General features: G+C 59.8%; 60 protein-coding genes and 4 tRNA genes (1 of these 64 only partly in view). 59 read left to right on the plus strand and 5 right to left on the minus strand.

The window, feature by feature from the left end; all coding sequences use genetic code 11:
- The first annotated feature begins 162 nt into the window (after positions 1–162).
- The 49 genes from PQQ95_RS24490 (at position 163) to dsbD (ending at position 38,136) form a co-directional block, all read left to right on the plus strand.
- Positions 163–248, plus strand: a tRNA-Tyr gene (locus PQQ95_RS24490).
- Between the two features lie 41 nt (positions 249–289).
- A tRNA-Gly gene (locus tag PQQ95_RS24495) sits at positions 290–363 on the plus strand.
- Between the two features lie 16 nt (positions 364–379).
- A tRNA-Thr gene (locus PQQ95_RS24500) sits at positions 380–454 on the plus strand.
- A 63-nt stretch (positions 455–517) separates the two neighbouring features.
- The gene (gene tuf / locus PQQ95_RS24505; protein ID WP_063497539.1) at positions 518–1,708 is read left to right on the plus strand and encodes an elongation factor Tu; all 1,191 of its coding nucleotides are present in this window, start codon (positions 518–520) and stop codon (positions 1,706–1,708) included.
- Between the two features lie 65 nt (positions 1,709–1,773).
- Positions 1,774–1,849, plus strand: a tRNA-Trp gene (locus tag PQQ95_RS24510).
- Between the two features lie 36 nt (positions 1,850–1,885).
- Positions 1,886–2,266, plus strand: coding sequence for a preprotein translocase subunit SecE (gene secE, locus PQQ95_RS24515; protein WP_046567533.1), 381 nt, complete (start codon positions 1,886–1,888; stop codon positions 2,264–2,266).
- 1 nt (position 2,267) lies between these two features.
- On the plus strand, positions 2,268–2,825 hold the full coding sequence (gene nusG, locus PQQ95_RS24520) for a transcription termination/antitermination protein NusG (protein WP_007180147.1): 558 nt from the start codon (positions 2,268–2,270) through the stop codon (positions 2,823–2,825).
- A 164-nt stretch (positions 2,826–2,989) separates the two neighbouring features.
- Positions 2,990–3,421 (plus strand): 50S ribosomal protein L11, encoded by a 432-nt coding sequence (rplK, locus tag PQQ95_RS24525; RefSeq protein WP_115781229.1) that lies wholly within the window; start codon positions 2,990–2,992, stop codon positions 3,419–3,421.
- A complete protein-coding gene (gene rplA, locus PQQ95_RS24530) occupies positions 3,422–4,120 on the plus strand; it encodes a 50S ribosomal protein L1 (RefSeq protein WP_007180145.1) in 699 nt (232 codons plus the stop codon). It abuts the gene before it with no gap.
- 302 nt (positions 4,121–4,422) lie between these two features.
- Positions 4,423–4,926 (plus strand): 50S ribosomal protein L10, encoded by a 504-nt coding sequence (rplJ, locus tag PQQ95_RS24535; RefSeq protein WP_007180144.1) that lies wholly within the window; start codon positions 4,423–4,425, stop codon positions 4,924–4,926.
- A 63-nt stretch (positions 4,927–4,989) separates the two neighbouring features.
- A complete protein-coding gene (gene rplL / locus PQQ95_RS24540; RefSeq protein WP_054043372.1) occupies positions 4,990–5,364 on the plus strand; it encodes a 50S ribosomal protein L7/L12 in 375 nt (124 codons plus the stop codon).
- A gap of 370 nt (positions 5,365–5,734) precedes the next feature.
- Positions 5,735–9,841, plus strand: a complete 4,107-nt coding sequence (gene rpoB / locus PQQ95_RS24545; RefSeq protein ID WP_054043374.1) for a DNA-directed RNA polymerase subunit beta — start codon at positions 5,735–5,737, stop codon at positions 9,839–9,841.
- A gap of 21 nt (positions 9,842–9,862) precedes the next feature.
- Positions 9,863–14,101 (plus strand): DNA-directed RNA polymerase subunit beta', encoded by a 4,239-nt coding sequence (rpoC, locus tag PQQ95_RS24550; RefSeq protein WP_054043375.1) that lies wholly within the window; start codon positions 9,863–9,865, stop codon positions 14,099–14,101.
- 252 nt (positions 14,102–14,353) lie between these two features.
- The gene (gene recQ, locus PQQ95_RS24555) at positions 14,354–16,201 is read left to right on the plus strand and encodes a DNA helicase RecQ (RefSeq protein WP_408441779.1); all 1,848 of its coding nucleotides are present in this window, start codon (positions 14,354–14,356) and stop codon (positions 16,199–16,201) included.
- 221 nt (positions 16,202–16,422) lie between these two features.
- The gene (gene rpsL, locus PQQ95_RS24560) at positions 16,423–16,803 is read left to right on the plus strand and encodes a 30S ribosomal protein S12 (RefSeq protein WP_006998493.1); all 381 of its coding nucleotides are present in this window, start codon (positions 16,423–16,425) and stop codon (positions 16,801–16,803) included.
- A gap of 179 nt (positions 16,804–16,982) precedes the next feature.
- On the plus strand, positions 16,983–17,453 hold the full coding sequence (gene rpsG, locus PQQ95_RS24565) for a 30S ribosomal protein S7 (protein WP_006053291.1): 471 nt from the start codon (positions 16,983–16,985) through the stop codon (positions 17,451–17,453).
- A 134-nt stretch (positions 17,454–17,587) separates the two neighbouring features.
- Positions 17,588–19,690 (plus strand): elongation factor G, encoded by a 2,103-nt coding sequence (gene fusA / locus PQQ95_RS24570; RefSeq protein ID WP_408441781.1) that lies wholly within the window; start codon positions 17,588–17,590, stop codon positions 19,688–19,690.
- Between the two features lie 47 nt (positions 19,691–19,737).
- Positions 19,738–20,928, plus strand: a complete 1,191-nt coding sequence (gene tuf / locus PQQ95_RS24575) for an elongation factor Tu (protein WP_063497539.1) — start codon at positions 19,738–19,740, stop codon at positions 20,926–20,928.
- A gap of 126 nt (positions 20,929–21,054) precedes the next feature.
- A complete protein-coding gene (rpsJ, locus tag PQQ95_RS24580) occupies positions 21,055–21,366 on the plus strand; it encodes a 30S ribosomal protein S10 (RefSeq protein ID WP_006998489.1) in 312 nt (103 codons plus the stop codon).
- Positions 21,367–21,567: 201 nt separating this feature from the next.
- Positions 21,568–22,227 carry a 50S ribosomal protein L3 gene (gene rplC, locus PQQ95_RS24585; protein ID WP_007180137.1) on the plus strand — a complete coding sequence of 220 codons (660 nt, stop codon included), beginning with the start codon at positions 21,568–21,570 and terminating at the stop codon, positions 22,225–22,227.
- Positions 22,227–22,847, plus strand: coding sequence for a 50S ribosomal protein L4 (rplD, locus tag PQQ95_RS24590; RefSeq protein WP_007180136.1), 621 nt, complete (start codon positions 22,227–22,229; stop codon positions 22,845–22,847). Before rplC ends, rplD begins: the two co-directional genes overlap by 1 nt.
- A complete protein-coding gene (gene rplW, locus PQQ95_RS24595) occupies positions 22,844–23,158 on the plus strand; it encodes a 50S ribosomal protein L23 (RefSeq protein WP_007180135.1) in 315 nt (104 codons plus the stop codon). The genes rplD and rplW overlap by 4 nt, the downstream gene beginning before the upstream one ends.
- A gap of 2 nt (positions 23,159–23,160) precedes the next feature.
- On the plus strand, positions 23,161–23,988 hold the full coding sequence (rplB, locus tag PQQ95_RS24600; RefSeq protein ID WP_028199568.1) for a 50S ribosomal protein L2: 828 nt from the start codon (positions 23,161–23,163) through the stop codon (positions 23,986–23,988).
- Between the two features lie 10 nt (positions 23,989–23,998).
- Complete coding sequence (gene rpsS / locus PQQ95_RS24605; RefSeq protein ID WP_054036552.1) at positions 23,999–24,274, plus strand: 30S ribosomal protein S19; 276 nt, start codon at positions 23,999–24,001, stop codon at positions 24,272–24,274.
- A gap of 7 nt (positions 24,275–24,281) precedes the next feature.
- On the plus strand, positions 24,282–24,614 hold the full coding sequence (gene rplV / locus PQQ95_RS24610) for a 50S ribosomal protein L22 (protein WP_197070230.1): 333 nt from the start codon (positions 24,282–24,284) through the stop codon (positions 24,612–24,614).
- An 11-nt stretch (positions 24,615–24,625) separates the two neighbouring features.
- A complete protein-coding gene (gene rpsC / locus PQQ95_RS24615) occupies positions 24,626–25,432 on the plus strand; it encodes a 30S ribosomal protein S3 (protein ID WP_011490053.1) in 807 nt (268 codons plus the stop codon).
- A 2-nt stretch (positions 25,433–25,434) separates the two neighbouring features.
- Positions 25,435–25,851: a 50S ribosomal protein L16 gene (gene rplP, locus PQQ95_RS24620; RefSeq protein WP_007180131.1), complete on the plus strand. Its 417-nt coding sequence runs from the start codon at positions 25,435–25,437 to the stop codon at positions 25,849–25,851.
- A 10-nt stretch (positions 25,852–25,861) separates the two neighbouring features.
- Positions 25,862–26,056: a 50S ribosomal protein L29 gene (gene rpmC, locus PQQ95_RS24625; protein ID WP_007180130.1), complete on the plus strand. Its 195-nt coding sequence runs from the start codon at positions 25,862–25,864 to the stop codon at positions 26,054–26,056.
- Positions 26,053–26,325, plus strand: coding sequence for a 30S ribosomal protein S17 (rpsQ, locus tag PQQ95_RS24630; protein ID WP_007180129.1), 273 nt, complete (start codon positions 26,053–26,055; stop codon positions 26,323–26,325). Before rpmC ends, rpsQ begins: the two co-directional genes overlap by 4 nt.
- Before the next feature lie 290 nt (positions 26,326–26,615).
- Complete coding sequence (gene rplN, locus PQQ95_RS24635) at positions 26,616–26,984, plus strand: 50S ribosomal protein L14 (RefSeq protein ID WP_006052212.1); 369 nt, start codon at positions 26,616–26,618, stop codon at positions 26,982–26,984.
- Positions 26,985–26,993: 9 nt separating this feature from the next.
- On the plus strand, positions 26,994–27,302 hold the full coding sequence (gene rplX, locus PQQ95_RS24640; protein WP_028199569.1) for a 50S ribosomal protein L24: 309 nt from the start codon (positions 26,994–26,996) through the stop codon (positions 27,300–27,302).
- Between the two features lie 17 nt (positions 27,303–27,319).
- Positions 27,320–27,859 carry a 50S ribosomal protein L5 gene (gene rplE / locus PQQ95_RS24645; protein WP_006052214.1) on the plus strand — a complete coding sequence of 180 codons (540 nt, stop codon included), beginning with the start codon at positions 27,320–27,322 and terminating at the stop codon, positions 27,857–27,859.
- 7 nt (positions 27,860–27,866) lie between these two features.
- Complete coding sequence (gene rpsN, locus PQQ95_RS24650; protein WP_006052215.1) at positions 27,867–28,172, plus strand: 30S ribosomal protein S14; 306 nt, start codon at positions 27,867–27,869, stop codon at positions 28,170–28,172.
- 14 nt (positions 28,173–28,186) lie between these two features.
- Complete coding sequence (rpsH, locus tag PQQ95_RS24655) at positions 28,187–28,582, plus strand: 30S ribosomal protein S8 (protein ID WP_006052216.1); 396 nt, start codon at positions 28,187–28,189, stop codon at positions 28,580–28,582.
- Between the two features lie 18 nt (positions 28,583–28,600).
- Entirely contained in the window at positions 28,601–29,131 is a 531-nt protein-coding gene (gene rplF, locus PQQ95_RS24660) for a 50S ribosomal protein L6 (RefSeq protein ID WP_028199570.1), read from the plus strand.
- Positions 29,132–29,143: 12 nt separating this feature from the next.
- Positions 29,144–29,509: a 50S ribosomal protein L18 gene (rplR, locus tag PQQ95_RS24665; protein ID WP_006052218.1), complete on the plus strand. Its 366-nt coding sequence runs from the start codon at positions 29,144–29,146 to the stop codon at positions 29,507–29,509.
- A gap of 14 nt (positions 29,510–29,523) precedes the next feature.
- Positions 29,524–30,042: a 30S ribosomal protein S5 gene (gene rpsE / locus PQQ95_RS24670; protein ID WP_006052219.1), complete on the plus strand. Its 519-nt coding sequence runs from the start codon at positions 29,524–29,526 to the stop codon at positions 30,040–30,042.
- A 10-nt stretch (positions 30,043–30,052) separates the two neighbouring features.
- On the plus strand, positions 30,053–30,235 hold the full coding sequence (gene rpmD, locus PQQ95_RS24675; protein WP_028199571.1) for a 50S ribosomal protein L30: 183 nt from the start codon (positions 30,053–30,055) through the stop codon (positions 30,233–30,235).
- 29 nt (positions 30,236–30,264) lie between these two features.
- The gene (rplO, locus tag PQQ95_RS24680) at positions 30,265–30,699 is read left to right on the plus strand and encodes a 50S ribosomal protein L15 (protein ID WP_054036556.1); all 435 of its coding nucleotides are present in this window, start codon (positions 30,265–30,267) and stop codon (positions 30,697–30,699) included.
- A 46-nt stretch (positions 30,700–30,745) separates the two neighbouring features.
- Positions 30,746–32,092 (plus strand): preprotein translocase subunit SecY, encoded by a 1,347-nt coding sequence (secY, locus tag PQQ95_RS24685; protein WP_063497536.1) that lies wholly within the window; start codon positions 30,746–30,748, stop codon positions 32,090–32,092.
- Positions 32,093–32,100: 8 nt separating this feature from the next.
- Positions 32,101–32,319, plus strand: coding sequence for a translation initiation factor IF-1 (gene infA, locus PQQ95_RS24690; RefSeq protein ID WP_004521905.1), 219 nt, complete (start codon positions 32,101–32,103; stop codon positions 32,317–32,319).
- Positions 32,320–32,339: 20 nt separating this feature from the next.
- Positions 32,340–32,456 (plus strand): 50S ribosomal protein L36, encoded by a 117-nt coding sequence (gene rpmJ / locus PQQ95_RS24695; RefSeq protein WP_004199844.1) that lies wholly within the window; start codon positions 32,340–32,342, stop codon positions 32,454–32,456.
- Positions 32,457–32,497: 41 nt separating this feature from the next.
- The gene (rpsM, locus tag PQQ95_RS24700; RefSeq protein WP_006052223.1) at positions 32,498–32,863 is read left to right on the plus strand and encodes a 30S ribosomal protein S13; all 366 of its coding nucleotides are present in this window, start codon (positions 32,498–32,500) and stop codon (positions 32,861–32,863) included.
- Between the two features lie 28 nt (positions 32,864–32,891).
- Positions 32,892–33,296, plus strand: coding sequence for a 30S ribosomal protein S11 (gene rpsK / locus PQQ95_RS24705; RefSeq protein ID WP_006052224.1), 405 nt, complete (start codon positions 32,892–32,894; stop codon positions 33,294–33,296).
- 156 nt (positions 33,297–33,452) lie between these two features.
- Positions 33,453–34,076: a 30S ribosomal protein S4 gene (gene rpsD, locus PQQ95_RS24710; RefSeq protein ID WP_007180123.1), complete on the plus strand. Its 624-nt coding sequence runs from the start codon at positions 33,453–33,455 to the stop codon at positions 34,074–34,076.
- Positions 34,077–34,200: 124 nt separating this feature from the next.
- Positions 34,201–35,178, plus strand: a complete 978-nt coding sequence (locus PQQ95_RS24715) for a DNA-directed RNA polymerase subunit alpha (protein WP_006052226.1) — start codon at positions 34,201–34,203, stop codon at positions 35,176–35,178.
- A 173-nt stretch (positions 35,179–35,351) separates the two neighbouring features.
- Entirely contained in the window at positions 35,352–35,744 is a 393-nt protein-coding gene (rplQ, locus tag PQQ95_RS24720) for a 50S ribosomal protein L17 (protein ID WP_006052227.1), read from the plus strand.
- A 192-nt stretch (positions 35,745–35,936) separates the two neighbouring features.
- Complete coding sequence (gene cutA / locus PQQ95_RS24725) at positions 35,937–36,269, plus strand: divalent-cation tolerance protein CutA (protein ID WP_408442055.1); 333 nt, start codon at positions 35,937–35,939, stop codon at positions 36,267–36,269.
- Positions 36,262–38,136 (plus strand): protein-disulfide reductase DsbD, encoded by a 1,875-nt coding sequence (gene dsbD, locus PQQ95_RS24730; protein WP_408441784.1) that lies wholly within the window; start codon positions 36,262–36,264, stop codon positions 38,134–38,136. Before cutA ends, dsbD begins: the two co-directional genes overlap by 8 nt.
- 173 nt (positions 38,137–38,309) lie before the next feature.
- Here the strand turns inward: dsbD and hemB are convergent, their stop codons facing one another.
- On the minus strand, positions 38,310–39,308 hold the full coding sequence (gene hemB, locus PQQ95_RS24735) for a porphobilinogen synthase (protein ID WP_408441787.1): 999 nt from the start codon (positions 39,306–39,308) through the stop codon (positions 38,310–38,312).
- A gap of 251 nt (positions 39,309–39,559) precedes the next feature.
- Positions 39,560–40,213: a ribosome biogenesis GTP-binding protein YihA/YsxC gene (gene yihA, locus PQQ95_RS24740; protein WP_408441789.1), complete on the minus strand. Its 654-nt coding sequence runs from the start codon at positions 40,211–40,213 to the stop codon at positions 39,560–39,562.
- A gap of 216 nt (positions 40,214–40,429) precedes the next feature.
- On the opposite strand from yihA, the gene PQQ95_RS24745 reads away from it, so the two are divergent.
- The 5 genes from PQQ95_RS24745 to msrQ all read left to right on the plus strand — a co-directional run bounded on the left by PQQ95_RS24745 (position 40,430) and on the right by msrQ (position 46,624).
- Positions 40,430–41,083 (plus strand): c-type cytochrome, encoded by a 654-nt coding sequence (locus tag PQQ95_RS24745; RefSeq protein ID WP_408441790.1) that lies wholly within the window; start codon positions 40,430–40,432, stop codon positions 41,081–41,083.
- A 195-nt stretch (positions 41,084–41,278) separates the two neighbouring features.
- On the plus strand, positions 41,279–43,501 hold the full coding sequence (locus PQQ95_RS24750) for a cytochrome c biogenesis protein ResB (RefSeq protein ID WP_408441791.1): 2,223 nt from the start codon (positions 41,279–41,281) through the stop codon (positions 43,499–43,501).
- A gap of 4 nt (positions 43,502–43,505) precedes the next feature.
- The gene (gene ccsB, locus PQQ95_RS24755) at positions 43,506–44,717 is read left to right on the plus strand and encodes a c-type cytochrome biogenesis protein CcsB (protein ID WP_408441794.1); all 1,212 of its coding nucleotides are present in this window, start codon (positions 43,506–43,508) and stop codon (positions 44,715–44,717) included.
- A 198-nt stretch (positions 44,718–44,915) separates the two neighbouring features.
- A complete protein-coding gene (gene msrP / locus PQQ95_RS24760) occupies positions 44,916–45,911 on the plus strand; it encodes a protein-methionine-sulfoxide reductase catalytic subunit MsrP (RefSeq protein ID WP_408441797.1) in 996 nt (331 codons plus the stop codon).
- An 11-nt stretch (positions 45,912–45,922) separates the two neighbouring features.
- Positions 45,923–46,624, plus strand: a complete 702-nt coding sequence (gene msrQ / locus PQQ95_RS24765) for a protein-methionine-sulfoxide reductase heme-binding subunit MsrQ (RefSeq protein ID WP_408441799.1) — start codon at positions 45,923–45,925, stop codon at positions 46,622–46,624.
- An 81-nt stretch (positions 46,625–46,705) separates the two neighbouring features.
- On the opposite strand, the gene lysA is transcribed toward msrQ, so the two are convergent.
- Together lysA and lptM are read right to left on the minus strand one after the other, a co-directional pair.
- Complete coding sequence (lysA, locus tag PQQ95_RS24770; RefSeq protein ID WP_408441802.1) at positions 46,706–47,968, minus strand: diaminopimelate decarboxylase; 1,263 nt, start codon at positions 47,966–47,968, stop codon at positions 46,706–46,708.
- Positions 47,969–47,977: 9 nt separating this feature from the next.
- Entirely contained in the window at positions 47,978–48,322 is a 345-nt protein-coding gene (gene lptM, locus PQQ95_RS24775; RefSeq protein ID WP_408441803.1) for an LPS translocon maturation chaperone LptM, read from the minus strand.
- A gap of 35 nt (positions 48,323–48,357) precedes the next feature.
- Between lptM and cyaY the strand changes: the two genes are divergently transcribed.
- Positions 48,358–48,675 (plus strand): iron donor protein CyaY, encoded by a 318-nt coding sequence (gene cyaY / locus PQQ95_RS24780; protein WP_408441806.1) that lies wholly within the window; start codon positions 48,358–48,360, stop codon positions 48,673–48,675.
- 217 nt (positions 48,676–48,892) lie between these two features.
- Here cyaY and PQQ95_RS24785 read toward each other — a convergent pair whose 3' ends face one another.
- Entirely contained in the window at positions 48,893–51,292 is a 2,400-nt protein-coding gene (locus PQQ95_RS24785) for a penicillin-binding protein 1A (protein ID WP_408441808.1), read from the minus strand.
- A 253-nt stretch (positions 51,293–51,545) separates the two neighbouring features.
- Here PQQ95_RS24785 and pilM point away from each other — a divergent pair, with 253 nt between their 5' ends.
- From pilM to PQQ95_RS24805, 4 genes are all read left to right on the plus strand, one after another.
- Positions 51,546–52,538: a type IV pilus biogenesis protein PilM gene (gene pilM / locus PQQ95_RS24790; protein WP_408441810.1), complete on the plus strand. Its 993-nt coding sequence runs from the start codon at positions 51,546–51,548 to the stop codon at positions 52,536–52,538.
- Positions 52,535–53,263 (plus strand): fimbrial assembly protein, encoded by a 729-nt coding sequence (locus PQQ95_RS24795; protein WP_408441813.1) that lies wholly within the window; start codon positions 52,535–52,537, stop codon positions 53,261–53,263. Before pilM ends, PQQ95_RS24795 begins: the two co-directional genes overlap by 4 nt.
- Entirely contained in the window at positions 53,260–54,189 is a 930-nt protein-coding gene (locus tag PQQ95_RS24800; RefSeq protein ID WP_408441815.1) for a hypothetical protein, read from the plus strand. The genes PQQ95_RS24795 and PQQ95_RS24800 overlap by 4 nt, the downstream gene beginning before the upstream one ends.
- 308 nt (positions 54,190–54,497) lie before the next feature.
- A protein-coding gene (locus tag PQQ95_RS24805; protein ID WP_408441817.1) for a type IV pilus secretin PilQ crosses the window boundary here: on the plus strand, positions 54,498–55,971 show its 5' portion. It continues 149 nt past the right edge of the window; 1,474 of the gene's 1,623 nt are visible here — the first part of the coding sequence; its start codon is at positions 54,498–54,500; its stop codon lies off the right edge, out of view.

The following is a 55,971-nucleotide window of genomic DNA, read 5'->3' on the forward strand; positions in this document are numbered from 1 at the left end:
TCAGGCTCCCCTGCAGCATCAGAAACCCCACCCCATAAAGGTGGGGTTTCTGCGTTTACGGCGGGCGTTGGAATCACTATATAAGTGAGAGCTATGAGTTTGGAACGGTCAAGCAAGCCTTGACAGCAAGCGGTTGTTCCCTCATAATCATCAGTTCTCTGCGGAGGGGTGCCCGAGTGGCTAAAGGGGGCAGACTGTAAATCTGTTGGCTTACGCCTACGTTGGTTCGAATCCAACCTCCTCCACCAGAATGCAAGCTGTAGCAGTAGTTGGGAATCCATGGATCCTTGCGGGTGTAGCTCAATGGTAGAGCAGAAGCCTTCCAAGCTTACGACGAGGGTTCGATTCCCTTCACCCGCTCCAGTAACAAAGAAGTAGCGCCCATGTGGCTCAGTGGTAGAGCACTCCCTTGGTAAGGGAGAGGTCGGCAGTTCGATCCTGCCCATGGGCACCAGAAGTACTCGGTGATTGTTTGCGCGCGGCGCAACGTACGGATAAATCCTCTTAGGAGTCGAAAATGGCCAAGGGTAAGTTTGAGCGGACCAAGCCGCACGTGAACGTCGGCACGATCGGTCACGTTGACCACGGCAAGACCACGCTGACGGCAGCGATCACGACGGTGCTGACCAAGAAGTTTGGCGGCGAAGCGAAGGCATACGACCAGATCGACGCGGCGCCGGAAGAAAAGGCACGTGGTATCACGATCAACACGGCACACGTCGAGTACGAAACGGCTAACCGCCACTACGCACACGTCGACTGCCCGGGCCACGCTGACTATGTGAAGAACATGATCACGGGCGCAGCGCAGATGGACGGCGCGATCCTGGTGTGCTCGGCTGCAGACGGCCCGATGCCGCAAACGCGCGAGCACATCCTGCTGGCGCGTCAGGTTGGCGTTCCGTACATCATCGTGTTCCTGAACAAGTGCGACATGGTGGACGACGCTGAGCTGCTGGAACTCGTCGAAATGGAAGTTCGCGAACTTCTGTCGAAGTACGATTTCCCGGGCGACGACACGCCGATCATCAAGGGTTCGGCCAAGCTGGCGCTGGAAGGCGACACGGGCGAGCTGGGCGAAGTGGCGATCATGAACCTGGCTGATGCGCTGGACACGTACATCCCGACGCCGGAGCGCGCAGTTGACGGTGCGTTCCTGATGCCGGTGGAAGACGTGTTCTCGATCTCGGGTCGCGGCACGGTGGTGACGGGTCGCGTTGAGCGCGGTGTTGTCAAGGTCGGCGAAGAAATCGAAATCGTCGGTATCAAGCCGACGGTGAAGACGACGTGCACGGGCGTGGAAATGTTCCGCAAGCTGCTCGACCAGGGTCAGGCCGGCGACAACGTGGGTATCCTGCTGCGCGGCACGAAGCGTGAAGACGTGGAGCGTGGCCAGGTTCTGGCGAAGCCGGGTTCGATCAACCCGCACACGCACTTTACGGCTGAAGTGTACGTGCTGAGCAAGGACGAAGGTGGTCGTCACACGCCGTTCTTCAACAACTATCGTCCGCAGTTCTACTTCCGTACGACGGACGTGACGGGCTCGATCGAGTTGCCGAAGGACAAGGAAATGGTCATGCCGGGCGACAACGTGTCGATCACGGTGAAGCTGATCAACCCGATCGCGATGGAAGAAGGTCTGCGCTTCGCAATCCGCGAAGGCGGCCGTACGGTCGGCGCAGGTGTGGTCGCAAAGATTCTCGAGTAACGCCAGAAAGTTCTCGTTGATCGGTAGTTTCGGGGTTGGCGGTGTCGTCAACCCCAAAATGGTTTAGGGGTATAGCTCAACTGGCAGAGCGTCGGTCTCCAAAACCGAAGGTTGGGGGTTCGATTCCCTCTGCCCCTGCCAACTCTCGCGCCGTATGTGGCGCTTCGTTAAGGTGTTATGGCGAATCCTTCCGTCGAAACTGTAAATACATCCGGCGACAAGCTGATGCTCGTCGCGGGCGTATTGTTGGTCTTGGCCGGGTTCGTGGGGTTCTTCTGGCTCAGCGGCCAGGAATGGTACGTCCGCGGAGCCGCCTTGGCTGTTGGCGCTATCGCGGGTGTTGCAGTCGGTCTTCTCTCCGCGCCTGGCAAGGGTTTCATCGCTTTCGCCAAAGACTCATACAAAGAAGTTCGCAAGGTTGTCTGGCCGACTCGTAAAGAGGCCACCCAGACAACGCTCGTAGTGTTCGGCTTCGTGTTCGTCATGGCGATCTTTCTTTGGATTAGCGATAAATCCATCGAATGGGCGATTTTCTCGGTGATTCTGGGTTGGAAATGATATGAGCGATACTCCGGCATCCCCGAGCGGCAAACGTTGGTACGTGGTGCACGCCTACTCCGGCATGGAGAAGAGCGTGCAACGTGCGCTTCAAGAGCGCATCGAACGTGCTGGCATGCAAGACCAGTTTGGTCAAATCCTCGTCCCGACTGAAGAGGTGGTCGAGGTGAAAGGCGGTCACAAATCGGTGACCGAGCGTCGTTTCTTCCCGGGTTATGTCCTTGTGGAAATGGAAATGACGGATGAAACGTGGCACCTCGTGAAGAACACGGCAAAGGTGACAGGTTTCGTAGGCGGTGCGCGTAATCGTCCGAGCCCGATTTCCCCGCGGGAAGTCGAGAAGATCATGTCGCAAATGCAGGAAGGCGTGGAAAAGCCGCGTCCGAAGACCCTGTTCGAAGTAGGCGAGATGGTGCGGGTGAAGGACGGTCCGTTCACGGATTTCAACGGCAGCGTCGAAGAAGTGAACTACGAAAAGTCGCGCGTCCGTGTTTCCGTTACAATCTTCGGCCGCGCAACGCCGGTCGAGCTGGAATTCGGCCAGGTCGAAAAGTTGTAATCCAGAATTCTACGGGGCGCACCGGTCGGTGCGTTCCGTATTTCGCGCTTACGGTCCGCGTAATGGCCGTTGAGGAGCGTAAGTAGTCTGTTTTTCGGCGAACGCGCGCTACTACTCACTGAATGTCCGCTTGTACTACGCGGCGTTCCTAAGAGGTTTTCAAAATGGCAAAGAAAATCATCGGCTTTATCAAGCTGCAGATTCCTGCAGGTAAAGCCAACCCGTCGCCGCCGGTCGGTCCGGCACTGGGCCAGCGCGGCCTGAACATCATGGAGTTCTGCAAGGCGTTCAACGCGCAGACTCAAGCACTGGAACCGGGTCTGCCGATTCCGGTCGTGATCACCGCGTTCGCGGACAAGAGCTTCACATTCGTTCTGAAGACGCCGCCGGCTACGGTTCTGATCAAGAAGGCAGCGAAGATCGACAAGGGTTCGGCCAAGCCGCATACCGACAAGGTCGGCAAGATCACCCGTGCTCAAGCTGAAGACATCGCCAAGACCAAGATGCCCGATCTGACGGCAGCTGATCTGGACGCAGCGGTTCGTACGATCGCTGGTAGCGCCCGCTCGATGGGCATCACCGTGGAGGGCGTGTAAATGGCTAAGCTTTCAAAGCGTCTGCAAGCATTTGCAGCCAAGGTTGATCGTCAAAAGCTGTACGCGATCGACGAAGCTCTGTCGCTCGTTAAGGAATGCGCAAGCGCGAAGTTTGACGAGTCGATCGACGTTGCCGTGCAACTCGGCATCGACGCGAAGAAGTCGGACCAAGTGGTTCGCGGTTCGGTCGTGCTGCCGGCTGGTACCGGTAAGTCGGTTCGCGTGGCCGTGTTCGCACAAGGCGAAAAGGCTGAGCAAGCTCGTGCAGCTGGCGCAGAAGTCGTCGGTATGGAAGACCTGGCTGAACAAGTCAAGGCCGGCAAGCTGGACTTCGACATCGTGATCGCTTCGCCGGACACGATGCGCGTTGTCGGTACGCTCGGTCAGATCCTCGGCCCGCGCGGCCTGATGCCGAACCCGAAGGTTGGCACGGTTACGCCGGACGTCGCGACTGCGGTCAAGAACGCCAAGGCCGGCCAGGTTCAATTCCGTGTCGACAAGGCCGGTATCATCCACGCCACGATTGGCCGTGCTTCGTTCGAGCCGACGGCTCTGCGCAGCAACCTGAACGCTCTGGTCGACGCGCTGCAAAAGGCGAAGCCGGCAACGAGCAAGGGTGTGTACCTGCGTAAGGTTGCGCTGTCGAGCACGATGGGTGTCGGCGTTCGCGTCGACCAGGCATCGATCGCAGCACAGTAATAAATTTCATCGCCTTGATGTGAGTCGAGGCGGTTTTATGGGCTTTGGGCGGTCGCAAGATGGCAGTCTGCATCGAGCGGCCGGTTGTCAAAGACCGTTGGCGGGAACGCAGCAGGTAGGCGGCCCCTTAATGTAAAGCCAACGCAGATGGCGAACCCGAAAAGGTTTTGTAGTGATGAAGCCGGTTGAAGTCCGCAGCAATGTGGGGTTCAGGCGGTCGAAATACTCCTGACTGGTCGGACGCCGTTATTGAACGCGGTACACAAGGCGCACGCTGCGTGTATCGAATCTGGAGGTTAACCGTGCCACTTAACAAAGAAAGCAAGCAGGCCGTCGTCGCTGAGGTTGCCGCGCAAGTCGCGAAAGCCCAGACCGTGGTTCTGGCTGAGTATCGTGGAATCGCGGTTGGCGATCTGACCAAGCTGCGCGCGAAAGCGCGTGAGCAACAGGTTTACCTTCGTGTGTTGAAGAACACGCTGGCGCGTCGCGCTGTCGAAGGTACCCCGTTTGCTCCGCTGGCAGAGCAGATGACTGGCCCCCTGATCTACGGCATCTCGGAAGATGCAATTGCTGCTGCTAAGGTCGTCAACGACTTCGGCAAAACCAATGACAAGTTGATCATCAAGGCTGGTTCCTACGAAGGCAAGGTGATGGACAAGGCTGGCGTGCAAGCGCTGGCAAACATCCCGAGCCGCGAAGAACTGCTCTCCAAGCTGTTGTACGTTATGCAAGCACCTGTTTCCGGCTTTGCGCGCGCTCTGGCCGCGCTGGCAGAAAAGAAACAAGGCGAAGAAACCGCTGCGTAATGCACTTCAGTCGAGCGTGATTGATCGCTGGCTGTATCCGAATTCAATTTAGGAGTATTTCAAATGGCAATCGCAAAAGATGACATCCTCGAGGCAGTAAGCTCGATGTCGGTTCTGGAACTGAACGAGCTGGTTAAGGCGTTCGAAGAAAAGTTTGGCGTGTCGGCAGCTGCTGTTGCAGTGGCAGGCCCGGCAGGCGGCGGCGCTGCTGCTGCTGCTGAAGAGCAAACCGAATTCACGGTCAACCTGACGGAAGTCGGCGCGAACAAGGTTTCGGTCATTAAGGCTGTTCGTGAACTGACGGGTCTCGGCCTGAAGGAAGCGAAGGACCTGGTTGACGGTGCACCGAAGCCTGTTAAGGAATCGGTACCGAAGGCTGCTGCTGAAGAAGCCAAGAAGAAGTTGGAAGAAGCCGGCGCGAAGGCTGAAATCAAGTAAGTTTCGGCGCGTTGTGCGAAGGCTGGCGGTTTTCCACCGCCGGCCTTTTTGTGCTTTGTGGGAACCACGTTTTTGCCAGCTAGTTTCGGCAAGAGTAGGGGTCCCAGAAGCCAAAGAAAATCGCCTATCGGCAATATCGACCGGCGCTTCTCTTTGTCTTCTGAAGCGACTGCAGAAGGCAAGTTTGGTCGGGTAGCGGGCAACATAGGCATCCGCTGCCGTCAGCCAGCGGTTGGTAGCGGCCAACCACCAAGCTTCTAGGCTCGTTCAAGCCATCGGACGGCCATCGGGTCTCAGTCGGTGAACACTCGGGTTGTCTCATCAAGGTATCCTGCCTCGACAACAATGCCCGCCGTGATTCGGAGATCGTATGCAATATTCCTTCACCGAGAAGAAGCGCATTCGCAAGAGTTTTGCGAAGCGCCCCATCGTTCACCAAGTACCTTTCCTGCTGGCTACCCAGCTTGAATCATTCAGCACGTTTCTGCAAGCAGACACGTCGTCCACGCAACGCAAGCCGGAAGGCCTGCAAGCTGCGTTTACATCCGTTTTCCCGATCGTTTCGCACAACGGTTTTGCGCGTCTCGAGTTCGTCAGCTACATGCTGTCGCCGCCGGCATTCAACATCAAGGAATGTCAGCAGCGCGGTTTGACGTACTGCTCAGCACTGCGCGCGAAAGTGCGCCTGGTGCTGCTCGACAAGGAATCGCCGAGCAAGCCGGTCGTCAAGGAAGTGAAGGAACAGGAAGTGTACATGGGCGAAATTCCGCTCATGACGCCGACGGGTTCGTTCGTCATCAACGGCACGGAACGTGTGATCGTTTCGCAGCTGCATCGTTCGCCTGGCGTGTTCTTCGAACACGACAAGGGCAAGACGCACAGCTCGGGCAAGCTCCTGTTCTCGGCCCGTATCATTCCTTACCGCGGTTCGTGGCTCGACTTCGAATTCGATCCGAAGGACGTGCTGTACTTCCGCGTTGACCGCCGTCGCAAGATGCCGGTCACGATCCTGCTGAAGGCGATTGGCCTGACGCCGGAGCAGATCCTCGCAAACTTCTTCGTGTTCGACAATTTCACGCTGATGCCGGAAGGCGCGCAGATGGAATTCGTGCCGGAGCGTCTGCGTGGTGAAGTCGCGCGCTTTGACATCACGGACCGTGATGGCAACGTGATCGTCCAGAAGGACAAGCGGATCAACGCCAAGCACATTCGCGATCTCGACAACGCGAAGACGAAGTTCATCTCGGTGCCGGAAGACTATCTGCTCGGCCGCGTGCTCGCGAAGAACGTCGTCGACGGCGACACGGGTGAAGTCATCGCTAACGCGAACGACGAAATCACCGAAACCGTCCTCGAAAAGCTCCGCGAATCGAAGATCAAAGACATCCAGACGCTCTACACGAACGATCTGGATCAAGGTCCGTACATCTCGTCGACGCTGCGTATCGACGAAACCGCGGACAAGATGGCTGCACGCATTGCGATCTACCGCATGATGCGTCCGGGCGAGCCGCCGACCGAAGAAGCGGTCGAGGCGCTGTTCAACCGTCTGTTCTACAGCGAAGACGCATACGACCTGTCCAAGGTGGGTCGTATGAAGTTCAACCGCCGTGTCGGTCGCGACGAAATCGTCGGTCCGATGACGCTGCAAGACGACGACATCCTCGCAACGATCAAGATCCTGGTCGAGTTGCGCAACGGCAAGGGCGAAGTGGACGACATCGACCACTTGGGCAATCGTCGTGTGCGTTGCGTCGGCGAACTGGCGGAAAACCAGTTCCGCGCGGGTCTTGTGCGTGTCGAACGTGCTGTGAAGGAACGCCTCGGCCAGGCCGAAAGCGAAAACCTGATGCCGCACGACCTGATCAACTCGAAGCCGATTTCGTCGGCGATTCGCGAGTTCTTCGGTTCGTCGCAGCTGTCGCAGTTTATGGACCAGACCAACCCGCTGTCGGAAATCACCCACAAGCGCCGTGTATCGGCACTTGGCCCGGGCGGTTTGACGCGTGAGCGCGCTGGCTTTGAAGTCCGCGACGTGCACCCGACCCACTATGGCCGTGTGTGCCCGATTGAAACGCCGGAAGGTCCGAACATCGGCCTGATCAACTCACTGGCACTGTACGCGCACCTGAACGAATACGGCTTCCTCGAAACGCCGTATCGCAAGGTTGTGGATAGCAAGGTGACCGATCAGATCGACTATCTGTCGGCGATCGAAGAAGGCCGTTACGTGATCGCTCAGGCGAACGCGGCGGTTGCTGCCGATGGCTCGCTGACCGACGAACTGGTGTCGTCGCGTGAAGCAGGCGAAACGCTGATGGTTACGCCGGACCGCATCCAGTACATGGACGTGGCGCCGTCGCAGATCGTCTCGGTGGCAGCATCGCTGATTCCGTTCCTCGAGCACGATGACGCGAACCGCGCATTGATGGGTTCGAACATGCAACGTCAGGCTGTGCCGTGTCTGCGTCCTGAAAAGGCCGTGGTCGGTACGGGTATCGAACGCACGGTGGCAGTCGACTCGGGTACGACGGTTCAGGCATTCCGCGGTGGTGTGGTCGATTACGTCGACGCAGGCCGTATGGTGATCCGCGTGAACGACGATGAAGCCGTTGCTGGCGACGTCGGCGTGGACATCTACAACCTGATCAAGTACACGCGTTCGAACCAGAACACGAACATCAACCAGCGCCCGATCGTGAAGGTCGGCGATATCGTGTCGCGTGGCGACGTGCTGGCTGACGGTGCATCGACCGACCTCGGCGAACTGGCTCTCGGCCAGAACATGCTGGTCGCGTTCATGCCGTGGAACGGCTACAACTTCGAAGATTCGATCTTGATCTCGGAGAAGGTGGTTGCTGACGATCGTTACACGTCGATCCACATCGAAGAACTGAACGTCGTAGCTCGCGATACGAAGCTCGGACCGGAAGAAATCACGCGCGACATCTCGAACCTGGCTGAAGTGCAACTCGGCCGTCTCGATGAGTCGGGCATCGTCTACATCGGCGCTGAAGTCGAAGCGGGCGACGTGCTGGTCGGTAAGGTCACGCCGAAGGGCGAAACCCAGCTGACGCCGGAAGAAAAGCTGCTGCGCGCGATCTTCGGTGAAAAGGCTTCGGACGTGAAGGACACGTCGCTGCGCGTGCCGTCGGGCATGAGCGGCACGGTCATCGACGTGCAAGTGTTCACGCGTGAAGGCATTCAGCGCGACAAGCGCGCGCAACAGATCATCGACGATGAACTGAAGCGTTATCGCCTCGACCTGAACGACCAGCTACGTATCGTGGAAGGCGATGCATTCCAGCGTCTCGCGCGTATGCTGACCGGCAAGGTCGCGAACGGCGGTCCGAAGAAGCTCGCGAAGGGTACGAAGATCGAACAGGCTTACCTGGAAGATCTCGACCACTACCACTGGTTCGATATCCGCCTCGCGGACGAAGAAGCAGCGGCACAGCTCGAAGCGATCAAGGACTCGATCGAACAGAAGCGTCACCAGTTCGATCTGGCGTTCGAAGAAAAGCGCAAGAAGCTCACGCAAGGCGACGAACTGCCGCCGGGCGTGCTGAAGATGGTCAAGGTGTATCTGGCTGTTAAGCGTCGTCTGCAGCCTGGCGACAAGATGGCCGGCCGTCACGGTAACAAGGGTGTGGTGTCGAAGATCGTTCCGATCGAAGACATGCCGTACATGGCCGATGGCCGTCCGGCTGACGTCGTGCTGAACCCGCTCGGCGTGCCGTCGCGGATGAACGTGGGTCAGGTTCTCGAAGTGCATCTGGGTTGGGCCGCGAAGGGTCTCGGCTGGCGTATTGCAGAAATGCTGCAACGTCAGGCGAAGATCGCTGAACTGCGCGAATTCCTGACCAAGATCTACAACGAGTCGGGCCGCGCTGAAGAGCTGGACAGCTTCACGGACGACGAAATCGTCGAACTGGCGAAGAACCTGCGCGAAGGCGTTCCGTTTGCCACGCCGGTGTTCGACGGTGCGACGGAAGAAGAAATGTCGCGCGCGCTGGATCTGGCATTCCCGGACGACATCGCGAAGAACCTCGGCATGACGCCGTCGAAGAACCAGGTGCGTCTGTATGACGGCCGCACGGGTGAGATGTTCGAGCGTACGGTGACTGTCGGTTACATGCACTACCTGAAGCTGCACCACTTGGTCGACGACAAGATGCACGCGCGTTCCACGGGCCCGTACTCGCTCGTGACGCAGCAGCCGTTGGGCGGTAAGGCGCAGTTCGGTGGCCAGCGTTTCGGTGAAATGGAAGTGTGGGCGCTCGAAGCGTACGGCGCATCGTACGTGTTGCAAGAAATGCTGACGGTGAAGTCGGATGACGTGGCGGGCCGGACCAAGGTGTATGAGAACCTGGTCAAGGGTGATCACGTGATCGACGCCGGCATGCCGGAATCCTTCAACGTGCTCGTGAAGGAAATCCGCTCGCTCGGTATCGACATCGACCTCGACCGCAACTAATCGGACTACGGAGAGAAAGCAATGAAAGCTCTGCTCGATCTATTCAAGCAAGTCCAACAGCCTGAAGTTTTTGACGCGATCAAGATCGGTCTGGCCTCGCCAGACAAGATCCGTTCGTGGTCGTTCGGTGAAGTCAAGAAGCCGGAAACCATCAACTACCGGACGTTCAAGCCGGAACGCGATGGTTTGTTCTGCGCGAAGATTTTCGGGCCGATCAAAGACTACGAATGCCTTTGCGGCAAGTACAAGCGCCTGAAGCATCGTGGCGTGATCTGTGAAAAGTGCGGCGTCGAAGTGACGCTCGCGAAGGTGCGTCGCGAACGGATGGGCCACATTGAGCTGGCCTCGCCGGTCGCTCACATCTGGTTCCTGAAGTCGCTGCCGTCGCGTCTGGGCATGGTGCTCGACATGACGCTGCGCGACATCGAACGCGTGCTGTACTTCGAAGCCTACGTGGTGATCGATCCGGGCATGACGCCGCTGAAAGCGCGGCAGATCATGACGGAAGAGGATTACTACAACAAGGTCGAAGAGTACGGTGACGAATTCCGTGCCGAGATGGGCGCGGAAGGCGTTCGCGAACTGCTGCGCGCGATCAACATCGACGAACAGGTCGAGATGCTGCGCACCGAACTCAAGAACACGGGTTCGGAAGCGAAGATCAAGAAGTACGCGAAGCGCCTGAAGGTGCTCGAGGCTTTCCAGCGTTCGGGCATCAAGCCTGACTGGATGGTGCTCGAAGTGCTGCCGGTGCTGCCGCCGGAACTGCGTCCGCTGGTGCCGCTGGATGGCGGCCGCTTTGCGACGTCGGACCTGAACGACCTGTATCGCCGCGTGATCAACCGTAACAACCGGTTGAAGCGTCTGCTCGAACTGAAGGCGCCTGAAATCATCGTCCGCAACGAAAAGCGGATGCTGCAGGAAGCCGTCGATTCGCTGCTCGACAACGGTCGTCGCGGTAAGGCCATGACCGGCGCGAACAAGCGTCCGCTGAAGTCGCTCGCTGACATGATCAAGGGTAAGGGCGGTCGTTTCCGTCAGAACTTGCTCGGTAAGCGCGTCGACTACTCGGGCCGTTCGGTGATCGTGGTCGGCCCGACGCTCAAGCTGCATCAGTGCGGTCTGCCGAAGCTGATGGCGCTCGAACTGTTCAAGCCGTTCATCTTCAACAAGCTCGAAGTGATGGGTGTGGCTACCACCATCAAGGCTGCGAAGAAGGAAGTCGAGAACCAGACGCCGGTGGTGTGGGACATCCTCGAAGAGGTGATCCGCGAGCATCCGGTCATGCTGAACCGTGCGCCGACGCTGCACCGTCTTGGCATTCAGGCTTTCGAGCCGGTGCTGATCGAAGGTAAGGCTATCCAGCTGCACCCGCTCGTTTGCGCGGCGTTCAACGCCGACTTCGACGGTGACCAGATGGCTGTGCACGTGCCGCTGTCGCTCGAAGCGCAGATGGAAGCGCGTACGCTGATGCTGGCGTCGAACAACATCCTGTTCCCGGCCAACGGCGATCCGTCGATCGTGCCGTCGCAGGATATCGTGCTCGGCCTGTACTACGCGACGCGTGAAGCAGTGAACGCCAAGGGCGAAGGCCTGACGTTCACCGGCGTGTCGGAAGCACTGCGTGCTTACGAGAACAAGGAAGTCGAGCTGGCCTCGCGCGTCAACGTGCGGATCACGGAAATGGTCCACAACGAAGACAAGTCGGAAGGCGCACCGGCGTTCGTGCCGAAGATCACGCTGTACGCGACGACAGTCGGCCGTTCGATCCTGTCGGAAATTTTGCCGCCGGGCCTGCCGTTCTCGGTGCTGAACAAGCCGCTGAAGAAGAAGGAAATCTCGCGCCTCATCAACACCGCATTCCGCAAGTGCGGTCTGCGTGAAACGGTGATTTTCGCCGACCAGTTGATGCAGTCGGGTTTCCGTCTGGCAACGCGCGCCGGTATTTCGATTTGCGTGGACGACATGCTCGTGCCGCCGCAAAAAGAACAGATCGTCGGCGACGCAGCGAAGAAGGTGAAGGAATACGACCGTCAGTACATGTCGGGTCTCGTCACGTCGCAAGAGCGCTACAACAACGTGGTCGACATCTGGTCGGCAACGTCGGAAGCGGTCGGCAAGGCGATGATGGAACAGCTGTCGACGGAACCGGTGGTCGATCGCGACGGCAACGAAACGCGTCAAGAGTCGTTTAACTCCATCTACATGATGGCTGACTCGGGTGCTCGTGGTTCCGCGGTTCAGATTCGTCAGTTGGCCGGTATGCGTGGCCTGATGGCGAAGCCGGACGGCTCGATCATCGAGACGCCGATTACGGCGAACTTCCGCGAAGGCCTGAACGTGTTGCAGTACTTCATCTCGACCCACGGTGCACGTAAGGGTCTGGCTGATACGGCACTGAAGACGGCAAACTCGGGCTACCTGACGCGTCGTCTCGTCGACGTGACGCAGGATCTGGTGGTGGTCGAGGACGATTGCGGTACGTCCAACGGCGTTGCCATGAAGGCGTTGGTCGAAGGCGGTGAAGTCGTCGAAGCGCTGCGTGACCGTATTCTCGGTCGCGTGACGGTGGCTGACGTCGTCAATCCGGAAACGCAGGAAACGCTGTACGAAACGGGCACGTTGCTCGACGAAGACGCGGTCGAAGAAATCGAACGCCTCGGCATCGACGAAGTGCGCGTGCGTACGCCGCTGACTTGCGAAACGCGTTACGGTCTGTGCGCAGCCTGCTATGGCCGCGACCTGGGTCGTGGCTCGTCGGTGAACGTCGGTGAAGCAGTTGGCGTGATCGCTGCTCAGTCGATCGGTGAACCGGGCACGCAGCTCACGATGCGTACGTTCCACATCGGTGGTGCGGCATCGCGTGCAGCAGTGGCTTCGTCGGTTGAAGCCAAGTCGAACGGTACGGTGCGTTTCACGGCGACCATGCGTTACGTCACCAACGCGAAGGGCGAGCAGATCGTCATCTCGCGTTCGGGCGAAGCGATGATCACCGACGACCATGGCCGTGAGCGTGAACGTCACAAGGTGCCGTACGGCGCGACGCTGTTGCAACTGGACGGCGCGCAGATCAAGGCCGGCACGCAACTGGCGACGTGGGATCCGATGACGCGTCCGATCATCACCGAGTACGGTGGCACGGTGAAGTTCGAAAACGTCGAAGAAGGCGTGACGGTTGCCAAGCAGATCGACGATGTGACGGGTCTCTCGACGCTGGTCGTGATCGACGTGAAGCGCCGCGGTTCGCAAGCGTCGAAGACGGTGCGCCCGCAGGTCAAGCTGCTCGACGCGAACGGCGAAGAAGTCAAGATCCCGAACACCGAGCACTCGGTGCAGATCGGCTTCCAGGTCGGCGCTCTGATCACCGTGAAGGACGGTCAGCAAGTGCAGGTCGGTGAAGTGCTGGCACGTATCCCGGTTGAATCGCAAAAGACTCGCGACATTACCGGTGGTCTGCCGCGTGTGGCCGAACTGTTCGAAGCGCGCTCGCCGAAGGACGCCGGTATTCTGGCGGAAGTCACGGGCACGACGTCGTTCGGTAAGGACACGAAGGGCAAGCAGCGTCTCGTTATCACGGACCTCGAAGGCAATCAGCACGAGTTCCTGATCGCGAAGGAAAAGCAGGTTCTGGTGCACGATGGTCAGGTCGTCAACAAGGGCGAAATGATTGTCGACGGGCCGGCTGATCCGCACGACATTCTGCGTTTGCAGGGCGTCGAAGCGCTGGCGCGCTACATCGTTGACGAAGTGCAGGACGTGTATCGTCTGCAGGGCGTGAAGATCAATGACAAGCACATTGAAGTGATCGTCCGTCAGATGCTGCGTCGCGTGCAGATCGTCGATAACGGTGACACGCGCTTCATCATGGGCGAACAGGTCGAGCGCTCGGATATGCTCGACGAAAACGACCGGATGGCTGCGGAAGGCAAGATCCCGGCAACCTACGACAACGTGCTGCTCGGTATTACGAAGGCATCGCTGTCGACCGATTCGTTCATCTCCGCGGCGTCGTTCCAGGAAACGACTCGCGTGCTGACCGAAGCGGCGATCATGGGCAAGCGCGACGATCTGCGCGGGCTGAAGGAAAACGTGATCGTGGGTCGTCTGATTCCGGCGGGTACGGGCCTCGCGTTCCACAAGGCGCGCAAGAGCAAGGAACTGTCCGACCGCGAGCGTTTCGATCAGATCGCAGCGGAAGAGTCGTTCGAATTCGGTACGCCGGAAACCCCGGCTGCCGAACAGCAGCACTCAGGCGAGTAAGTCCCGGCGGCGCAAGCCGCCTGGGGCTCACCAGCCAGCGAAGCCGCTCAGTTTCGACTGAGCGGTTTTTTTTTGCCGATAGGAATCAGACTTTAGCATTGACTCCTGTCCCACGCACCGCAGTCGCTTTTTTTCACGCGCTTCCTGATGGTTTCGTAGGCCGAACGGCTAACGTTGCATCTAAGCGCGGGCGCAGCACGAATGCGTTGGTAAAATTCGTGTCACCGGCATCACGCTGCTTCTCTCCAATTCATGTCCCGTCCGCTCGAAATCCTCAACGAAGTTTTTGGCTACCCCGCATTCCGAGGACAGCAGGGCGAAATTGTCGAACACGTCGCTAGCGGCGGCGATTGTCTCGTGCTGATGCCAACGGGCGGCGGCAAATCGTTGTGCTATCAGATTCCGTCGCTGGTGCGGCGCGAAGCAGGCTGCGGAGCGGGGATCGTCGTGTCGCCGCTGATCGCATTGATGCAAGACCAGGTCGCCGCACTGAAGGAAGTGGGCGTTAGGGCCGCGTATCTGAATTCCACGCTGTCGAGCGCCGAAGCAATGGCCACTGAGCGCGCGCTGCGCGAAGGGGAAATCGATCTGCTGTACGTGGCGCCGGAACGGTTGATGACGCCCCGTTTTCAGGAGTTGCTCGAGCGTACGCGCATCGGCCTGTTTGCCATTGACGAAGCGCATTGCGTGTCGCAATGGGGGCACGATTTCCGTCCTGAGTATATTCAGCTGTCGGTGCTGCACGAGCGTTTTCCGAACGTGCCGCGCATCGCGCTCACCGCGACCGCTGACGCGATCACGCGCGACGAAATCATCCACCGTCTTGCGCTGGATGACGCGCGTATCTTTGTCTCCAGCTTCGATCGTCCGAACATTCGCTATCGCATCGTCGAAAAAGACAATGCACGCACGCAATTGCTCGACTTTATCCGCGCTGAACACTCGAAACCAGACGGCACGACCGACGCCGGCGTTGTCTATTGCCTGTCGCGTCGCAAGGTCGAAGAAACGGCTGAGTGGCTGAAAGAGAAGGGGATGCGCGCGTTGCCGTACCACGCCGGCATGGAGTTCGAAATCCGCCAGAAGCATCAGGAGATGTTCCAGCGCGAGGAGGGCATCGTGATGTGCGCGACGATCGCGTTCGGCATGGGCATTGACAAGCCGGACGTGCGTTTCGTGGCTCACCTTGATTTGCCCAAGAGTGTTGAAGGTTATTACCAGGAAACAGGACGCGCAGGCCGCGATGGGATGCCGGCGAACGCCTGGATGGCATACGGTCTGGGCGACGTCGTGCAGCAGCGCAAGATGATCGACGAGTCCGATGCTGACGACGCGCATAAACGCGTGCAGACCGGCAAGCTCGATGCCTTACTCGGGCTGTGCGAAGCGGCGACCTGCCGCCGGGTGCGGCTGCTCGCGTATTTCGGCGAGTCGAGCAAGCCGTGCGGCAACTGTGACAACTGTATTGAACCGCCCGACACGTGGGACGCGACGCGTGAAGCGCAGATGGCGCTGTCATGCGTGTTTCGCGCGCAGCGGGCGAGCGGATTCCACTTTGGGGCCGGACATCTGATCGATATTCTGCGTGGCAACCGCAGCGAGAAGATCCTGCAGCGCGGCCACGAGAAGCTCACCACCTTTGGGATCGGGGCGGCGCTCGGCGAGCCGGAGTGGCGCGCTATTTTTCGCCAACTCGTCGCTTTCGGCTACCTCACCGTCGACCACGAAGGCTTTGGCTCGCTGGTGCTGACTGAAGCCGCCAAAGCGGTGTTGAAGAGCGAGCAGAATGTGACGATGCGGCGCTACGTGAAGCCGACGCGTACTCGCCAATCGTCCGGCCGCACCAGCGAGCGCGCCGACCCGACGATCGGCATGGGTCCACGCGAGCGTGCCCGCTGGGAACGCCTTCGTGCCTGGCGCACCGAGACGGCAAAAAGCGACGGCGTGCCGGCCTACGTCATCTTCCACGACGCCACATTGGCGGAAATTGCCCGCAACGGGCCTGATTCCATTGAGGATTTGCGCGGAATCCCGGGCATGGGTGCCCGCAAACTCGACCGTTTTGGCGACGAGTTGCTGGAAGTCGTGGCCGCCGACTAAGTGCAGTCGAGCACAGTTGACGGTCGACAGGCGTGCGAAACATCGCAACCTGTTGACTCCCTTAGCATTTTCGGAATATTATGCTAGGTTCCGGTTCTTGGAATGCCTGTGCATGAAGTCAATTCGTGCGCTGACAGCCAGGTCCGGAAGTTCGATGCGCAATCGTTTCTGCTTTGCCCGGAAACAGATGCGTCGATTTTGTTCAATTTCAGGAATAAACAATGCCAACCATCAATCAACTGGTTCGCAAAGGCCGCGCGTCGGAAACGACGAAGAGCAAGAGCCCGGCTTTGCAGGACTGCCCCCAGCGTCGCGGCGTGTGCACCCGTGTGTACACCACGACGCCGAAGAAGCCTAACTCGGCACTCCGTAAGGTTGCCAAGGTTCGTCTGACGAACGGCTTCGAAGTTATTTCGTACATCGGTGGTGAAGGCCACAACCTGCAGGAACACTCGGTCGTGCTGATTCGCGGCGGCCGTGTTAAGGACTTGCCGGGTGTGCGTTACCACATGGTTCGCGGCTCGCTGGATACCCAGGGCGTCAAGGATCGTAAGCAGGCTCGCTCGAAGTACGGTGCGAAGCGTGCCAAGGCCGGCAAGTAATTAGCCGGTCAGTGTAGTTTCAGGTCGCCTGCAAAGGCGGTAATAGCGGTGGTGCCGGAATCGCCGGTGCTGTCGAGTAAGTGGTCACCCGACCAGGCTGGTAAGTCGTTAGAGATGAATCGGGTTAGTTGGTGGCCGTGGGGCTAAACAGCTCCAACTGAAAAGTTAAAGGAAGAAACATGCCGCGTCGTCGCGAAGTCCCCAAGCGGGAAGTGTTGCCGGATCCGAAATTCGGTAACGTAGATGTAGCTAAGTTCATGAACGTGCTGATGCTCTCCGGCAAGAAGTCGGTTGCTGAGCGCATCGTGTACGGCGCTTTCGAACAGATCCAGACCAAGGGTGGCAAGGACCCGCTGGAAGTGTTCACGGTAGCGCTCAACAACGTCAAGCCGGTGGTCGAAGTCAAGAGCCGCCGCGTTGGTGGTGCGAACTATCAGGTTCCGGTCGAAGTGCGTCCGTCGCGTCGTATGGCATTGGCGATGCGTTGGTTGCGTGAAGCCGCGAAGAAGCGCAGCGAGAAGTCGATGGCCCTGCGTCTGGCAGGTGAACTCTCCGAAGCGGCCGAAGGCCGTGGCGGCGCGATGAAGAAGCGCGACGAAGTTCACCGGATGGCAGAAGCCAACAAGGCGTTCTCGCACTTCCGCTTCTAAGCTTCCCGAACCCGGGTTTAGCAGAAAAAGCGGAAAGAAATTCCGGGCGGGTGCGCTTACAAAGCGCCTCGCCCGTTTGTGTTACAGCGCGATGGGTATTTTCTCGCATCGCGTCATCCCAATAGAGGATTAAAGTGGCTCGCAAGACACCTATCGAGCGCTACCGCAACATCGGTATTAGCGCTCACATCGACGCCGGCAAAACGACGACGACCGAGCGCATCCTGTTCTATACCGGCGTGAACCACAAGATTGGTGAAGTTCACGACGGCGCTGCCACCATGGACTGGATGGAGCAGGAGCAGGAACGCGGCATCACGATCACCTCCGCTGCTACCACGGCCTTCTGGAAAGGCATGGCAGGCGACCGCGCTGAGCACCGCATCAACATCATCGACACCCCGGGCCACGTTGACTTCACGATTGAAGTTGAGCGCTCGATGCGCGTGCTCGACGGTGCATGCATGGTGTACTGCGCAGTGGGTGGCGTGCAGCCGCAGTCGGAAACCGTGTGGCGCCAAGCTAACAAGTACAAGGTTCCCCGTCTCGCGTTCATCAACAAGATGGACCGTACCGGCGCGAACTTCTTCAAGGTCTACGACCAGCTCAAGCTGCGTCTGAAGGCAAACCCGGTTCCGGTCGTGGTGCCTATCGGCGCGGAAGAGAACTTCACGGGCGTCGTCGATCTGCTGAAGATGAAGGCGATCATTTGGGACGACGCGTCGCAAGGCACGAAGTTCTCGTACGAAGAGATCCCGGCGGAACTGGTTGACTCGTGCAACGAGTGGCGCGAGAAGATGGTCGAAGCGGCTGCTGAGTCGAGCGAAGACCTGATGAACAAGTACCTCGAAGAGGGCGAGCTGACTGAGGCGGAAATCGTCAAGGGTCTGCGCGACCGTACGATCGCTTGCGAAATCCAGCCGATGCTGTGCGGTACCGCGTTCAAGAACAAGGGCGTGCAACGTATGCTGGACGCTGTGCTCGACTTCCTGCCGTCGCCGATCGACATCCCGCCGGTTACCGGCGAGCTGGAAAACGGTGAGCAAGGTGAGCGCCGCGCTGCTGACGACGAAAAGTTCTCGGCTCTGGCATTCAAGATCATGACCGACCCGTTCGTCGGCCAGCTGATCTTCTTCCGTGTGTACTCGGGCATTGTGAATTCGGGTGACACGGTGCTGAACGCGACCAAAGACAAGAAAGAACGTCTGGGTCGTATTCTGCAAATGCACGCGAACCAGCGCGAAGAAATCAAGGAAGTGCGCGCAGGCGACATCGCTGCAGCAGTCGGCCTGAAGGACGCAACGACCGGCGACACGCTGTGCGATCCGCAAAGCCCGATCGTGCTCGAGCGCATGATTTTCCCGGAACCGGTGATCTCGCAGGCTGTTGAGCCGAAGACGAAGCCGGACCAGGAAAAGATGGGTCTGGCACTGAACCGTCTGGCTCAGGAAGATCCGTCGTTCCGCGTTCAAACGGACGAAGAATCGGGTCAAACCATTATTTCGGGCATGGGCGAGCTCCACCTGGAAATTCTGGTTGACCGGATGAAGCGTGAATTCGGCGTCGAAGCAACCGTCGGCAAGCCGCAAGTGGCGTATCGTGAAACGATCCGCGGCAAGGCGGTGGACGTTGACGGCAAGTTCGTCAAGCAGTCGGGTGGTCGCGGCCAGTACGGTCACGCGGTCATCACGCTCGAGCCGAATGAGCAGGGCAAGGGCTACGAGTTCCTGGACGAGATCAAGGGCGGTGTGATTCCGCGTGAATACATCCCGGCAGTCGACAAGGGTATCCAGGAAACGCTGAAGGCTGGCGTGCTGGCAGGCTTCCCGGTCGTTGACGTGAAGGTTCACCTGACGTTCGGTTCGTACCACGACGTTGACTCGAACGAAAATGCGTTCCGCATGGCCGGTTCGATGGCGTTCAAGGAAGCAATGCGCAAGGCGCAGCCGGTCATCCTCGAACCGATGATGGCTGTGGAAGTCGAAACGCCGGAAGACTACATGGGCAACGTGATGGGCGACCTGTCGGGCCGTCGCGGTATTGTTCAGGGCATGGAAGACATGATTGGCGGCGGCAAGATCGTTCGCGCCGAAGTCCCGCTGTCGGAAATGTTCGGCTACTCGACCTCGCTGCGTTCGCTGAGCCAGGGTCGTGCAACGTACACGATGGAGTTCAAGCACTACTCCGAAGCACCGCGCAACGTGTCTGAAGCGATCATTAACGCGAAGTCGAAATAAGCGCGCAGCAAGTCATTCAACGATTAACTTTTTGAAAGAAGAGAAACATGGCTAAAGGTAAATTCGAACGGACCAAGCCGCACGTGAACGTCGGCACGATCGGTCACGTTGACCACGGCAAGACCACGCTGACGGCAGCGATCACGACGGTGCTGACCAAGAAGTTTGGCGGCGAAGCGAAGGCATACGACCAGATCGACGCGGCGCCGGAAGAAAAGGCACGTGGTATCACGATCAACACGGCACACGTCGAGTACGAAACGGCTAACCGCCACTACGCACACGTCGACTGCCCGGGCCACGCTGACTATGTGAAGAACATGATCACGGGCGCAGCGCAGATGGACGGCGCGATCCTGGTGTGCTCGGCTGCAGACGGCCCGATGCCGCAAACGCGCGAGCACATCCTGCTGGCGCGTCAGGTTGGCGTTCCGTACATCATCGTGTTCCTGAACAAGTGCGACATGGTGGACGACGCTGAGCTGCTGGAACTCGTCGAAATGGAAGTTCGCGAACTTCTGTCGAAGTACGATTTCCCGGGCGACGACACGCCGATCATCAAGGGTTCGGCCAAGCTGGCGCTGGAAGGCGACACGGGCGAGCTGGGCGAAGTGGCGATCATGAACCTGGCTGATGCGCTGGACACGTACATCCCGACGCCGGAGCGCGCAGTTGACGGTGCGTTCCTGATGCCGGTGGAAGACGTGTTCTCGATCTCGGGTCGCGGCACGGTGGTGACGGGTCGCGTTGAGCGCGGTGTTGTCAAGGTCGGCGAAGAAATCGAAATCGTCGGTATCAAGCCGACGGTGAAGACGACGTGCACGGGCGTGGAAATGTTCCGCAAGCTGCTCGACCAGGGTCAGGCCGGCGACAACGTGGGTATCCTGCTGCGCGGCACGAAGCGTGAAGACGTGGAGCGTGGCCAGGTTCTGGCGAAGCCGGGTTCGATCAACCCGCACACGCACTTTACGGCTGAAGTGTACGTGCTGAGCAAGGACGAAGGTGGTCGTCACACGCCGTTCTTCAACAACTATCGTCCGCAGTTCTACTTCCGTACGACGGACGTGACGGGCTCGATCGAGTTGCCGAAGGACAAGGAAATGGTCATGCCGGGCGACAACGTGTCGATCACGGTGAAGCTGATCAACCCGATCGCGATGGAAGAAGGTCTGCGCTTCGCAATCCGCGAAGGCGGCCGTACGGTCGGCGCAGGTGTGGTCGCAAAGATTCTCGAGTAAAATCGAGGGTTGAAGTTGCAGTAAGTGGTACCCGGAGCCGGGTGCCAGCCCACAGCGGGTGCCCGGCTCTACGTTCTTTTACTATCTGGCGGCGCAATACCGCCTCGCTCTTTCCAAGGAATTGTCATGCAGAACCAGAAAATCCGCATTCGCCTGAAGGCTTTCGACTATCGCCTGATCGATCAATCGGCAGCTGAAATCGTCGACACGGCAAAGCGGACTGGCGCAATCGTTCGTGGTCCGGTGCCCCTGCCGACCCGCATTCAACGTTTCGACATCCTGCGTTCGCCGCACGTCAACAAGACGTCGCGCGATCAGCTCGAAATCCGTACGCACCAGCGCCTGATGGACATCGTCGACCCGACGGACAAGACCGTTGACGCACTGATGAAGCTGGACCTGCCGGCTGGCGTGGACGTGGAAATCAAGCTGCAATAAGGCTTCCAGAGGTTGCCTGGCGTGCCGGGCAACGCTAAGTCATTGATTGCTTGCGGAAAACGAAAAGCTTCGCTATAATAGTGGGCTTTTCGCGCATTTGCGCAAAAAAGTCGGTGTGCTGAGGCATGAATTCATGTCCGAAACGGCACCGGCATTTTGTAAATTAGCCCCGACCAATCGCAGTCGGGAATGGAGAAAACGATGAGCCTTGGACTCGTAGGTCGCAAGGTTGGCATGACCCGTATCTTCACGGCAGAAGGGGATTCGATTCCCGTTACCGTGCTGGACGTGTCCGACAACCGCGTGACGCAGATCAAGACTGTTGAAACCGACGGCTATACCGCCGTGCAGGTTGCATTCGGTACGCGCCGTGCATCGCGTGTGACGAAGCCGTTGGCCGGTCATCTCGCCAAAGCCGGTGTTCAAGCCGGTGAAATCCTCAAAGAATTCCAGATCGATGCTGCCAAGGCTGCCGAGTTGTCGAACGGCACCGTGGTCGGTCCCGACCTGTTCGAAGTAGGCCAGAAGGTCGACGTGCAAGGCGTGTCGATCGGTAAGGGCTACGCCGGTACCATCAAGCGTTACAACTTCGCATCCGGCCGTGCATCGCACGGTAACTCGCGCTCGCACAACGTGCCGGGTTCGATCGGTATGGCGCAGGATCCGGGTCGTGTTTTCCCGGGTAAGCGCATGACCGGTCACATGGGTGACGATACGGTAACCGTGCAAAACCTCGAAATCGCTCGTATCGACGCTGACCGCAAGTTGTTGCTGGTCAAGGGCGCCGTTCCGGGTGCGAAGGGTGGCAAGGTATTCGTTACGCCGGCCGTGAAGACGCGTGCCGTGAAAGGAGCGAAATAATGGAACTTAAGCTCCTGAATGCCAATGGTCAGGAAGGTGCAGGCGTTAGCGCGTCGGACGTAGTGTTCGGTCGCGATTACAACGAAGCCCTGATTCACCAGGTCGTGGTGGCGTATCAAGCGAATGCCCGTAGCGGCAACCGCGCGCAGAAGGACCGTGAGCAAGTCAAGCACACGACCAAGAAGCCGTGGCGCCAAAAGGGTACGGGCCGCGCCCGTGCCGGTATGTCGTCGAGCCCGTTGTGGCGCGGCGGTGGCCGGATCTTCCCGAATTCGCCGGAAGAAAACTTTTCGCACAAGGTTAACAAGAAGATGCATCGCGCAGGTCTCTGCTCGATCTTCTCGCAGCTGGCCCGCGAAGGCCGTATCTCGGTGGTCGACGAGCTGACGCTCGAAGCGCCGAAGACGAAGCTGCTGGCCGAAAAATTCAAGGCGATGGGTCTCGACTCCGTGCTGGTGATTACCGACACGGTTGACGAAAACCTGTACCTCGCGTCGCGCAACCTCGCCCATGTGGCAGTTGTCGAGCCGCGTTACGCCGACCCGCTGTCGCTGATCTACTTCAAGAAGATCCTGATCACGAAGGCTGCGGTCGCCCAGATCGAGGAGTTGCTGTCATGAGCGAGATTCGCAAAAACGATCATCGTTTGATGCAGGTCCTGCTCGCGCCGGTGATCTCCGAAAAGGCGACGCTGGTGGCCGACAAGAACGAGCAGGTTGTGTTCGAAGTCGCGCCCGATGCCACGAAGCAGGAAGTGAAGGCTGCAGTCGAGCTGCTGTTCAAGGTGGAAGTCAATTCCGTCAACGTGCTGGTCTCGAAGGGCAAAGCCAAGCGCTTTGGCCGCTTCATGGGCAAGCGCAAGGATGTGAAGAAGGCGTACGTCTGCCTGAAGCCCGGCCAGGAAATCAACTTTGAAGCGGAGGCCAAGTAATCATGGCAATCGTTAAAGTTAAGCCGACTTCGCCGGGTCGCCGTGCGATGGTCAAGGTGGTCAACAAGGATCTGCATAAGGGCAAGCCGTACGCACCGCTGCTCGATTCGCAATCCTCGACCGCCGGCCGTAATAACAACGGTCACATCACCACGCGTCATAAGGGTGGTGGTCATAAGCATCATTACCGTGTCGTCGATTTCCGTCGCAACAAGGACGGCATTCCGGCAAAGGTCGAACGTCTTGAGTACGATCCGAACCGTAGCGCAAACATCGCGCTGGTTCTGTACGCAGACGGCGAGCGCAAGTACATCATCGCTCCGAAGGGTGTGACGGTTGGCCAGCAACTGATGTCGGGTTCGGAAGCTCCGATCCGCGCAGGTAACACGCTGCCGATCCGCAACATTCCGGTCGGTACGACGATCCACTGCATCGAAATGTTGCCGGGCAAGGGCGCGCAAATGGCGCGTTCGGCTGGTACGTCGGCGATGTTGCTGGCTCGTGAAGGCATCTACGCACAGGTCCGCCTGCGCTCGGGTGAAATCCGCCGCGTTCACGTTGAATGCCGCGCGACGATTGGTGAAGTTGGCAACGAAGAGCATAGCCTCCGTCAAATCGGTAAGGCTGGCGCGAATCGCTGGCGCGGTATCCGCCCGACGGTGCGTGGCGTTGCAATGAACCCGGTCGATCACCCGCACGGCGGTGGTGAAGGCAAGACGGCTGCAGGTCGCGATCCGGTGAGCCCGTGGGGCACGCCTGCTAAGGGTTATCGCACCCGCAGCAACAAGCGCACGACGAGCATGATCGTCCAGCGCCGTCACAAGCGTTAAGGAGTAGGCAATGGCACGTTCTGTAAAAAAAGGTCCGTTCTGCGACGCCCATTTGCTGAAGAAAGTTGAGTCGGCAGCTGCTGCGCGTGATAAGAAGCCGATCAAAACCTGGTCGCGTCGTTCGACGATTCTGCCGGATTTCATCGGTTTGACGATTGCTGTGCATAACGGCCGTCAACACGTTCCGGTGTACATCTCGGAAAACATGGTCGGCCACAAGCTTGGCGAGTTTGCATTGACCCGGACGTTCAAGGGTCACGCAGCCGACAAGAAGGCTAAGAAATAAGGGGCTCATGATGGAAGTGAAAGCAATTCATCGCGGTGCCCGCATCTCGGCGCAGAAGACGCGCCTTGTGGCTGACCAGATCCGCGGTTTGCCGGTCGACAAGGCGCTGAACGTTCTGACGTTTTCGCCGAAGAAGGCTGCGGGAATCGTGAAAAAGGTCGTGCTGTCGGCGATCGCGAATGCGGAGCATAACGAAGGCGCCGATATCGACGAGCTCAAGGTAACGAGCATCATGGTCGACAAGGCTGCATCGCTCAAGCGTTTTACTGCGCGCGCTAAAGGTCGCGGTAACCGCATCGAGAAGCAATCCTGTCACATCACTGTGACGGTCGGGAATTAAGGGGTCATACGATGGGACAGAAAATTCATCCGACTGGCTTCCGTTTGGCCGTCAGCCGCAATTGGGCGTCGCGTTGGTACGCGAACAACAACAATTTCGCGGCGATGTTGCAGGAAGACATCGGTGTTCGTGAATACCTGAAGAAGAAGCTGAAAAACGCTTCGGTTGGTCGCGTCGTTATCGAGCGTCCGGCGAAAAACGCGCGCATCACGATTTATAGCTCGCGTCCGGGTGTCGTCATCGGTAAGAAGGGCGAGGATATCGAGCTGCTGAAGTCGGAACTGCAACGCCGCATGGGCGTTCCGGTCCACGTCAACATCGAAGAAATCCGTAAGCCGGAAACCGATGCGCAACTGATCGCGGATTCGATCACGCAACAGCTCGAGCGCCGGATTATGTTCCGCCGCGCGATGAAGCGTGCGATGCAAAACGCAATGCGTCTGGGTGCTCAAGGCATCAAGATCATGAGCGCTGGCCGCCTGAACGGTATCGAAATCGCTCGTACGGAATGGTATCGCGAAGGTCGCGTGCCCCTTCATACGCTGCGTGCTGATATCGACTACGCAACGTCGGAAGCGAAGACGACGTACGGCATCATCGGCGTGAAGGTGTGGGTCTACAAGGGCGACACGCTCGGCCGCAACGACGCACCGGTGGTTGAAGAAGTCGCCGAAGAAAAGCGTCCGCGCCGTAACGCACGTCCGGGTGGCGATCGCCGTCCGCGTCGCGATGGTGAAGGTGGTGGCCCGGCAGGTGCACGCCGTGGCGCTCCTCGTCGTGCTGGCGGTGCCGGCGACGGCGGGAAGACTGGAGAATAACGATGCTGCAACCGAAACGCAGAAAGTATCGCAAAGAGCAGAAGGGTCGTAACACCGGTATCGCTACCCGCGGCAACGCGGTGTCGTTCGGTGAGTTCGGCCTGAAGGCTATCGGTCGTGGTCGTCTGACCGCGCGCCAGATTGAAGCGGCACGTCGTGCAATGACGCGTCACATCAAGCGTGGTGGCCGCATCTGGATCCGCATCTTCCCGGACAAGCCGATCTCGCACAAGCCGGCTGAAGTACGTATGGGTAACGGTAAAGGTAACCCTGAGTACTACGTCGCAGAGATTCAACCGGGCAAGATGCTGTACGAAATGGACGGCGTAACCGAAGAGCTGGCACGCGAAGCGTTCCGTCTGGCTGCAGCTAAGCTGCCGCTCAAGACGACGTTTATCGTGCGTCAGCTCGGCGCCTAAGGAGCAAATGATGAAGGCTTCCGAACTTCACCAGAAAGATCAGGCCGCGCTCAACAAGGAGCTGTCGGACCTGTTGAAGGCGCAATTCGGCCTGCGCATGCAACTCGCGACCCAGCAGCTCACGAACACGAGCCAGCTGAAGAAGGTTCGTCGCGACATCGCACGTGTGCGGACCGTCCTGACTGAGAAGGCGAACCAGAAATGAACGATAGCGTAAAAACCTCGCTCAAGCGGACGCTGGTCGGCAAGGTCGTCAGCAACAAGATGGACAAGACGGTCACCGTGCTGGTTGAGCACCGCGTGAAGCACCCGATCTACGGCAAGTACGTTGTGCGTTCGAAGAAGTACCACGCGCACGACGATGCGAACACGTACAACGAGGGTGACCTCGTTGAAATCCAGGAAACGCGTCCGATTTCGAAGACGAAAGCTTGGGTTGTGGCTCGCCTGGTCGAGGCTGCTCGCGTCATCTGACGCCGCAAAGTTGTAGAAGTAGTTGAAATCGCAGTAAGTTTCGCTTGCAAGACCGAGATTATTTGTTATAATCTCGGTCTTCCCTCTTTTATGGGAGCCCCGTCGCGGGCGAAGTTGGTGGGGGAAGCGGTTCAGGCGCCAGTCTGTTCCGAAGGATTCACCGGATTGCGATGGCGGGTTTCGTTTGCCGTCGCTGCTGTTCATACCCAAGCAGCCGATTGGCTGACGGGACCAAGACTGACCGGGTACGCCATGGTGGTGTGACCGGATTAAGTTGGGATAGATAAACCATGATCCAGACCGAAACTCGGCTTGAAGTGGCCGACAACACCGGTGCGCGTGAAGTCATGTGCATCAAGGTTCTCGGCGGCTCGAAGCGTCGTTATGCCAGCATTGGCGACATCATCAAGGTGACCGTCAAAGAAGCAACGCCGCGCGGGCGCGTGAAGAAAGGCGAAATTTACAACGCCGTGGTGGTTCGCACCGCCAAGGGCGTGCGCCGTCAGGACGGCTCGCTGATCAAGTTCGATGGCAATGCTGCAGTGCTGTTGAATGCCAAGCTCGAACCTATTGGCACCCGTATTTTCGGGCCTGTTACGCGCGAGTTGCGCAGCGAACGATTCATGAAGATCGTTTCGTTGGCACCTGAAGTGCTGTAAGGAGTCGCGATGAACAAGATTCGCAAAGGTGACGAAGTAATCGTCATCACCGGCAAAGATAAAGGCAAGCGCGGCGTCGTGCTGTCCGTTGGCGAAGACAAGGTCATTGTCGAGGGCATCAACCTCGTCAAGAAGCACGTCAAGCCGAACCCGATGAAGGGTACGACGGGTGGCGTGGAAGCCAAGACGATGCCGCTGCAAATTTCGAACGTCGCATTGGTCGACGCGAATGGCAAGGCGTCGCGTGTAGGCATCAAGGTCGAGGGAGACAAGAAGGTCCGTTTCCTTAAAACGACCGGTGCTGTGCTGAGCGCCTGACGCTGCGGAGTAAAAAAATGGCTCGTTTGCAAGAGTTTTACAAAGAGAAGGTTGTACCCGGCCTCATCGAGAAGTTCGGTTACAAGTCCGTGATGGAAGTGCCGCGCATCACCAAGATCACCCTGAACATGGGCCTTGGCGAAGCGGTTGCTGACAAGAAGATCATCGAAAACGCCGTTGGCGACCTGACGAAGATCGCAGGCCAGAAGCCGGTGATCACGAAGGCACGCAAGGCAATCGCTGGCTTCAAGATCCGTCAGGGCTATCCGATCGGTGCAATGGTCACGTTGCGTGGTCAGGCAATGTACGAATTTCTGGACCGTTTCGTGACGGTTGCGCTCCCCCGTGTGCGTGACTTCCGTGGCGTGTCGGGTCGTGCGTTCGATGGTCGCGGCAACTACAACATCGGTGTGAAAGAGCAGATCATTTTCCCCGAAATCGACTACGACAAGATCGACGCACTGCGTGGGCTGAACATCAGCATCACGACAACTGCGAAGACCGACGACGAAGCAAAGGCTCTGCTCGCCAGCTTCAAGTTCCCGTTCAGAAACTGAGGTTACCGTGGCTAAACTGGCACTGATCGAACGTGAAAAGAAGCGTGCTCGCCTGGCCGCTAAGTACGCTCCCAAGCGTGCTGAGCTGAAAGCGATTATCGGCGATATGAGCAAGTCGGACGAAGAGCATTACGCAGCACGTCTGGAACTGCAACAACTGCCGCGCAACTCTAACCCGACCCGTAAGCGCAATCGTTGCGCAATTACCGGTCGCCCGCGTGGCACGTTCCGTAAATTCGGGCTGGCGCGTAACAAGATTCGCGAAATCGCGTTCCGCGGCGAGATCCCTGGCCTGACCAAGGCGAGCTGGTAATAGGAGAAACGTAAATGAGCATGAGTGATCCTATCGCCGATATGCTGACTCGCATCCGCAATGCGCAGATGGTTGAGAAAGTTTCGGTGACAATGCCCTCGTCGAAAGTCAAGGTTGCGATTGCGCAGGTCCTGAAGGACGAAGGCTATATCGATGATTTCGCAGTGAAGTCCGAAGGTGCGAAGTCTGAATTGAACATCGTGTTGAAGTACTACGCTGGCCGTCCGGTGATCGAACGCATTGAACGCGTTTCGAAGCCTGGTCTGCGTGTGTACCGCGGCCGTAACGACATCCCCGTGGTCATGAATGGCCTCGGCGTGGCAATCGTGTCGACGCCGAAGGGCGTGATGACGGACCGCAAGGCGCGTGCAACGGGCGTTGGCGGCGAAGTCATCTGCTACGTCGCTTAAGGCCGAAAGGAGAGAAACATGTCTCGAGTAGGTAAAAGCCCGATCGCGCTGCAAGGCGCAGAAGTGGCCCTGAGCGACGAACGCATTACCGTCAAGGGCCCGCTGGGTACGATTTCGCAGGCTGCAAACAGCCTCGTGAAGGTGGTGAACGACAACGGCACGCTGAAGTTCGAGCCGGTGGACGAAAGCCGCGAAGCGAATGCGATGTCGGGCACGATGCGCGCACTGGTTGCGAACATGGTGAACGGCGTGACGAAGGGTTTCGAGCGCAAGCTGACGCTGGTTGGCGTCGGTTACCGCGCACAGGCGCAAGGCGACAAGCTGAACCTGTCGCTGGGTTTCTCGCACCCCGTGGTGCACCAGATGCCGGAAGGTGTCAAGGCTGAAACCCCGACGCAAACCGAAATCGTGATCAAGGGGATCAATAAGCAACAAGTTGGCCAGGTCGCTGCAGAAGTGCGCGGCTATCGCCCGCCGGAGCCCTACAAGGGCAAGGGTGTGCGTTACGCCAATGAGGTTGTGATCCTCAAAGAAACGAAGAAGAAGTAAGGGTGCGCAATCATGGATAAGACTCAATCTCGCCTGCGCCGCGCTCGTCAGACGCGTATCAAGATCGCTGAGCTGCAGGTCGCGCGTCTCGCCGTGCATCGCACGAACACGCACATCTATGCGCAAGTGTTCTCGCCGTGCGGCACCAAGGTGCTCGCCAGCGCGTCGACGCTCGAAGCCGAAGTGCGTGCGCAACTGGCTGATCAGACGGGCAAGGGCGGTAACGTCGCTGCTGCGACCCTGATCGGTAAGCGCATTGCAGAAAAGGCTAAGGCTGCCGGCATCGAATCCGTCGCCTTCGACCGTTCGGGTTTCCGTTACCACGGCCGCGTGAAAGCGCTGGCTGATGCGGCGCGCGAAGCCGGACTCAAGTTCTAAGGGAAGAATTCGTCATGGCAAAGATGCAAGCGAAAGTTCAGGCTGACGAACGCGACGACGGCCTGCGCGAAAAGATGATTTCGGTCAACCGCGTGACCAAGGTTGTGAAGGGCGGCCGGATTCTCGGTTTTGCCGCACTGACCGTGGTTGGCGACGGTGATGGCCGCGTCGGTATGGGCAAGGGCAAGGCGAAGGAAGTGCCGGTCGCTGTTCAGAAGGCGATGGAACAGGCTCGCCGCAACATGTTCAAGGTGCCGCTTAAGAACGGTACCCTGCAACACGAAGTGCACGGTAAGCACGGCGCATCGATGGTCCTCCTGGCTCCGGCCAAGGACGGTACCGGTGTGATCGCCGGCGGTCCGATGCGCGCAGTGTTCGACGTGATGGGCGTGCAGAACGTTGTGGCCAAGAGCCACGGTTCGACGAACCCGTACAACCTCGTTCGTGCAACGCTCGACGGTCTGCGCAAGCAGTCGACGCCGGGTGATATCGCGGCGAAGCGCGGCAAGTCCGTCGAAGATATTCTGGGCTAAGGTGGACACCATGTCTGATAAAACTGTCAAGGTCCAGCTCGTCAAGAGCCTGATCGGCACCCGTGAAACGCACCGTGCAACGGTGCGTGGTCTGGGTCTGCGCCGACTCAATTCGGTTAGCGAGTTGCAGGACACGCCGGCTGTGCGCGGCATGATCAACAAGGTTTCGTACCTCGTTAAGGTCATCGGCTAAGCGGCTGACCAGGACTCAAGGAGTTGATAATGGAATTGAATAACCTGAAGCCGGCTGAAGGCTCGAAGCACGCTAAGCGTCGCGTCGGCCGTGGTATCGGCTCCGGTCTGGGCAAGACTGCTGGCCGTGGTCACAAGGGTCAGAAGTCGCGTTCGGGCGGCTTTCACAAGGTTGGCTTCGAAGGCGGTCAAATGCCGCTGCAACGTCGCCTGCCGAAGCGTGGCTTCACCTCGCTGACGAAGGAATTCGTCGGTGAAGTGCGTCTCTCTGATCTGGAAAAGCTGCCGGTCGACGAAATCGATCTGTTGGCTCTGAAGCAAGCCGGCCTGCTCGGCGAGCTGATCAAGAGCGCCAAGATCATCGCGACGGGCGAGCTTAAGCGCAAGATCGTTGTGAAGGGTCTGGGTGCGACGAAGGGTGCGCGCGCTGCTATTGAAGCGGCCGGCGGCTCTTTTGCCGAGTAACGCGCAAGTTATTTGCCGTCACTAGCATTTGCATCGGAGAAGGTACTTGGCTAACAGTCCGAGTCTCGCAAAACCCGGTCGCAGCGCGGCGAAGTTTGGCGATCTGCGTCGGCGTGCAGTATTCCTGCTGCTGGCGTTGATCGTCTACCGAATCGGCGCGCACATTCCGGTGCCGGGTATTGACCCGGACCAGCTGGCAAAGTTGTTCCAAAGCCAGTCGGGCGGCATCCTTGGCATGTTCAACATGTTCTCGGGTGGTGCACTTTCGCGGTTCACGATTTTTGCGCTGGGGATCATGCCGTACATTTCGGCGTCGATCATCATGCAGTTGCTGGCGATTGTCTCGCCGCAACTGGAAGCGTTGAAAAAGGAAGGGCAGGCGGGTCAACGGAAGATTACGCAGTACACGCGTATCTTTACGGTCCTGCTGGCGACGTTCCAGGCATTCGGCATTGCTGTCGCACTGGAAAATCAGCCGGGCCTGGTGATCGATCCGGGAATGGTATTTCGGCTGACCACGGTCGTGACGCTGGTGACCGGCACGATGTTCCTGATGTGGCTGGGTGAGCAGATCACGGAACGCGGGCTTGGTAACGGTATCTCGATCATCATTTTCGGCGGTATTGCGGCGGGCTTCCCGAACGCAATCGGTGGTCTTTTCGAACTGGTGCGAACCGGCTCGATGAGCATCATCTCGGCGATTATCGTGGTTGCGCTGATTGCCGGCGTGACGTATCTGGTGGTGTTCATCGAACGCGGCCAGCGCAAGATTCTTGTGAATTACGCCAAGCGGCAAGTCGGTAACAAGATTTACGGCGGACAGTCTTCACATCTGCCGCTGAAGTTGAATATGTCGGGTGTGATTCCGCCGATCTTTGCATCGTCGATCATTCTCTTCCCGGCAACCATCCTGAACTGGTTTAGTTCGGGGTCGCGTACCAGCTGGTTCGCAGACACGTTGCACAACGTGGCCGAAGCCCTTAAGCCCGGTCAACCCGTGTACGTGTTGCTGTACGCGTTGGCGATCGTCTTCTTCTGCTTCTTCTACACCGCACTGGTGTTCAACAGCAGGGAAACGGCCGACAACCTGAAAAAGAGTGGCGCTTTCGTCCCAGGCATCCGCCCGGGCGATCAAACGGCGCGATACATCGACCGTATCCTGACGCGTCTGACGCTGGCTGGTGCGATCTACATCGTGTTTGTTTGTCTGCTGCCTGAATTTTTGGTACTGCGCTGGAACGTGCCGTTTTATTTTGGTGGAACGTCGCTGCTGATCATTGTCGTCGTCACAATGGATTTCATGGCGCAGGTGCAGTCGTACGTTATGTCGCAACAGTATGAATCGCTGCTGAAGAAAGCTAACTTCAAAGGCGGCGGCGTCCCGATGCGTTGAAAGGACTTATGGCCAAAGACGATGTTATCCAGATGCAGGGTGAAGTCATCGAAAACCTGCCTAACGCTACCTTTAGGGTGAAGCTGGAAAACGGCCATGTCGTATTGGGACACATATCCGGCAAGATGCGGATGCATTACATCCGAATCCTGCCGGGCGACAAGGTGACGGTTGAATTGACGCCTTACGATCTGTCGCGTGCGCGGATCGTGTTCCGGGCGAAGTGATTTGAAAAAAGGGTAATATCATGAAAGTGATGGCATCGGTTAAGCGCATTTGCCGCAATTGCAAGATCATCAAGCGCAAAGGCGTTGTGCGCGTGATTTGCAGCTCTGATCCGCGCCACAAACAGCGTCAAGGCTGAACGCCGCGCTTTTTGCTGCGCTTTTTGTTTGAGGAAAAACAATGGCTCGTATCGCAGGGGTTAACATCCCGAATCACCAGCATACCGAAATCGGCCTGACGGCAATTTACGGTATCGGCCGCACGCGCTCGCGCGACATCTGCGTCGCTGCTGGTGTGGCATTTTCGAAGAAGGTCAAGGACCTGAACGACGCAGACCTCGAAAAGCTGCGTGAAGAAGTCGGCAAGTTCATCGTTGAAGGCGATCTGCGCCGTGAAACGACGATGAACATCAAGCGCCTGATGGATCTCGGCTGCTACCGTGGCGTGCGTCATCGCAAGGGCCTGCCCCTGCGTGGCCAACGCACGCGTACGAATGCCCGTACGCGCAAGGGTCCGCGTCGTGCAGCGCAATCGCTGAAGAAGTAAGCGGAACTGACAGTTACAGGAAAACGTAATGGCTAAGGCTTCGAACAACTCCGCGGCGCAACGCGTTCGCAAGAAGGTCAAGAAGAACGTCGCCGAGGGCGTGGTTCACGTTCACGCGTCGTTCAACAACACCATCATCACGATCACCGATCGTCAAGGCAATGCACTTGCTTGGGCAACGTCGGGTGGTCAGGGCTTCAAGGGTTCGCGTAAATCGACCCCGTTTGCAGCCCAGGTGGCAGCCGAATCGGCTGGCCGCGTGGCGATGGAATACGGCGTGAAGAACCTCGAAGTGCGTATCAAGGGCCCCGGTCCTGGCCGCGAATCGGCGGTGCGCGCGTTGCATGGTCTTGGCATCAAGATCACCGCGATCTCCGACGTGACCCCGGTCCCGCACAACGGCTGCCGTCCGCCGAAGCGTCGTCGTATCTAAGACGCTGTTTTCGCTAGCGCCTGTTGCCGCCGGTGTTCAAGCCGGCGACCACAGGCTGCTTGCGCTATTGAATTGACTAAGCCCACCGTTCGACCCAAAGGGTTCGGACTAGCGCGAGTGCATGCATTCGTGTGATCAATCATAGAAGGAATCAACGTGGCACGTTATATCGGCCCTAAGGCCAAGCTGTCCCGCCGTGAAGGCACTGACCTCTTCCTGAAGAGCGCCCGTCGTTCGCTCGCTGACAAGTGCAAGCTTGACAGCAAGCCTGGCCAACACGGCCGCACGTCGGGTGCACGTACGTCCGACTACGGCACGCAGCTGCGCGAAAAGCAAAAAGTGAAGCGCATCTACGGCGTCCTCGAGCGTCAATTCCGCCGTTACTTCGCTGAAGCTGACCGCCTGAAGGGCAACACGGGTGAAAACCTGCTGCAATTGCTCGAATCGCGTCTCGATAACGTCGTGTATCGCATGGGTTTCGGCTCGACGCGCGCTGAAGCGCGTCAGCTCGTGAGCCACAAGGCGATCACGGTGAATGGCGTGGTGTCGAACATCCCGTCGATGCAAGTGAAGGCAGGCGACGTCGTCGCAGTGCGCGAACAAAAGAAGAAGCAGGCGCGTATTCTCGAAGCGCTGTCGCTGGCCGAGCAAGGCGGTCTGCCGAGCTGGGTCGCTGTCGATTCGAAGAAATTCGAAGGTACGTTCAAGCAGAAGCCGGAACGCAGCGACATCGCTGGCGATATCAACGAAAGCCTGATCGTCGAATTGTATTCGCGGTAATCGGATTAACGGCCGGGGCACCCCGATTGCGTTGCGCAAGGGGGCGTCTCGGCTGTTTATTTTCAGGTTGTTACCGGTCAGCCTTATCGGTGTAACGAGCCGAGGGTATTGAAAAGGAAAACCTATGCAAACCAGTTTGTTGAAGCCCAAGATCATCGCTGTTGAATCGCTTGGTGAGAGCCACGCGAAAGTGGTCATGGAACCGTTTGAACGCGGTTACGGCCACACCTTGGGTAACGCGCTTCGGCGCGTGCTGCTGTCGTCAATGATCGGCTACGCGCCGACCGAAGTGACGATCGCAGGCGTCGTACATGAGTATTCGACGCTCGACGGTGTGCAAGAGGATGTGGTCAACCTGTTGTTGAACCTGAAGGGCGTGGTGTTCAAGCTGCATAACCGTGACGAAGTGACGGTTACGCTGCGCAAGGAAGGTGAAGGCGTTGTCACCGCTGGCGACATCGAACTCGCGCACGATTGCGAAGTGATCAACCCGGATCACGTGATTGCGCATCTGTCGAAGGGCGGTAAGCTCGACGTGCAGATCAAGGTCGAAAAGGGCCGTGGTTATGTGCCGGGCAATGTGCGTCGTTACGGCGAAGAGTCAGCCAAGATCATCGGCCGTATCGTGCTGGACGCGTCGTTCTCGCCGGTTCGCCGCGTGAGCTACGCCGTTGAAAGCGCGCGCGTCGAACAGCGCACCGACCTCGACAAGCTCGTGATGAACATCGAAACCAACGGTGTGATCTCGCCGGAAGAAGCGATCCGTCAATCGGCGCGTATTCTGGTTGATCAACTGTCGGTGTTCGCTGCACTGGAAGGCACCGAAGCAACGGCGGAAGCGCCGTCGCGTGCACCGCAGATCGATCCGATCCTGCTGCGCCCGGTTGATGATCTCGAACTGACGGTTCGTTCCGCGAACTGCCTGAAGGCCGAGAACATTTACTACATCGGCGACCTGATCCAGCGCACGGAAAACGAGTTGCTCAAGACCCCGAATCTGGGTCGCAAGTCGTTGAACGAAATCAAGGAAGTACTGGCGTCGCGTGGTTTGACGCTCGGCATGAAACTCGAAAACTGGCCGCCGGCAGGTTTGGACAAATAAGTCGAGTAGTAGTCTCGGGATAAGACCCGCCGCTGCACTGGCAAAGACGCGGATTTTCCTTTAAAATCCGCGTCTTGTCTTTTTTCACTACCGGCCCGTGCCCTCGCAAACCCTCCGGTTTCGCCGAGCGCGATAGAAGAGCTGGACCAAAACTTTGAATCAAAGGAATTAACATGCGTCACCGTCATGGTTTGCGGAAACTGAACCGCACGAGCAGCCACCGTCTGGCAATGCTCCGTAACATGTCCAACTCGTTGATCGAGCACGAAGTCATCAAGACGACGCTGCCGAAGGCGAAAGAACTCCGTAAAGTCGTCGAGCCGCTGATCACGCTCGGCAAGAAGCCGTCGCTGGCAAATCGTCGTCTGGCGTTCAACCGCCTGCGCGATCGTGACTCGGTCACGAAGCTGTTCGAAGTTCTCGGCCCGCGTTACGCTACCCGTCCGGGCGGCTACCTGCGCGTCCTGAAGTTCGGCTTCCGCGTCGGCGACAACGCACCGATGGCACTGGTCGAATTGCTGGACCGTCCGGAAGTCGAAGAAGTTGAAGTGCAAGAAGCTGAGTAAGCTTTTTAGCATCGAAGAAAAAGCCAGGCGCGAAGCCTGGCTTTTTTGTTTGCCCTCGGCGAATTTCACATGTGGCATGTCGATCGCGGCGGCCAAATGCCGCATGCTTGCCGTGCGGGCGTCTGCGGCACCGCAAGGCTAGGTGATACGATATTGGCACTTGAATCGTGCCTGTCCGGAGCCCTTGTGAGCGTGAGCTTGAATGTGACCTTGATTCTGACCACGGTACCGGACGCCGCCGTTGCTCAGAAGCTCGCCGCGGATGCACTGGCCTCGCGGCTATGCGCCTGCGTCACGCAATTGGGCACTGTGCAGTCCAGCTATCACTGGCAGGGCGCGATCGAATCGGCGCAGGAAATCCAATTGCTGTTCAAGACAAGCACGGCCCGCGCGCTTGAGCTCGAGCAGTACATTCAGGCGCACCATCCCTACGACACGCCGGAAATCCTCTCGTGGCAAGCCACGGCATCGGCCGCGTACGGCCAGTGGATCACTGCTGAAACCCAACGTCCTCTCCATGTTTAACGGTCTCGATCGACGTGCGCGCCATGCGTTGCGCGCAGTCTTCTTCCTGCTTGGCTGCCTGATCTTCGCGCAGTTCAGCACGCTTGCCCACGCTGCGGACGATTTCCTCGATCCCGCCGTCGCCTTCAAATTCAGCGCGACCGAGAAGCCGGGCGAAGTCGACGTCACCTACAAAATCGCGGACGGTTACTACATGTACCGCGAGCGCTTCGCGTTCGCGACCCGCAACGGCACGACGACGATTGGCGAGCCCCAATTGCCGGCCGGTCACGTCAAGTTCGATCAGACCTTCAACAAGAACGTCGAGACGTATCGCAATGAGCTGACGATCCGCATCCCGGTGAAACAGGCCCAAGGGCCGTTCGACCTGGCTGTCACATCTCAAGGCTGCGCCGACGCCGGCATCTGTTATCCGCCCATGGAGCGCGTGTACCACGTGACTGGCGAGGCGTTGCAGCCAGCCGGTAGCGGGGCGACTGCCGCGGCCACGCAGCAATCCGCTGCAGCCGGCGCGCCGTGGTACGAGCGCGCCACCAGCGCCGACTATGCGCAGTCGCTGCTGCAAGGTGGCGGCTTCTTTGCGATCATCGGGCTCTATTTCGTAGCCGGCGCCGTGCTCAGCCTGCTGCCGTGCTCGTATCCGATGATCCCAATCCTGTCGGCGATCATCATCGGCGAAGGTGCGCGGGTGACGCGTGCCCGCGGCTTTGCGTTGTCGCTGGCGTACGTGATTGGTATGGCGCTCGTGTACACGGCGCTTGGCATTGCGGCAGCGCTCGTCGGACAAAGCCTCGGCGCATGGCTGCAGAATCCGTGGGTGCTGGGTACGTTCGGCGTACTTCTGACAGTTTTCGCGCTGACACTGATCGCGGGTTTCGACATCGCGTTGCCGCAGCGCTGGCAGGACGGCGTGTCGCGTGCGTCGGCCGGACGTTCCGGCGGCAAGTTTGCCGCCGTGGCTGTGATGGGCGCTTTGTCCGCGCTGGTAGTCGGGGCCTGCATGACTGCGCCGCTTTTTGCGGTACTAGCATTCATTGCGCATACGGGAGACGCGTTGCTCGGCGGCGCGGCGCTGTTCTCGATGGGACTCGGGCTCGGCGTGCCGCTCCTGATCATCGGTCTTGGCGCCGGTACTTTGCTGCCACGCGCCGGCGCATGGATGGACGGCGTCAAAGTGTTTTTCGGCGTAGTGCTGCTCGCTGCGGCCCTGTGGATCGTCTGGCCGGTGCTCGGTGCGACCGCAACAATGTTGTTGAGCGCGCTGTGGTTGCTGATCGCCGCCGCCGGACTTGGTCTTTTCTCGGCGCCAGCGGCGGGCGCTTCGGTGTGGCGCCGGCTTGGCCGTGGTCTCGGGGCGGCATTGGCAATCTGGGCGGCGGTGCTGCTGGTCGGTCTGGCGGCGGGTTCGTCCGATCCTCTGCGTCCGCTAGCGGTCCTTGCCGCACGTGGCGGTGAGGACGCCAGTGGAGCCGTTGCCTCCAATAAGCCGAATACAGCGTCACAGAGCGATCTGACGTTCGCTTCGGTCCGTTCCTCGACCGAACTCGACGAGGCCGTCAAAACGGCTGCGCAGCCCGCTATGCTCGACTTTTACGCAGACTGGTGCGTGAGCTGCAAAGAGATGGAGAAGTTCACGTTCAGCGATCCGCGCGTTCAGGCGAAGTTGAAGCAGATGAACCTGCTGCGCGCCGACGTCACCGCGAATAACGCCGACGATCAGATGCTGCTCAAACGCTTCAGCCTGTTCGGGCCGCCCGGCATCATCTTCTTCGATCAAGGTGGCAAGGAAGTGCTGCGCGTTGTCGGTTACGAGTCCGCGGACAAGTTTTTGCGTACTCTCGATCGCGCGAGCGCGCCCGGGGCGTAACGCAGCGCAGTCATCTGTCCGGGCCCGCAAAGAAACCCGAACTGATGCGCTGGTAAAAGGCGCACGCCAGAAACGCGCATAAAAAACGGAGGCACGACTTAAAGTCGTGCCTCCGTTTTTTTGGGGCGAAGTCTTTCAGAAGACCAGCGTCACCGGCGAAGCGACCCGTCAAATCATTTCTGTGAGCGCAAAATCCGCGCGGCATCCAGCGCGAAGTAGGTCAGCACGCCGTCTGCACCTGCCCGCTTGAACGCCAGCAGCGATTCCATCATCGTCTTGTCGTGATCGAGCCAGCCATTTTGCGAGGCCGCCTTCAGCATCGCGTATTCGCCACTCACCTGGTACACGTAGGTCGGGAACTTGAACTCGTCCTTCACACGACGCACGATGTCCAGGTAAGGCATGCCCGGTTTGACCATCACCATGTCCGCGCCTTCCTCGATGTCCGCTTGCACTTCGCGCAGCGCTTCATCCGAATTGGCCGGGTCCATCTGGTAGGTCATCTTGTTGCCCTTGCCGAGGTTCGTCGCGGAACCGACGGCATCGCGGAACGGGCCGTAAAACGCCGACGCGAACTTGGCCGCGTAAGCCATGATGCGCGTATGGATATGGCCCTCGCTCTCGAGCATTTCGCGGATCGCGCCGATACGGCCGTCCATCATGTCCGAGGGGGCAACGATATCGACGCCCGCTTCAGCTTGCACACGCGCCTGTTCCACGAGGATCTCTACGGTCTCGTCATTGATCACGTAGCCCGCTTCATCGAGCACGCCATCCTGACCGTGGCTCGTATACGGATCGAGCGCGACGTCGGTCAGCACGCCGAGGTCGGGGAAATTCTTTTTCAGTTCACGAACGGCACGCGGAATCAGGCCGGCCGGGTTGGTCGCCTCGCGGCCATCAGGCGTCTTCAAGGCAGGGTCGATGGCCGGAAAGAGCGCGAGTACCGGCACGCCCAGCTCGACGCATTGCTCAGCCACGCCCATCAGCAGATCCACCGACACGCGCTCGACGCCCGGCATCGACGGTACGGCTTGCCGCACGTTGATGCCTTCGACGATAAACACGGGATAAATCAGATCGTAGGTAGTGAGGATGTTTTCTCGCATCAGGCGGCGCGAGAAGTCGTCACGGCGCATGCGGCGCGGACGGTAGTGCGGAAAGAAGCTCATAACCGAATCGAAGAAACGTGGATGTGTGGAGTGGGCAAGTAACGCCTGCCTCCGCTCCCGGAAACTTTTCGAGACAATGGTATATCATACCGATCGAGCAAGGCGCCCTGCGCTGACCTCCCCGCTTCTCCTCCCTGAGCGGGTGCCTGTCGTTTTTTCGATTAGGCTGTTTGACCCGCCGTTAAAGCGGCGGGTTTTTTTATGGGCGGCCGGAATGGCGTTTTTCGCCTGGGCTCGTACTCGCCGTGCGGTTACTGCGGCGCGTCTGCTTCGCCCTTCGCAGCGGGGATCAGCCAGCTTTCGATCAGTTCGTGCGCTTCGTCGATCCCGACGCGCTTGAGCGCCGAGAACAGCTGCGCAGTCAGTTCGCCCTGGTAGCCCGCGGTCCGATATTCCGCCAAACCTTTCTGCGTTGCGCGCAACGCGTTGATGCTTTCCTGGCGCGTCAATTTGTCGCACTTCGTCAGCAGCGTGTGGATCGGCTTGCCGGTCGGCGCGAACCACTCGATCATGCGCCGGTCCAGATCCGTCAGCGGACGGCGCGAGTCCATCATCAGGATCATGCCGCGCAGCTGCGAGCGCGACTGCAGGTAGGTGGAGAGCAGCGCTTCCCAGTGGGCCTTGGCTGCGCCCGGCACTTCCGCATAACCGTAGCCCGGCAGGTCGACCAGATGCGCAGTCGGCTCGTCTTCCTTGCCCACCGAGAAATAATTGATGTGCTGGGTGCGGCCAGGCGTCTTACTGGCGAACGCCAGACGCTTCTGATTGCACAGAATATTGATGGCCGTGGACTTGCCCGCATTCGAGCGTCCCGCAAAGCAGATCTCGGGTTGCGCGGTGGCCGGCAAGTCACGCAGGTGATTGACGGTTGTGAAAAAGCGGGATTGGTGGAGCAGGAAGGACATGATCAGGCCGGTATTCGAGACGCCGGGGAACCCGGAGTGGGGACGGGTCAAGCCCGACTGGCGTCTTAGCGATTAGCGAGTTATTGTACAATACGATGGTTTACTGAAAACCTGAGGGGGCCAGCCCGCGTGCCTTGGCGGCTCTTTGTGGTCACTCAGTCGCTGTCGTATCTTGCAAAACCTCTAAAATCCCACAAGACGAGACAGGGTGTGCGAATGAATCGACTGTGCAAGACTCTGATGGTGCTTCATGTAGCGGCAGGTCTTTCAGGTTTGGCAATTCAGGCACGAGCAGCAGATCCGGCAAAGCCGGACGTCAATCGGGGGCAGGCAATCGCGGTGCAGGTTTGCGCGTCATGTCACGGTGCAGACGGCAACAGTGCTGGCGGTGCGTATCCGAAGCTGGCGGGGCAACATCCCGAGTATCTCGTCAAGCAACTGATGGATTTCAAAACGCAGCCGGGCGCCAAGCAGCCCGCGCGCAACAATGCGATCATGGCGGGCATGGCCGCGGCGCTGTCCGATCAGGACGTAGTCAACGTGGCGGCGTATTTTTCGACGCAGACCCCGAAGCCAGGCTACGCGCATAACAAGGACACCGTCCCGCTCGGTCAGAAGATTTATCGCGGCGGCATTGCGGACAAAGGCGTCCCGGCATGCGCAAGCTGCCACGGGCCGACCGGTCAGGGGATTCCGTCGCAGTATCCGCGTCTGTCAGGGCAGTGGGCCGAATACACGGTGGCGCAGTTGACCGCGTTCACGCAGGGCCCGGGCGCACGTAACAACAATGAGGCGATGCACGCTATTGCATCGCGTCTGTCGGACAGCGAGATCAAGGCTGTAGCCGATTACATCGCGGGCTTGCATTAAGATAGACCGCCCCCAGACCTGTCGCTTTGCGTCAGGCCCCCCGAGGGGGGTGAAAAACTTGGGGCGGCCCTTCGTTTTTCACGAGTCCGCACGCAAGCAACCGGCCCGGCGAGGCCGGTACAAAACAAGAAAAGGGTGAGGGTGTCGTATCTACGACAGCCCTTCACCCTTTTTTGCTGTTCAGTCGGAGTATGAATGAGCGTCACCACGTCGGGTTTGCAGTCGAAGTCAGGCAATCGCATCACGCGCAGCATCATCGAAGTACTGAGTTCGATGCGCTTTGCGATCTCGTTGCTCGTGATCCTGTCGATCGCCAGCATCATCGGCACCGTCCTTACGCAGGACGATCCGTATCCCAACTACGTCAATCAGTTCGGCCCCTTCTGGGCGGACATCTTCCGCTCGCTGAGCCTGTACACGGTGTACAGCTCATGGTGGTTCATGCTGATTCTCGGCTTCCTGATGGTGTCGGTGTCGCTGTGCGTGATCCGCAACGCGCCGAAAATGCTCGCCGACGCGAAGAGCTGGAAGGACAAGGTCCGCGAAGGCAGCCTGCGCGCGTTCCATCATAAGGGTGAGTTCGCGGTGCACGGTACGCGCGCGCAAACCTCGGCGGTGCTCGCCAGACTCTCGGCCAAGCTCGGCTACAAGTTCGTCACACGCGAGTCGGACGGTGCAACGCTGATCGCCGCCAAGCGCGGTGCACTGACCAAGTTCGGCTACATCTCCGCGCACATTGCGATTGTAGTGATCTGTCTGGGCGGGCTGCTCGACAGCAATCTGCCGATCAAGCTGCAAATGTGGTTGTTCGACAAGTCGCCGATCCGCGCCAATACGGTGATCAACGACATTCCTCCCGAACATCGCCTGTCGCAATCGAACCCGACTTTCCGCGGCTATGCGTGGGTGCCGGAAGGGCAGCATGTGTCGACGGCGATTCTGAACCAGCCGGACGGCTCGCTGATCCAGGATCTGCCATTCTCGATCGAGCTGAACAAGTTCATCGTCGACTATTACTCGACCGGCATGCCGAAGCTGTTCGCGAGCGACATCGTCGTGATCGACCATAAGACGGGCGCGCGCGTGCCGGCTCGCGTCGAAGTGAACAAGCCATTCACCTACGACGGCGTGTCGATCTATCAGTCGAGCTTCCAGGACGGCGGCTCGCAGATGCAGATGACGGCGTACCCGATGTCCGGCGCGAGCGCGAAGACCGCGCCGTTCGGCGGCACGATCGGCGGCAATGCGCCGTTGAGCACGGCCACGCCGCTGGCTGACGGCCAGACGGTCGAATTCACCGATTTCCGCGCGATCAACGTCGAAAACGTCTCCAATGGCAGCGGCCAGAACGACGCGCGTGGCGTCGCCGCGCATCGGTCGCTGAAGGAAGCGTTCGACGAGCGTCTCGGCTCCGGCGCCAAGAGCTCGAAACCACTCGATCTGCATAACGTCGGTCCGTCCGTGCAGTACAAGGTGCGCGACAAGGACGGCCAGGCGCGTGAGTACAACAACTACATGCTGCCGGTTGACGTCGCGGGCGAAAAGATGTTCCTCGCCGGCATGCGCCTGAATCCGGACGATCCGTTCCGTTACCTGCGTATTCCCGCCGACACCGGCGGTACGGTCAAGGAATGGATGAATCTGCGCGCCACGCTCGAAGATCCGGCCATGCGCGCGGCGGCCGCTCACCGTTTCGCGCTGCGCTCGGTGCCGGGTTCGAATACCGAACTGCAGCAGCACCTGGAAGAAAGCGCATTACGTGTCCTGACCCTGTTTGCCGGTGCGGACAACAGTATCAAGATGCCGAACGGCCAGACGGTCGGCGGCTTCCAGGCGATTGCCGGTTTCATCGACCACTCGGTGCCGAAGGGCGAGCAGGAAAAGGCTGCGGGTCTGCTGCTGCGCATGCTGGAGGGCGCGACGTGGGATCTGTGGCAACTGTCGCGCGAACAGCTGGGTGAGCCGGATGCACAAGCCAATGCGGACGCCAGCCGCTTTATCCAGAGCTCGATCAATGCGATATCCGACAGCTTTTTGTATGGATCGCCGGTCTATTTACAGCTTGACTCATTCAAGCAGGTGCAAGCTTCGGTATTTCAGTTGACGCGCGCGCCGGGCAAAAAAGTCGTGTATCTTGGCAGCCTGCTCCTCGTGTTAGGCATCTTTTCGATGTTCTACGTCCGCGAACGGCGCCTCTGGTTCTGGCTTAAAGATACCGATCACGGCACGAATGTCGTGATGGCGATGTCGAGCGCACGCAAAACGCTCGATTTCGAAAAGGAGTTCGTTCAAACGCGCGACGCTGTCGGCGCCGCGTTGGGCGCCAAACTCACTGAAGCATCCGACGACGCCGGCGCTTCCGACAAACCCGGCCAAGCCGGCGCGCCGTCCGCACGCTCACAAGATTCGACCCGGTAAGAACATGGACTTGACTCAGGTTTCCTCATCCTCCTCTTCACCCTCGCGGCCGCAGAAGTCGTTCGCGAACGAGGCACTCAACGTCGCACAGTATGACGAGCGACCGTTTCTGAAACGGCTCGGTATCGTCGACTGGCTGTTCGCCATCGTGATGGTCGCGGGCGCGGGGTTTGCGCTGTCGCGCTATCACCCGTTCATGAATTACTACGACAAACTGGTGCTGTGTCTGGCCGTGCCGGTGTTCGTCGTGCTGGGCTGGCGCTGGAAGCCGGTGCGCCCGCTGATGGTGGGTATCGCCGCGCTGTCGCTGCTGGCAATCCAGATCTATCACGGCGATCTGACGCGCGCAGATAACGCGTTCTTCCTCAAATATTTCCTGTCGAGCCAGTCCGCGATTCTGTGGATGAGCGCGCTCTTCGTCTTTGCCACCGTTTTCTACTGGATCGGCCTGCTGTCGCGTTCGCCGACCGGTGCTGCAATTGGCTCGAAAATGACGTGGGCCGCGGTGGTGATGGGCTTCGTCGGTCTGATGGTGCGCTGGTACGAGTCGTACCTGATCGGCGCGGACGTCGGTCATATTCCAATCTCGAACCTGTACGAAGTGTTCGTGCTGTTCAGCCTGATTACCGCGCTGTTCTATCTGTACTACGAGCAGCACTACAACACGCGTGCGCTCGGCGCATTCGTGTTGCTGGTGATCAGCGCGGCGGTCGGCTTTCTGATGTGGTACTCGGTCGCGCGTGACGCGCAGCAGATCCAGCCGCTCGTGCCGGCGCTGCAGAGCTGGTGGATGAAGATCCACGTGCCGGCTAACTTCATCGGTTATGGCAGTTTTGCGCTGTCGGCAATGGTTGCGGTCGCGTATCTGGCGAAGGAGCGCGGCGTGCTGGCGGACCGCCTGCCGCCGCTCGATGTGCTCGACGACCTGATGTACAAGTCGATCGCCGTCGGTTTCGCATTCTTCACGATCGCGACGATCCTCGGCGCGCTGTGGGCCGCTGAAGCGTGGGGCGGTTACTGGAGCTGGGACCCGAAGGAAACGTGGGCGCTGATCGTGTGGCTGAACTATGCGGCGTGGTTGCATATGCGGCTGATGAAGGGCCTGCGCGGCGCGGTGGCGGCATGGTGGGCGCTGACCGGTCTGCTGGTGACGACCTTCGCGTTCCTCGGCGTCAATATGTTCCTGTCGGGGCTGCATAGCTACGGCAAGCTGTAAGCTCTGCCGTTCTGACCCGACCAAGAACCGCCGCGTGCTTCGCACCGGCGGTTTTTTTACGTCTGGCGGAATATTCGCTGCATCCAGGGTGTTCGTTACAGGAGTACCTAAGGATGGCTGGACGAATGGCTAAACGAGCCGATCACCAAGATGGCCCCGTAAGATAGACAACCCGATGGGCCGGCAAGGAGCAGCACGATGTGGATCAAGCGAAGCGACAGAACTCAACTCATCGGCGATGACATTGCGCGCAGCGAAATCACGCCGCAGCGTGTTTTCGAGAACCGGCGGCGCGTGTTGCGGGCCGCAGGCGCGTTGGCGCTCGGCAGTCTGGTCGGCGTGAATGGCGAAGCGCTGGCCGCGTATTCGTCGCCGGATCCGAAAGCGCAGAAGCTCGCGGCGAAGACCAACGCGAAGTTCGTCGCGCTCGACAAGATCACGCCGTATAAGGACATCACCACGTACAACAACTACTACGAGTTCGGCACCGACAAGGCAGATCCGGCGCATAACGCCGGTACGTTGCGCCCGCATCCGTGGAAGGTGAGCGTCGAGGGCGAAATCAAGAATCCGAAGGTCTACGACATCGACGAATTGCTGAAACTCGCGCCGCTCGAGGAGCGCGTGTACCGGTTGCGATGTGTCGAAGGCTGGTCGATGGTGATTCCGTGGATCGGCGTGCCGCTCGCGGAGTTGATCAAGCGCGTGCAGCCGACCGGCAACGCCAAATACGTGCAGTTCATCACGCTCGCCGATCCGTCGCAAATGCCAGGCCTGTCGACGCCGGTACTCGACTGGCCATACACCGAAGGCCTGCGGATGGACGAAGCGATGAATCCGCTGACGTTCCTGACCATGGGCCTGTATGGCCAGGTATTGCCGAATCAGAACGGTGCACCGATTCGTGTGGTGGTGCCCTGGAAATACGGCTTCAAGAGCGCGAAGTCGCTGGTGAAAATCCGTTTCCTCGACAAGCAGCCGCCGACCAGCTGGAATACGTACGCATCAAACGAATACGGTTTTTATTCGAACGTGAATCCGAATGTCGATCACCCGCGCTGGAGCCAGGCCACCGAGCGGCGTATCGGCGAAGATGGTTTCTTCACGCCCAAGCGCAAGACCTTGATGTTCAACGGCTATGGCGATCAGGTCGCGTCGCTGTATCAGGGCATGGATCTGAAGAAGAATTTTTGAGCAGCGTAATCATGGCTTCCCCCGACACGCAACCTGTGACCGAAACCCCACGCACAACGCCGCGCCCTACGGCGCCGATGTCGGCGTCGAGCAAACGCCCCGCAAGCGGCGCGCGCTGGATCGCGCCGGCCAAAGTTCTGGTGTTTATCGCGGCATGGTATCCGCTCGCGCGCATTGTGCTGTTCGGCATGACGGATCGGCTGGGCGCGAATCCGATCGAGTTCATCACGCGCTCGACGGGTCTGTGGACGCTTGTCTTTCTTTGCATCACGTTGGCAGTGACGCCGTTGCGTCGGCTGACCGGCGTGACTGCATTGGCCAGGTTTCGCCGGATGCTGGGTCTCTATACCTTCTTCTACGCGACGCTTCACTTCACCACGTACCTGTGGTTCGACAAGTGGTTCGATGTTGCCGCGATTCTCAAGGACATCGGCAAGCGGCCGTTCATCACTGTGGGCTTCGCGGCGTTCGTGCTGCTGATCGCGCTGGCCGCTACGTCGCCGCGCGCGATGGTGCGCAAACTTGGACGCCGCTGGCAGACGCTGCATCGCGCGATCTATGCGATCGGCGCGCTCGCGATCCTGCACTTCTGGTGGATGAGGGCGGGCAAGCACAATCTGCTTTTGCCGAAGATCTACGGCGCAATCATGGTCGCGTTGCTGGGGTGGCGTTTGCTCGTATGGCTGCGTGAGCGGAGGGTGAAGACGCACTGACCACCCGGTACAGCGCGCAAATGAAAAAGGCGATGCCGCTACGGCATCGCCTTTTTCATTGGAGAACCCAGCCTCTGACGTTTACGCCGGCAAGATCGTTTCGCCCGCGAATAGTTGCGTTACCTCTTCACGCGCACGAACCACATGCACTTGTGTACCATCAACCATCACCTCGGCCGCACGCGGACGGGTGTTGTAGTTCGAGCTCATCACAAAGCCGTACGCGCCAGCCGAGCGGATCGCCAGCAGATCGCGCGGTTCGACCGCCAGCAGGCGCTCACGGCCCAGCCAGTCGCCGCTTTCGCAAACCGGGCCGACCACGTCATACACATGAGCGGGCACGTCGCGCTGAACGACAGCCTCGATTGCGTGATACGCCTCGTACATTGCCGGGCGTGCGAGATCGGTCATCGCGGCATCGACGATAGCGAAGTTCTTTTCCGCGCCTGGCTTCAGAAACTCGACGCGCGTCAGCAGCACACCTGCATTGCCGACCAGCGAACGACCCGGCTCGAAATACACTTCGCGATGCCCATGACCGCGCGCTTCAATGCGATCCAGCACCGTGCGTACGAAGTCGCCGATTTCCGGTGGCGTTTCGTCGTCATACGTGATGCCGAGACCGCCACCTACGTCGATGTGGCGAATCTTTACGCCGTCCTGCTCGATCTGTTCGACCAGTTCGAGAACCTTGTCGACCGCATCCAGATACGGCGCGACTTCAGTGATTTGCGAGCCGATATGGCAGTCGATGCCGACGACGTCGAGATGCGTCATTGCCGCGGCGGCGCGATACGTAGCGCGTGCCTCTTCGAACGCGACGCCGAATTTGTTCGACTTCAAGCCGGTGGAAATATACGGATGCGTTTTCGCGTCGACGTCCGGATTCACGCGCAGCGAGACGGGCGCCTTCTTGCCCATTTCCGCCGCCACCGCATTCAGGCGATCGAGCTCGGGAATCGATTCGACGTTGAAGCATTTCACGCCGGCCACGAGTGCCTGACGCATCTCGTCCGCATGCTTGCCGACGCCGGAAAACACGGTGTTTTCCGCTTTGCCGCCGGCAGCCAGCACGCGCGCCAGTTCGCCGCCCGACACGATGTCGAAGCCCGCGCCAAGGCGCGCGAACACGTTCAGCACGGCGAGATTGCTATTGGCCTTGACGGCGACGTGCACGGTCGCGCGGCGGCCGGCGCAAGCGCCCGCATAGGCATTCCACGCTGCGGTGAGCGCGGCGCGCGAATAGACGTACAGCGGCGTGCCGAACTGTTCGGCGAGTGAGACGGCGGACACGCCCTCGGCGTGCAACACGCCGTCGACGTAGTCAAATGCGGATCGAGTCATGCGAAAGTCTTATTGAGCGGGAGTGACGGCGGAGGCAGGCTGCGGAGCCGTAGCAGCAGATGCGGCAGAAGTGGGCGGCGCGGCGAGTTCGCTTTCCGGCGACAGAGACAACGGCGCGCCGGAAGTATCCGGCACCTCACCCATCGTGGAGGGGGTTTCTGCGCCCGATTTCACTTCATCTGGCGACGGCGGCTGCGTGCGATCGATCGGCTGGGCCGGTAGCGGCGGCACGGTGGGCAAATAGAGCGAACCGCGTTGCCCGCAGCCGGCCAGTGCACAACCTGCGAGAATGGCTAAACCCGCTACAATCGCGCGGCCGGGCGCCGCTGCGCGCATCCGAGATACGACTCGCATGACTGTCCCTGAATAAATAATCGATGGAGTTTAGCATGTCCGATAGTGATTACCTGACCCGCGCGGAAGCCGCGCTAGCCGCCATCGAACGCGCGCTCGACGACACGGAAGCCGACATCGAACTCGAGCGCAGCGGCAATGTCCTGACCCTCGAATTCGAGAACCGTACGAAGATCATCGTCAACTTGCAGCCGCCGATGAGCGAGATCTGGATCGCCGCGAAAGCGGGTGGTTTCCACTTCCGTTTCGTCGACGGTGAATGGCGCGATACGCGCAGCGGCACGGAGTTTTTCGCTGCGCTGTCGGAGTATGCGACGCAGCAGGCCGGCGAGCCGGTTCACTTCAAAGCGTAAAGCCCGCGGCTGAAGCGGGCTTTGGCAGAGCCACCCGCATTACTACGGAGGTCACGGCAGAGGTGAGCACCACGCCGACGCCTTCGGACCGCCAAAGCCGTGGCTAAAGCGGACCACCAGATCGTCAGCCGAAGCCGCAATCCAAACGAAACCGCCGCGCGTTCAGCGCGGCGGTTTTGCTTTGGGACGGATTTGGAGCCTCTTGCGAGGGCCTCTTCTAGTGCCCGCGGAACAGATTCATGATGTCCTGCTTTTCCTGTTCGCCGACTTGCTCGGGCGCCACCGCAGACGCACCGCTCGCCTCGGCGTCCAGCGCCGCCTGGCTGATACCGACCGTCGCAACGAAACCCTGGCCCGGCCTGAAGTCGTCGAAATACAGTTCTGAGCCGATCTCGGTCACGCCGTCTGGCATCGGCATCTTGTAGTCCGGCACGCCTTTGAGCGCGCGCGCCATGTATTCGATCCACACCGGCAATGCGAGGCCGCCGCCGGTTTCCTTATCGCCGAGGCTGCGCGGGTTGTCGTAGCCGATCCATGCGATGGCCGTGAGCGTGTGCTGATAGCCGGCGAACCATGCGTCGCGCGAGTCGTTGGTCGTGCCGGTCTTGCCGCCGAGGTCGGTACGCTTCAGTACGTTGGTCTTCGCGCCCGTGCCGCGTTGCGCGACGCTTTGCAGCAGGCTGTTCATCACATAGGCATTGCGTGGTTCGATCGCGTGCGGCGCACTCTGCTCGGCAACCAGCGGTTGCGCATGCGCCACGACGATGCCGCGCTGATCGGTGACTTCCGCGATCAGATACGGATTGATGCGATAGCCGCCGTTAGCAAACACCGAGAACGCGCCGGCCATCTGCAAGGGCGTGACGAGACCCGCGCCCAGCGCCATCGGCAGATAAGCCGGGTGACGATCCGCGTCGAAGCCGAAACGCGTGATGTATTGCTGCGCGTACTTGGTGCCGATCTGGTTCAGGATGCGAATCGAGACGAGGTTCTTCGACTTCTGCAACGCGGTGCGCATGGTCATCGGGCCGTCGAAACCGCCGCCGTAGTTCTTCGGTTCCCACGCCTGGCCGCCCGTCTCCGCAGCGCTGAAAAAGAGCGGTGCGTCATTGATCACCGTGGCTGGTCCGAGCCCCTTTTCGAGCGAGGCCGAATAGATGAACGGCTTGAAGCTCGAACCCGGCTGGCGCCATGCCTGAGTCACATGGTTGAACTTGTTCTTGTTGAAGTCGAACCCGCCGACCAGCGCACGAATCGCGCCATCCTGAGGCACCACCGAAACGAATGCGCCTTCCACTTGCGGCAACTGCGTGATCGCCCAGTTGCCCTCGTCATCCTTCACGACACGAATGATCGCGCCAGGCCGCACGCGCTGGTTCGGCTGCGCACGTGTGCCGAGCGCGAACTGCGCGAAGCGCAGGCCGTCGCCCTGAATGGTTGCGACATTGCCGTCGATGAAGGCGGCCTGGACCTGCTTCGGGCTCGCTGCCGTCACCACGGCGGCGATGATTTCACCGTTGTCGGGATGCTCGAGCAACGCGTCGTCGATGGCCTGTTCGCGGTCGTCCGCATCGGACGGCAAATCGATGAACGCTTCCGGGCCGCGATAGCCGTGGCGCCGTTCGTAGTCCATCAGACCTTTGCGCAGCGCCCGGTAAGCGACGTCCTGATCGGCAGAGTCGATGGTGGTCACGACGTTCAGGCCGCGCGTGTACGCTTCTTCGCGATACTGCGCGTACATCATCTGCCGCACCATTTCCGCGACGTACTCCGCGTGTACGCTGAACTCCTTGCCTGCGCCCTTGACGACCAGCGGCTGCCTGCTTGCCTCGTCGTATTGTTCCTGAGTGATGTAGTGCAATTCGTACATGCGCTGCAGGATGTACTCCTGGCGGATTTTCGCGCGCTTCGGGTTGACCACCGGGTTATACGCGGATGGCGCCTTCGGCAAACCGGCCAACATGGCGGATTCCGCCAGGGTCAGGTCCTTCAGATCTTTCCCGAAGTACACCCGTGCGGCGCTTGCGAAGCCATAGGCGCGCTGACCGAGATAGATCTGATTCATGTACACCTCGAGAATCTGATCTTTCGTCAGCTTCGACTCGATCTTGTACGCGAGCAGCATCTCGTAGATCTTGCGCGTGTAGGTCTTCTCACTCGACAGGAAGAAGTTGCGCGCCACCTGCATGGTGATCGTGCTAGCGCCTTGCGTGGCGTGGCCGTTGGTCAGTGCGACGATGCCGGCGCGCGCGATTCCGGTGAGGTCGACGCCGCCGTGATCGTAGAAGCGCGCGTCTTCGATCGCCAGCACGGCTTTCTTCAGGCTGTCCGGCACGTCCTGGATATGAACGATGTCGCGCCGCTCCTCACCGAATTCGCCGATCAGCACGTGGTCGGCCGTATAGATGCGCAATGGCACCTTCGGCCGGTAATCGGTCAGTGCATCGAGCGACGGCAGGTTCGGCGTTGCTACCACCAGCGCATAACCGAGCACCAGGAACACGCACAGGATGCCTGCGACGATCAGACCCACAAAGCCGATGATGAGCTTGAGCCACAACGGGCGCTTGCGCTTCTGCGGCGCGGGTGGTGGAGACGTAGGAGACGTGGATTGCATATGGGCACCAAAAAACAGTCCCGCGATTATAGCCGCCTCGCTTTTCAGCTTTCGGCATGCTTACTGACAGTTTTTGACAAGTCCGCATTCCGCGCGGGGATGACTTCACTGTAGACGCTTTGATGGCGGCCAGGGCACGCGTCGCGCAACGTTAGCCATTCGGCTGAGTGTCGCGCAGCGCCGCGGCTACGCACAATTCTTCCTCGTTACTCGCGTTCGAATGGTTCGTCGCGTGAGTCTGAGGGAGGGCGTGATGACGTTAAAAAATTCGTGGCTTCAAGGTGTGCAACTCGGTACGCAGCGTTTTGCTGCGGGAATCGACGTGGGTTCGCAGGCGGTGCGGCTGGTGGTGGTCAGTCAGCATTCGCGCGCACGCGCCGCGCTGCATATCGAACATGCGAGCACCGTGCCGCTCGGCGCCGGTGCGATGGCCGGCACGGAGATCGCCGATCGGCATGCGGTGGCGCGCGCGTTGCGCGACGCATTCGCGGGGCTGCCGCGTGCGTGTGCGACGCACGCATTGCGATGCGCGATGGCGCTACCCGCCTCTGCCACGTTGACCACCACTGTGCCGCTCACACGGCTTGCCGCGCTCGCGGGTTGTGCGGGAGACGGCGGGCATGAACTCGCCGAACTCGAGCCGGCGGTGATGAACGAAGTCGAGCGCATCGCAGGCTTGGAGCGGCATGCATTGGCGGTCGACTGGTTCGTCGACGAAACGCGATCGCCAATTCGTTCGGTGACGATCGCTGCAACCGCGCGCCAGCATCTTGAAGCACGTATCGAATGCGCGGCGACGGCCGGCATCTCGCTCACGGCGATTGATGGCGAGCCGCATGCGGCGTTGCGCGCCATGCGCTACGCGGCGAGTCACGAACTCGATCCGCACGAGCCTTATGCCGCGCTCTGGATCGGCACGGACGGTGTGTATGGCTGGCGCATCGTCGACGACTGCCTGGTCGGCGAAATGCGCTACCCGGCGCCCGAACATGCCGATCTTGCCGACGCGTTACGTGATCTCGTTCATGGCCCGGTACTCGATTGTGCGTTGTTGAGCGGCGAGGTCGATCTGCTCGACGGCGTGGGTTTCTCGATTGCAGATATCGCAGACGTGTTGGGCTGCACTGTGCTGCCGTTCGAGTGCGCAGCGTTGGGTGAACTCGCACGTCAACTACACGATCCGCTGTTGCACGAGCCTGCCGCCGCAGTTGCATTCGGACTTGCTTTGCGTGGGGTACTCGAATGATGCGCGGTCTGCAGCCCCGTCTGGATTCGGCGGGCTCGAACGTACGGGCTTCTACGCGTGGCGAACGCGTCGCACCGCCGTGGCTCGGCGGCTTCAATCTGTTGCCGTACAGGCAACGCAACGCGCGGCTCGCGCGCCGGCAGCGTCTGCTCGAATGGACTGCTGGCGCGCTCGCCGGTTTGGCGGCGGTGGTTGCGTTAGCCGGGTGGCAAGTATTCGAAAAGACGCGGTTCGATGCGCGGCGCGTGTCGATCGAACAATCGCTCGCGCAACTGGCCGGGCCGCTCGCGGAGCACGCCGGCTTGCTACGGGTGCAGGACGAACAACGCAAAGGCGTGGCGCGTGCGATGAATCTATCCGAGCCACTTGTGCATTTGCGCGATCTACTGGACGCACTGAGTTTCGAACCCGGTGACGGCGTGGTGTTGCAGCAGTTGCGGCAGCGTGAGCATGAGACGGAGTTGCTCGCGACTTCGCGCGGACATATCGCGTCGGCCGAGTGGCTCAAGCGCTTGAGCGCCATCCGCGGCGTGAAGGGCGCGGAGGTGAGCGACCTGCATCGTTCGACGCCTCGCAGCAGTGCGGTGGCGGAGGCCGGCGTGACTGGCCCGATCGAATTCGGAGCGCATCTGCGCTGGGACTACCTGCCGCAGAAAACGGCCCCTACGTCCGGCTCTGCCGCGCAACGTCTCATGAAGTCTGAACAATCAGGAGGTACGAAATGAGTACAACGTTTGCCGGGTTCGGCGGCGCGGCAAGCGCGCGGCCCGCTTTTTTCCCGTGGATGAACCGTGTGCGCGTGCCGCTCGCGGCCTGGAGCCGCCGGCGCCGCTGGGTGGTTGCATTGCTGATCGCCGCAGTGGTGTTCGGACTTGGCGCGCATGGCTGGGTGGTGGCCGATCTTGGCGGGGTCGAGGCGAGCCGTGCGGCGTTGGAGGCGGCCACGCGGCATCTCGCGGATGCGCACCGCGCACTGACGCGATTGCCCGCGCTGCGCCGGGAGGTTGCCGCCATGCCAGGTGCGCAGTTGTCTGCGTCATGGAGCTCCGCAGACGACGTGCGCATCGTGTCCGAACTCGCGGCGCAGAATAGCGTTTCGTTGCTTTCGGTGGAGCCAGGCGCTGCCAGCGGCGCGGGCGCCGAAAGCATGCGTCCGGTCCAGCTCACCGCGCGCACCGATTTCGTCCACCTGATGGCATTTCTGCGCGGCCTGGCGGATCTGCCGGTGCTGATCGTGCCCGTCGATGTGGCGGTCAAGCGCGATACCGATTCGCTAGGGGTGAGGGCGACGCTGCACGTATTCAGCGCGCTGAGGCCGATGCCCTTAACTGCGAGTGCAGACACAATTGTCGACGAAAGCCTCGATTCGGACGACGAAGAAGACATCGTGTTCTTCGACCCGTTCTTGCTTCCGCAGATGCTCGCATCCGGCGACGGCGAGCAGCAGCCCGACGCTTCTCAATTGCGTCTGGTCGGCTTGCTGCACGATCGCACGCGCGGACTTGCCTTGCTCGATACACCGGATGGCGCGACCACGGTCGTGTCCGGGCAGCAACTCGGTACCGAACGCGTCACGCGGCTCGACGCGCTCAGCATCACGCTGGCCAATGGTGGCGCGACACGCACGCTGGCACTGACGGAGGCGTCCTGATGAAGTTGATGAAGGCGTTTCGTGTCGCTGCCTCGTGTATCGGCATTCGTGTGTGTTCGGGTTTTGGCGTATGTCGTGGCTTGCCTGGAAGCAAGCGTGAGGTCCCGGTTCGCTATGCGCTTCGCAGCCTGTCTCGCAACCCGCGTCGTAGCTCGGCTTGCAAGCCGATCCGTAACCCGCTTCCTGATCTGTCTCGCAACCCGATTTGCAGCCTGGTTCGCAACCCGATTCGTAGCCTGGCTTGCAACTCGATTCGCAATCCGTTTCCCGATCTGCCTTGCAGCTCGATTCGCGGCCTGGTCGCAGGCATGGCGATAAGTGTAGGCATCGCGCATGCGTCGACCCCATCGCTGCCGCCGCTGCCCGCATACATGCCGCTCGACGATGCCATTGCGGCGCCCGATGCTCGATACGACGTACCGCCATTACCACACGGCACACGTGCCATCGCTGCCGAAGTGCCCAACCCGTTCCGCGACAACTCCGTGGACAACTCCGCCGACTCTGGCGCATCGCGAGCAGTGGCAACGGCCGACATCGGGCGTGCCGACGATCCGGCAGACGACGCTGACGGTTCAGTGCCGCTGCGGAGGCCATCCTCAGCGGCTGCGCGCGACGATGTCGCCGCGACTTCGGCGCTCGAAGGACCGCCGGTGCCGCTCCCCCCGCTTGCGCGCCTGAGCGACGCACCGAAAACGCCGTCAGACGCCAAACTCGCCGCCGACGACAAACCGATCTCGCTTAACTTCCAACGCGCGGAACTCGGCGCGGTACTCAACGCGTTCGCCCAGTTCACCGGCCTGAACATCGTCGCGAGCGAGAGAGTGCGCGGCGCCGTCTCACTACGACTCGACAAGGTGCCGTGGCGCACCGCGTTCGATACCTTGCTCGATGTCAACGGGCTGGCGATGGAGCGCCACGGCAACGTGATCTGGGTCGCGTCGATTGCGGATCTGGCCGCGCGTGAGCGGCAACGTTTCGAAGCACACGCCAAGGCTGCCGATCTCGAGCCGCTCGCAAGCCGCACGTTCGAACTGCACTATGCGCGTGCCGAAGACGTGCGGCGACTGTTGACCGGCGCCGGAAACCAGCGGGTGCTGTCCAAACGCGGTGCCGCGACGGCTGATCCTCGCACCAATCTGCTGTTTGTCACCGATCTCGAAGGACGCCTCGCGCAAATCACGGCGCTGCTTGCCTCCGTCGACCGGCCGACCCGTCAGGTACTGATCGAAGCGCGTATCGTCGAAGGTGAGCATGGTTTTTCGCGCAATCTCGGCGTGCGGCTTTCCATGGCGGCCGCCAACGCCGACGGCACCGCCCGAGGCCTGACGGGCGGCGCGGACGGTACCGTGTACGATCTGTCGGCGCGGCCGATTTCCGGTTTCGACGCCGCCACCGCCGGGCTGACCTTGTTCGCCGCCGGCGCGACGCGGCTTCTGAACATCGAGTTGAGCGCGCTGGAGGCCGAAGGGCGCGGTGAAATCGTCTCAAGCCCCCGGGTTGTGACGGCGGACCGGATGAAAGCGGTCGTCGAGCAGGGCACCGAGCTGCCCTATCAGGCCAAAGTGGGGCAGGGCGTCTCGGGCGTGCAGTTTCGCCGGGCCACGCTCAAACTGGAGGTCGAGCCGCAAATCATGCCGGACGGCAGGGTGGTGCTGGACCTCGACGTCGCGAAAGACAGCGTCGGCGAGCAGACCGACGCCGGCCCCGCGATCAACACCAAACACGTGCAAACGCGCGTCGAAGTCGAAGATGGTGGTACGGTGTCGATCGGCGGAATTT

Origin of the sequence: Paraburkholderia caffeinilytica (assembly GCF_046030355.1) — a bacterium.
Taxonomy (GTDB): Bacteria; Pseudomonadota; Gammaproteobacteria; order Burkholderiales; family Burkholderiaceae; genus Paraburkholderia; species Paraburkholderia caffeinilytica_B.

Coding starts and splice junctions, on each gene's coding strand:
- tuf (WP_063497539.1), top strand. CDS start 518: ATGGCCAAGGGTAAGTTTGAGCGGACCAAGCCGCACGTGAACGTCGGC.
- secE (WP_046567533.1), top strand. CDS start 1,886: ATGGCGAATCCTTCCGTCGAAACTGTAAATACATCCGGCGACAAGCTG.
- nusG (WP_007180147.1), top strand. CDS start 2,268: ATGAGCGATACTCCGGCATCCCCGAGCGGCAAACGTTGGTACGTGGTG.
- rplK (WP_115781229.1), top strand. CDS start 2,990: ATGGCAAAGAAAATCATCGGCTTTATCAAGCTGCAGATTCCTGCAGGT.
- rplA (WP_007180145.1), top strand. CDS start 3,422: ATGGCTAAGCTTTCAAAGCGTCTGCAAGCATTTGCAGCCAAGGTTGAT.
- rplL (WP_054043372.1), top strand. CDS start 4,990: ATGGCAATCGCAAAAGATGACATCCTCGAGGCAGTAAGCTCGATGTCG.
- rpoB (WP_054043374.1), top strand. CDS start 5,735: ATGCAATATTCCTTCACCGAGAAGAAGCGCATTCGCAAGAGTTTTGCG.
- rpoC (WP_054043375.1), top strand. CDS start 9,863: ATGAAAGCTCTGCTCGATCTATTCAAGCAAGTCCAACAGCCTGAAGTT.
- recQ (WP_408441779.1), top strand. CDS start 14,354: ATGTCCCGTCCGCTCGAAATCCTCAACGAAGTTTTTGGCTACCCCGCA.
- rpsL (WP_006998493.1), top strand. CDS start 16,423: ATGCCAACCATCAATCAACTGGTTCGCAAAGGCCGCGCGTCGGAAACG.
- rpsG (WP_006053291.1), top strand. CDS start 16,983: ATGCCGCGTCGTCGCGAAGTCCCCAAGCGGGAAGTGTTGCCGGATCCG.
- tuf (WP_063497539.1), top strand. CDS start 19,738: ATGGCTAAAGGTAAATTCGAACGGACCAAGCCGCACGTGAACGTCGGC.
- rpsJ (WP_006998489.1), top strand. CDS start 21,055: ATGCAGAACCAGAAAATCCGCATTCGCCTGAAGGCTTTCGACTATCGC.
- rplC (WP_007180137.1), top strand. CDS start 21,568: ATGAGCCTTGGACTCGTAGGTCGCAAGGTTGGCATGACCCGTATCTTC.
- rplD (WP_007180136.1), top strand. CDS start 22,227: ATGGAACTTAAGCTCCTGAATGCCAATGGTCAGGAAGGTGCAGGCGTT.
- rplW (WP_007180135.1), top strand. CDS start 22,844: ATGAGCGAGATTCGCAAAAACGATCATCGTTTGATGCAGGTCCTGCTC.
- rplB (WP_028199568.1), top strand. CDS start 23,161: ATGGCAATCGTTAAAGTTAAGCCGACTTCGCCGGGTCGCCGTGCGATG.
- rpsS (WP_054036552.1), top strand. CDS start 23,999: ATGGCACGTTCTGTAAAAAAAGGTCCGTTCTGCGACGCCCATTTGCTG.
- rplV (WP_197070230.1), top strand. CDS start 24,282: ATGATGGAAGTGAAAGCAATTCATCGCGGTGCCCGCATCTCGGCGCAG.
- rpsC (WP_011490053.1), top strand. CDS start 24,626: ATGGGACAGAAAATTCATCCGACTGGCTTCCGTTTGGCCGTCAGCCGC.
- rplP (WP_007180131.1), top strand. CDS start 25,435: ATGCTGCAACCGAAACGCAGAAAGTATCGCAAAGAGCAGAAGGGTCGT.
- rpmC (WP_007180130.1), top strand. CDS start 25,862: ATGAAGGCTTCCGAACTTCACCAGAAAGATCAGGCCGCGCTCAACAAG.
- rpsQ (WP_007180129.1), top strand. CDS start 26,053: ATGAACGATAGCGTAAAAACCTCGCTCAAGCGGACGCTGGTCGGCAAG.
- rplN (WP_006052212.1), top strand. CDS start 26,616: ATGATCCAGACCGAAACTCGGCTTGAAGTGGCCGACAACACCGGTGCG.
- rplX (WP_028199569.1), top strand. CDS start 26,994: ATGAACAAGATTCGCAAAGGTGACGAAGTAATCGTCATCACCGGCAAA.
- rplE (WP_006052214.1), top strand. CDS start 27,320: ATGGCTCGTTTGCAAGAGTTTTACAAAGAGAAGGTTGTACCCGGCCTC.
- rpsH (WP_006052216.1), top strand. CDS start 28,187: ATGAGCATGAGTGATCCTATCGCCGATATGCTGACTCGCATCCGCAAT.
- rplF (WP_028199570.1), top strand. CDS start 28,601: ATGTCTCGAGTAGGTAAAAGCCCGATCGCGCTGCAAGGCGCAGAAGTG.
- rplR (WP_006052218.1), top strand. CDS start 29,144: ATGGATAAGACTCAATCTCGCCTGCGCCGCGCTCGTCAGACGCGTATC.
- rpsE (WP_006052219.1), top strand. CDS start 29,524: ATGGCAAAGATGCAAGCGAAAGTTCAGGCTGACGAACGCGACGACGGC.
- rpmD (WP_028199571.1), top strand. CDS start 30,053: ATGTCTGATAAAACTGTCAAGGTCCAGCTCGTCAAGAGCCTGATCGGC.
- rplO (WP_054036556.1), top strand. CDS start 30,265: ATGGAATTGAATAACCTGAAGCCGGCTGAAGGCTCGAAGCACGCTAAG.
- infA (WP_004521905.1), top strand. CDS start 32,101: ATGGCCAAAGACGATGTTATCCAGATGCAGGGTGAAGTCATCGAAAAC.
- rpmJ (WP_004199844.1), top strand. CDS start 32,340: ATGAAAGTGATGGCATCGGTTAAGCGCATTTGCCGCAATTGCAAGATC.
- rpsM (WP_006052223.1), top strand. CDS start 32,498: ATGGCTCGTATCGCAGGGGTTAACATCCCGAATCACCAGCATACCGAA.
- rpsK (WP_006052224.1), top strand. CDS start 32,892: ATGGCTAAGGCTTCGAACAACTCCGCGGCGCAACGCGTTCGCAAGAAG.
- PQQ95_RS24715 (WP_006052226.1), top strand. CDS start 34,201: ATGCAAACCAGTTTGTTGAAGCCCAAGATCATCGCTGTTGAATCGCTT.
- rplQ (WP_006052227.1), top strand. CDS start 35,352: ATGCGTCACCGTCATGGTTTGCGGAAACTGAACCGCACGAGCAGCCAC.
- dsbD (WP_408441784.1), top strand. CDS start 36,262: ATGTTTAACGGTCTCGATCGACGTGCGCGCCATGCGTTGCGCGCAGTC.
- hemB (WP_408441787.1), bottom strand. CDS start 39,308: ATGAGCTTCTTTCCGCACTACCGTCCGCGCCGCATGCGCCGTGACGAC.
- yihA (WP_408441789.1), bottom strand. CDS start 40,213: ATGTCCTTCCTGCTCCACCAATCCCGCTTTTTCACAACCGTCAATCAC.
- PQQ95_RS24745 (WP_408441790.1), top strand. CDS start 40,430: ATGAATCGACTGTGCAAGACTCTGATGGTGCTTCATGTAGCGGCAGGT.
- PQQ95_RS24750 (WP_408441791.1), top strand. CDS start 41,279: ATGAGCGTCACCACGTCGGGTTTGCAGTCGAAGTCAGGCAATCGCATC.
- ccsB (WP_408441794.1), top strand. CDS start 43,506: ATGGACTTGACTCAGGTTTCCTCATCCTCCTCTTCACCCTCGCGGCCG.
- msrP (WP_408441797.1), top strand. CDS start 44,916: ATGTGGATCAAGCGAAGCGACAGAACTCAACTCATCGGCGATGACATT.
- msrQ (WP_408441799.1), top strand. CDS start 45,923: ATGGCTTCCCCCGACACGCAACCTGTGACCGAAACCCCACGCACAACG.
- lysA (WP_408441802.1), bottom strand. CDS start 47,968: ATGACTCGATCCGCATTTGACTACGTCGACGGCGTGTTGCACGCCGAG.
- lptM (WP_408441803.1), bottom strand. CDS start 48,322: ATGCGAGTCGTATCTCGGATGCGCGCAGCGGCGCCCGGCCGCGCGATT.
- cyaY (WP_408441806.1), top strand. CDS start 48,358: ATGTCCGATAGTGATTACCTGACCCGCGCGGAAGCCGCGCTAGCCGCC.
- PQQ95_RS24785 (WP_408441808.1), bottom strand. CDS start 51,292: ATGCAATCCACGTCTCCTACGTCTCCACCACCCGCGCCGCAGAAGCGC.
- pilM (WP_408441810.1), top strand. CDS start 51,546: ATGACGTTAAAAAATTCGTGGCTTCAAGGTGTGCAACTCGGTACGCAG.
- PQQ95_RS24795 (WP_408441813.1), top strand. CDS start 52,535: ATGATGCGCGGTCTGCAGCCCCGTCTGGATTCGGCGGGCTCGAACGTA.
- PQQ95_RS24800 (WP_408441815.1), top strand. CDS start 53,260: ATGAGTACAACGTTTGCCGGGTTCGGCGGCGCGGCAAGCGCGCGGCCC.